The 57,671-nt window shown below is 41.3% G+C and carries 49 protein-coding genes (1 of these 49 running past the window's edge); 21 read left to right on the forward strand and 28 right to left on the reverse strand.

The window, feature by feature from the left end; genetic code table 11:
* Positions 1-813 precede the first annotated feature (813 nt).
* Together AC1D0K_RS29590 and AC1D0K_RS29595 are read left to right on the forward strand one after the other, a co-directional pair.
* Positions 814-3,162 (forward strand): glycoside hydrolase family 95 protein, encoded by a 2,349-nt coding sequence (locus tag AC1D0K_RS29590; RefSeq protein WP_477392550.1) that lies wholly within the window; start codon positions 814-816, stop codon positions 3,160-3,162.
* An 81-nt stretch (positions 3,163-3,243) separates the two neighbouring features.
* Positions 3,244-3,960, forward strand: coding sequence for a DUF72 domain-containing protein (locus tag AC1D0K_RS29595; RefSeq protein WP_477392552.1), 717 nt, complete (start codon positions 3,244-3,246; stop codon positions 3,958-3,960).
* A gap of 61 nt (positions 3,961-4,021) precedes the next feature.
* Here the strand turns inward: AC1D0K_RS29595 and AC1D0K_RS29600 are convergent, their stop codons facing one another.
* From AC1D0K_RS29600 to AC1D0K_RS29630, 7 genes are all read right to left on the reverse strand, one after another.
* On the reverse strand, positions 4,022-4,780 hold the full coding sequence (locus tag AC1D0K_RS29600) for a hypothetical protein (RefSeq protein WP_477392554.1): 759 nt from the start codon (positions 4,778-4,780) through the stop codon (positions 4,022-4,024).
* An 18-nt stretch (positions 4,781-4,798) separates the two neighbouring features.
* Positions 4,799-7,105, reverse strand: coding sequence for a family 20 glycosylhydrolase (locus AC1D0K_RS29605; RefSeq protein ID WP_477392556.1), 2,307 nt, complete (start codon positions 7,103-7,105; stop codon positions 4,799-4,801).
* A 231-nt stretch (positions 7,106-7,336) separates the two neighbouring features.
* On the reverse strand, positions 7,337-8,293 hold the full coding sequence (gene trxB, locus AC1D0K_RS29610) for a thioredoxin-disulfide reductase (RefSeq protein WP_477392558.1): 957 nt from the start codon (positions 8,291-8,293) through the stop codon (positions 7,337-7,339).
* A 95-nt stretch (positions 8,294-8,388) separates the two neighbouring features.
* Complete coding sequence (locus AC1D0K_RS29615) at positions 8,389-9,285, reverse strand: energy transducer TonB (RefSeq protein WP_477392560.1); 897 nt, start codon at positions 9,283-9,285, stop codon at positions 8,389-8,391.
* Positions 9,286-9,312: 27 nt separating this feature from the next.
* Positions 9,313-10,485 (reverse strand): dipeptidase, encoded by a 1,173-nt coding sequence (locus AC1D0K_RS29620; RefSeq protein WP_477392562.1) that lies wholly within the window; start codon positions 10,483-10,485, stop codon positions 9,313-9,315.
* 71 nt (positions 10,486-10,556) lie between these two features.
* The gene (locus AC1D0K_RS29625) at positions 10,557-10,982 is read right to left on the reverse strand and encodes a DUF3592 domain-containing protein (protein ID WP_477392564.1); all 426 of its coding nucleotides are present in this window, start codon (positions 10,980-10,982) and stop codon (positions 10,557-10,559) included.
* Positions 10,983-11,182: 200 nt separating this feature from the next.
* Positions 11,183-12,811 (reverse strand): acyl-CoA carboxylase subunit beta, encoded by a 1,629-nt coding sequence (locus tag AC1D0K_RS29630; protein WP_477392566.1) that lies wholly within the window; start codon positions 12,809-12,811, stop codon positions 11,183-11,185.
* A 303-nt stretch (positions 12,812-13,114) separates the two neighbouring features.
* Here AC1D0K_RS29630 and AC1D0K_RS29635 point away from each other — a divergent pair, with 303 nt between their 5' ends.
* The gene (locus AC1D0K_RS29635) at positions 13,115-13,885 is read left to right on the forward strand and encodes a C1 family peptidase (RefSeq protein ID WP_477392568.1); all 771 of its coding nucleotides are present in this window, start codon (positions 13,115-13,117) and stop codon (positions 13,883-13,885) included.
* A gap of 346 nt (positions 13,886-14,231) precedes the next feature.
* Here the strand turns inward: AC1D0K_RS29635 and AC1D0K_RS29640 are convergent, their stop codons facing one another.
* A complete protein-coding gene (locus tag AC1D0K_RS29640; RefSeq protein ID WP_477392570.1) occupies positions 14,232-14,816 on the reverse strand; it encodes an LOG family protein in 585 nt (194 codons plus the stop codon).
* Between the two features lie 132 nt (positions 14,817-14,948).
* Here AC1D0K_RS29640 and AC1D0K_RS29645 point away from each other — a divergent pair, with 132 nt between their 5' ends.
* The gene (locus tag AC1D0K_RS29645; RefSeq protein ID WP_477392572.1) at positions 14,949-15,713 is read left to right on the forward strand and encodes a hypothetical protein; all 765 of its coding nucleotides are present in this window, start codon (positions 14,949-14,951) and stop codon (positions 15,711-15,713) included.
* 95 nt (positions 15,714-15,808) lie between these two features.
* Here AC1D0K_RS29645 and guaB read toward each other — a convergent pair whose 3' ends face one another.
* The 3 genes from guaB to AC1D0K_RS29660 all read right to left on the reverse strand — a co-directional run bounded on the left by guaB (position 15,809) and on the right by AC1D0K_RS29660 (position 20,197).
* Positions 15,809-17,278, reverse strand: coding sequence for an IMP dehydrogenase (guaB, locus tag AC1D0K_RS29650; protein WP_295719363.1), 1,470 nt, complete (start codon positions 17,276-17,278; stop codon positions 15,809-15,811).
* A gap of 308 nt (positions 17,279-17,586) precedes the next feature.
* Positions 17,587-18,870 (reverse strand): M16 family metallopeptidase, encoded by a 1,284-nt coding sequence (locus AC1D0K_RS29655; protein WP_477392575.1) that lies wholly within the window; start codon positions 18,868-18,870, stop codon positions 17,587-17,589.
* Positions 18,871-18,937: 67 nt separating this feature from the next.
* On the reverse strand, positions 18,938-20,197 hold the full coding sequence (locus tag AC1D0K_RS29660; protein ID WP_477392577.1) for a M16 family metallopeptidase: 1,260 nt from the start codon (positions 20,195-20,197) through the stop codon (positions 18,938-18,940).
* 132 nt (positions 20,198-20,329) lie between these two features.
* Between AC1D0K_RS29660 and AC1D0K_RS29665 the strand changes: the two genes are divergently transcribed.
* The gene (locus AC1D0K_RS29665) at positions 20,330-20,878 is read left to right on the forward strand and encodes a hypothetical protein (protein ID WP_477442114.1); all 549 of its coding nucleotides are present in this window, start codon (positions 20,330-20,332) and stop codon (positions 20,876-20,878) included.
* A gap of 194 nt (positions 20,879-21,072) precedes the next feature.
* Here AC1D0K_RS29665 and AC1D0K_RS29670 read toward each other — a convergent pair whose 3' ends face one another.
* Positions 21,073-21,417 (reverse strand): phosphoribosylpyrophosphate synthetase, encoded by a 345-nt coding sequence (locus AC1D0K_RS29670; RefSeq protein ID WP_295719374.1) that lies wholly within the window; start codon positions 21,415-21,417, stop codon positions 21,073-21,075.
* A 214-nt stretch (positions 21,418-21,631) separates the two neighbouring features.
* Complete coding sequence (locus AC1D0K_RS29675; protein WP_477392582.1) at positions 21,632-23,245, reverse strand: hypothetical protein; 1,614 nt, start codon at positions 23,243-23,245, stop codon at positions 21,632-21,634.
* A gap of 243 nt (positions 23,246-23,488) precedes the next feature.
* Here AC1D0K_RS29675 and AC1D0K_RS29680 point away from each other — a divergent pair, with 243 nt between their 5' ends.
* Positions 23,489-23,872, forward strand: coding sequence for a hypothetical protein (locus tag AC1D0K_RS29680; RefSeq protein ID WP_477392584.1), 384 nt, complete (start codon positions 23,489-23,491; stop codon positions 23,870-23,872).
* A 93-nt stretch (positions 23,873-23,965) separates the two neighbouring features.
* Positions 23,966-24,157, forward strand: coding sequence for a hypothetical protein (locus AC1D0K_RS29685; RefSeq protein ID WP_477392586.1), 192 nt, complete (start codon positions 23,966-23,968; stop codon positions 24,155-24,157).
* A gap of 61 nt (positions 24,158-24,218) precedes the next feature.
* On the opposite strand, the gene clpB is transcribed toward AC1D0K_RS29685, so the two are convergent.
* Positions 24,219-26,837, reverse strand: a complete 2,619-nt coding sequence (gene clpB / locus AC1D0K_RS29690; protein ID WP_477392588.1) for an ATP-dependent chaperone ClpB — start codon at positions 26,835-26,837, stop codon at positions 24,219-24,221.
* 155 nt (positions 26,838-26,992) lie between these two features.
* Here clpB and AC1D0K_RS29695 point away from each other — a divergent pair, with 155 nt between their 5' ends.
* Positions 26,993-28,318, forward strand: coding sequence for a sensor histidine kinase (locus AC1D0K_RS29695; RefSeq protein WP_477392590.1), 1,326 nt, complete (start codon positions 26,993-26,995; stop codon positions 28,316-28,318).
* A 148-nt stretch (positions 28,319-28,466) separates the two neighbouring features.
* On the opposite strand, the gene ligD is transcribed toward AC1D0K_RS29695, so the two are convergent.
* Positions 28,467-31,181, reverse strand: a complete 2,715-nt coding sequence (ligD, locus tag AC1D0K_RS29700) for a DNA ligase D (protein WP_477392627.1) — start codon at positions 31,179-31,181, stop codon at positions 28,467-28,469.
* Between the two features lie 208 nt (positions 31,182-31,389).
* Between ligD and AC1D0K_RS29705 the strand changes: the two genes are divergently transcribed.
* The 3 genes from AC1D0K_RS29705 to AC1D0K_RS29715 all read left to right on the forward strand — a co-directional run bounded on the left by AC1D0K_RS29705 (position 31,390) and on the right by AC1D0K_RS29715 (position 33,219).
* A complete protein-coding gene (locus AC1D0K_RS29705; RefSeq protein WP_477392592.1) occupies positions 31,390-31,941 on the forward strand; it encodes a dihydrofolate reductase family protein in 552 nt (183 codons plus the stop codon).
* A gap of 58 nt (positions 31,942-31,999) precedes the next feature.
* The gene (locus AC1D0K_RS29710; protein WP_295719392.1) at positions 32,000-32,383 is read left to right on the forward strand and encodes a hypothetical protein; all 384 of its coding nucleotides are present in this window, start codon (positions 32,000-32,002) and stop codon (positions 32,381-32,383) included.
* A 512-nt stretch (positions 32,384-32,895) separates the two neighbouring features.
* Positions 32,896-33,219, forward strand: a complete 324-nt coding sequence (locus AC1D0K_RS29715; RefSeq protein ID WP_477392595.1) for a hypothetical protein — start codon at positions 32,896-32,898, stop codon at positions 33,217-33,219.
* Here the strand turns inward: AC1D0K_RS29715 and AC1D0K_RS29720 are convergent.
* A complete protein-coding gene (locus tag AC1D0K_RS29720; RefSeq protein WP_477392597.1) occupies positions 33,216-34,109 on the reverse strand; it encodes an SMP-30/gluconolactonase/LRE family protein in 894 nt (297 codons plus the stop codon). The genes AC1D0K_RS29715 and AC1D0K_RS29720 overlap by 4 nt on opposite strands.
* Before the next feature lie 228 nt (positions 34,110-34,337).
* Here AC1D0K_RS29720 and lysS point away from each other — a divergent pair, with 228 nt between their 5' ends.
* Together lysS and AC1D0K_RS29730 are read left to right on the forward strand one after the other, a co-directional pair.
* Positions 34,338-36,059: a lysine--tRNA ligase gene (lysS, locus tag AC1D0K_RS29725; RefSeq protein WP_477392599.1), complete on the forward strand. Its 1,722-nt coding sequence runs from the start codon at positions 34,338-34,340 to the stop codon at positions 36,057-36,059.
* Between the two features lie 232 nt (positions 36,060-36,291).
* A complete protein-coding gene (locus AC1D0K_RS29730) occupies positions 36,292-36,513 on the forward strand; it encodes a hypothetical protein (RefSeq protein ID WP_295719400.1) in 222 nt (73 codons plus the stop codon).
* 87 nt (positions 36,514-36,600) lie between these two features.
* Here the strand turns inward: AC1D0K_RS29730 and AC1D0K_RS29735 are convergent, their stop codons facing one another.
* On the reverse strand, positions 36,601-37,149 hold the full coding sequence (locus tag AC1D0K_RS29735) for a DUF2892 domain-containing protein (protein ID WP_295719402.1): 549 nt from the start codon (positions 37,147-37,149) through the stop codon (positions 36,601-36,603).
* Between the two features lie 72 nt (positions 37,150-37,221).
* On the opposite strand from AC1D0K_RS29735, the gene ung reads away from it, so the two are divergent.
* On the forward strand, positions 37,222-37,899 hold the full coding sequence (ung, locus tag AC1D0K_RS29740; RefSeq protein WP_477392602.1) for a uracil-DNA glycosylase: 678 nt from the start codon (positions 37,222-37,224) through the stop codon (positions 37,897-37,899).
* Between the two features lie 147 nt (positions 37,900-38,046).
* On the opposite strand, the gene AC1D0K_RS29745 is transcribed toward ung, so the two are convergent.
* Entirely contained in the window at positions 38,047-38,517 is a 471-nt protein-coding gene (locus AC1D0K_RS29745) for an Lrp/AsnC family transcriptional regulator (protein ID WP_295719405.1), read from the reverse strand.
* Between the two features lie 129 nt (positions 38,518-38,646).
* Here AC1D0K_RS29745 and AC1D0K_RS29750 point away from each other — a divergent pair, with 129 nt between their 5' ends.
* From AC1D0K_RS29750 to smpB, 3 genes are all read left to right on the forward strand, one after another.
* Positions 38,647-39,300, forward strand: coding sequence for a metal-dependent transcriptional regulator (locus tag AC1D0K_RS29750; protein ID WP_477392604.1), 654 nt, complete (start codon positions 38,647-38,649; stop codon positions 39,298-39,300).
* Positions 39,297-41,201, forward strand: coding sequence for an Nramp family divalent metal transporter (locus AC1D0K_RS29755; protein ID WP_477442116.1), 1,905 nt, complete (start codon positions 39,297-39,299; stop codon positions 41,199-41,201). The genes AC1D0K_RS29750 and AC1D0K_RS29755 overlap by 4 nt, the downstream gene beginning before the upstream one ends.
* Positions 41,202-41,298: 97 nt before the next feature.
* Positions 41,299-41,751 (forward strand): SsrA-binding protein SmpB, encoded by a 453-nt coding sequence (gene smpB / locus AC1D0K_RS29760; RefSeq protein ID WP_295719411.1) that lies wholly within the window; start codon positions 41,299-41,301, stop codon positions 41,749-41,751.
* A 142-nt stretch (positions 41,752-41,893) separates the two neighbouring features.
* Here smpB and AC1D0K_RS29765 read toward each other — a convergent pair whose 3' ends face one another.
* The 3 genes from AC1D0K_RS29765 to AC1D0K_RS29775 form a co-directional block, all read right to left on the reverse strand.
* Positions 41,894-42,553 carry a protein-L-isoaspartate(D-aspartate) O-methyltransferase gene (locus tag AC1D0K_RS29765; protein ID WP_295719415.1) on the reverse strand — a complete coding sequence of 220 codons (660 nt, stop codon included), beginning with the start codon at positions 42,551-42,553 and terminating at the stop codon, positions 41,894-41,896.
* A gap of 309 nt (positions 42,554-42,862) precedes the next feature.
* Positions 42,863-45,352 carry a replication restart helicase PriA gene (gene priA, locus AC1D0K_RS29770; protein WP_477392609.1) on the reverse strand — a complete coding sequence of 830 codons (2,490 nt, stop codon included), beginning with the start codon at positions 45,350-45,352 and terminating at the stop codon, positions 42,863-42,865.
* A 123-nt stretch (positions 45,353-45,475) separates the two neighbouring features.
* Positions 45,476-45,865 (reverse strand): DUF423 domain-containing protein, encoded by a 390-nt coding sequence (locus AC1D0K_RS29775; protein WP_295719419.1) that lies wholly within the window; start codon positions 45,863-45,865, stop codon positions 45,476-45,478.
* A gap of 85 nt (positions 45,866-45,950) precedes the next feature.
* On the opposite strand from AC1D0K_RS29775, the gene AC1D0K_RS29780 reads away from it, so the two are divergent.
* Both AC1D0K_RS29780 and AC1D0K_RS29785 read left to right on the forward strand, forming a co-directional pair.
* Positions 45,951-47,540, forward strand: a complete 1,590-nt coding sequence (locus AC1D0K_RS29780; protein WP_477392612.1) for a hypothetical protein — start codon at positions 45,951-45,953, stop codon at positions 47,538-47,540.
* Positions 47,541-47,678: 138 nt separating this feature from the next.
* The gene (locus tag AC1D0K_RS29785; RefSeq protein WP_477392614.1) at positions 47,679-49,118 is read left to right on the forward strand and encodes a DUF5723 family protein; all 1,440 of its coding nucleotides are present in this window, start codon (positions 47,679-47,681) and stop codon (positions 49,116-49,118) included.
* Positions 49,119-49,303: 185 nt separating this feature from the next.
* Here AC1D0K_RS29785 and tsaB read toward each other — a convergent pair whose 3' ends face one another.
* From tsaB to rpmH, 4 genes are all read right to left on the reverse strand, one after another.
* Entirely contained in the window at positions 49,304-49,996 is a 693-nt protein-coding gene (gene tsaB, locus AC1D0K_RS29790; protein ID WP_477392616.1) for a tRNA (adenosine(37)-N6)-threonylcarbamoyltransferase complex dimerization subunit type 1 TsaB, read from the reverse strand.
* Between the two features lie 7 nt (positions 49,997-50,003).
* Complete coding sequence (gene yidD, locus AC1D0K_RS29795) at positions 50,004-50,246, reverse strand: membrane protein insertion efficiency factor YidD (protein WP_477392618.1); 243 nt, start codon at positions 50,244-50,246, stop codon at positions 50,004-50,006.
* Positions 50,243-50,644, reverse strand: a complete 402-nt coding sequence (gene rnpA / locus AC1D0K_RS29800) for a ribonuclease P protein component (protein WP_477392620.1) — start codon at positions 50,642-50,644, stop codon at positions 50,243-50,245. The genes yidD and rnpA overlap by 4 nt, the downstream gene beginning before the upstream one ends.
* A 79-nt stretch (positions 50,645-50,723) precedes the next feature.
* Positions 50,724-50,882, reverse strand: coding sequence for a 50S ribosomal protein L34 (gene rpmH / locus AC1D0K_RS29805; RefSeq protein WP_184542896.1), 159 nt, complete (start codon positions 50,880-50,882; stop codon positions 50,724-50,726).
* A gap of 134 nt (positions 50,883-51,016) precedes the next feature.
* Between rpmH and AC1D0K_RS29810 the strand changes: the two genes are divergently transcribed.
* A complete protein-coding gene (locus AC1D0K_RS29810; protein WP_477392623.1) occupies positions 51,017-51,895 on the forward strand; it encodes a ChaN family lipoprotein in 879 nt (292 codons plus the stop codon).
* Positions 51,896-51,983: 88 nt separating this feature from the next.
* Here the strand turns inward: AC1D0K_RS29810 and mscL are convergent, their stop codons facing one another.
* Positions 51,984-52,388 carry a large-conductance mechanosensitive channel protein MscL gene (gene mscL / locus AC1D0K_RS29815; protein ID WP_295719432.1) on the reverse strand — a complete coding sequence of 135 codons (405 nt, stop codon included), beginning with the start codon at positions 52,386-52,388 and terminating at the stop codon, positions 51,984-51,986.
* Between the two features lie 152 nt (positions 52,389-52,540).
* On the opposite strand from mscL, the gene rpoN reads away from it, so the two are divergent.
* Positions 52,541-54,016, forward strand: coding sequence for an RNA polymerase factor sigma-54 (gene rpoN / locus AC1D0K_RS29820; RefSeq protein WP_295719434.1), 1,476 nt, complete (start codon positions 52,541-52,543; stop codon positions 54,014-54,016).
* Positions 54,017-54,203: 187 nt separating this feature from the next.
* Here the strand turns inward: rpoN and AC1D0K_RS29825 are convergent, their stop codons facing one another.
* On the reverse strand, positions 54,204-55,220 hold the full coding sequence (locus tag AC1D0K_RS29825) for a PorP/SprF family type IX secretion system membrane protein (protein ID WP_295719435.1): 1,017 nt from the start codon (positions 55,218-55,220) through the stop codon (positions 54,204-54,206).
* Between the two features lie 294 nt (positions 55,221-55,514).
* Positions 55,515-57,671, reverse strand: partial view of a PKD domain-containing protein gene (locus tag AC1D0K_RS29830; RefSeq protein WP_477399486.1) — the 3' portion only. Its footprint extends 1,365 nt past the window's final position; the window shows 2,157 of its 3,522 coding nt (coding positions 1,366-3,522); the start codon falls outside the window, past its right edge; the stop codon is at positions 55,515-55,517.

The following is a 57,671-nucleotide window of genomic DNA, read 5'->3' on the forward strand; positions in this document are numbered from 1 at the left end:
TTTCTTTATCCACACCAATAACGCGGTAAAACCTGATGGTTTGTTGGCAAATGTTTTATAAGCATAAACTTCTTTACAAAGGGATTGATCTACCCGCCCTAAAGAGACTACCAGTTCATCTTGTGCCACGTCAATACCGGCTACCTGTTTTAAAATCTTTGTCATCACTTAATTTGATTAATAATATATCAAAAGTGAATAACCCTTCTTCGTTTGCTCTCCTGGTTGGATATCCTGGATATATCGCTACGCAATATTCCTTACATTCTGTTCAAACTCTAAAGGGTAAAAGGAAATGAGGTAGTCTCTCTCTCTGAACATACCTTATGGTTGTTGGGGTCGCCGTCTGCTCTCATTTCCTTTCACTTTTTATTCTGCTAATCTAATTTATCATTTGATAACAAACATAGGAGGGTCGCCATCCGCGAAGGGCGGACCGGCGGGGTGAGTCGTTGCCAGCATACAGAGCCGATTGCCTGGTATGAAACAAACACGTCATGGGTAATTATTTCGGCACCCCACGTGCAAGTAAGTACGGGGAAAGTTTGCAACAGACAAGTCGGCGACCTGGCAGGTGTGAATATCCTGTGGGATGCCGAAATAAATCGGCATGACGTCCGCGTTTTAAATTTGGAAATTTCAAACGCGATTTCCATAGTACAATTGTTATTTCCCTGAAATTATCCATCTTAATACAAGTTTCGTCTATTTCTATCCCCTGCTCACAGTTATAATTTTATCCATTATAAAAACCGATGCTTTGCCCGGATGAAGATGCAAACCCGAAGATCAATTATAACCTGAGATAATTTTATGAATAAAAAACTATTGTTTAAACCACTGCTGTTTTTAACCTGCGGCTTGCCTTTATGGTCATCGGCGCAAATAAAACCTTTAAAATTATGGTATGATAAACCTGCCGCCCAATGGGAAGAAACCCTTGCACTGGGTAATGGCCGACTGGGGATGATGCCGGATGGTGGTGTAAAAAAAGAGACTATTGTATTAAATGACATCACCTTATGGAGTGGCGCGCCGCAGGATGCCAATAATTACGAAGCTTATAAAAATCTTCCCCAGATTCGTAAACTGCTTTTAGAAGGCAAAAACGACCAGGCCCAGGCCATTATTGATAAATCATTTATATGTAAAGGTCTGGGTTCAGCCGGGGTTAATTATGGCTGCTACCAAATACTGGGCAATTTGTTGTTGAACTTTAACTACAAAGGCGCAACCGATAGTGTTGTAAAGTATGATAACTACCACCGCGAACTTTCTATAAACAATGCCATTGCCACAACTACCTATAAAGTTAATGGAGTAACCTATAAAAAAGAATATTTTACCAGTTTTGATGATGATGTGGATATCATTAAAATAACTGCCGATAAACCCGGTATGCTGAATTTCAGCATCGGCATCAACAGACCTGAAAGGGCCGTTACCACCACTAAAGGCAATACCCTGCAAATGAATGGCCAGCTAGATAATGGTATTGATGGTAAAGGAATGCAATATTTAACACAGGTTAAAACGCAACTGAAAGGCGGCAGTATCAGATCAACTGCTAACACGTTGGAGGTGAAGGATGCTACCGAGGTAATAATTTATATATCTACAGCAACCGATCTTAAAAACCCTGCTTATAAAGAAACCGTGCAGCGCCTTATGGCTGCCGCTATGAAAAAGCCTTATACCTTACAAAAACAACGGCATATTGCCAATTTCCAAAAACTTTTTAACCGGGTTAATATCAACCTGGGCGGTACGGATAACGATCTTTCAACAGATAAAAGGCTCAGCAATTTTCATAAAAATCCATCATCAGATAATAGCTTCCCCGTATTATTTTACCAGTTTGGCCGTTACCTGAGCATTTGCAGCACACGTGTAGGTTTGTTGCCACCAAACCTCCAGGGCCTTTGGGCCAACCAGTTAGTTACCCCATGGACGGGAGACTATCACCTGGATATTAATGTACAAATGAACCATTGGCCGGTAGAGGTATCAAACCTATCTGAACTTAATTTACCACTTGCCGAACTGGTAAAGGGCATGGTAAAGCCTGGCGAACGTACCGCCAAGGCCTACTATAATGCCGATGGCTGGGTGGCGCATGTGATCACCAATATATGGGGCTTTACCGAGCCCGGCGAATCGGCATCCTGGGGCATTACCAAGTGTGGTTCGGGGTGGTTGTGCGATAATTTATGGCAGCATTATGATTTCACCAACGACAAAGCCTATTTAAAGGACATCTACCCCATTTTAACAGGTGCTGCCAAGTTTTATAACAGCATGTTGATTAATGACCCTAAAACCGGCTGGATGGTTACCGCGCCATCATCATCGCCCGAAAACGGCTTTTACCTTCCGGATGGAAGCGGCAACCATGCCAGTATATGTATGGGCCCAACTATTGATAACCAGATCATCAGGGAGCTTTTTAATAATGTAATAACTGCATCTATAGTATTGGGTAAGGATCCCGAATTAAGGAAAACCCTGCAGGCACAATTAAAAAGGCTGCCTCCTCCGGGTGTGATATCTAAAACAGACGGGCGTATCCAGGAATGGCTGGAAGATTATAAAGAGATTGAACCTCACCATCGTTGCATATCGCATCTTTATGGCTTGTACCCTGCTGCCTTGATCACCCCTGAAAGCACACCTGACCTTGCCGAGGCCAGCAAAAAAACATTGGAAGCACGCGGTGATGACGGTCCAAGCTTCTCAATCGCCCATAAAATGCTATGGTGGGCACGCCTGCATGATGGTACAAGAGCATACAAGCTATTTAACCAGCTTATTAGTCCAACATTGGCCACTAATATGAATTATGGCGACGGCGGCGGCATATATCCTAACATGTTATCAGCCGGTCCGCCATTCCAGATCGATGGAAATTTTGGCGGCACCGCGGCCATTGCCGAAATGCTGATCCAGAGCCATGCGGGTTTTATTGACCTGCTACCCGCCATCCCCGATAACTGGAAAGCATCCGGCGAAATTAAGGGACTAAAAGCCCGGGGCAATTTCACAGTCAACTTTAAATGGAAAGATGGGAAGGTGATCAGCTATAAAATTACTTCGGTACAACCACGGTATGTTAACGTGAAGATCAATGGGGTAGTAAGGAAGGTTTTTGCAGCGAAAGCATAAGGAACCGCGGTTTTAAACCAGCAAGGAATTTATTTGCCCAAACAAAACCGGTTACCGCAGCATTTTATAATAAATACAATTATGATTTGGCACATCGGCTGTTCGGGATTTCATTATAAGGATTGGAAAGGCAGATTTTACCCTGAAGACCTGCCCCAGCGTAAGTGGTTTGATTATTATTGTGAGCATTTTAAAACACTGGAACTTAATGTTACTTTTTACCGCTTCCCGCAGCTTTCCTTTTTGCAGAACTGGTACGCCAAAAGCCCGGCTGATTTCAGGTTTGCGGTAAAGGCGCCAAGGGCCATAACTCACTATAAAAAATTCGTAGAAGCTGCAGATCTGATCAGCAGCTTCTACGATACCATCAATAATGGTCTGCAGGAAAAGCTTGGCCCTGTATTATTTCAGTTGCCACCCAGCTATAACTATACCGAGGAAAGGCTTGACAGGATAATCAACAGCCTTAATCCAACATTTAAAAATATAGTAGAGATGCGCCACGCAAGCTGGTGGAATGCCGATGTTTACCAAAGCCTTCGTAAACATAATATCAGCTTTTCCGGTATGAGTCACCCTAACTTACCAGATGATGTGATAAAAAATACGCCGGTTATATATTATCGTTTTCATGGAGTTCCCAACTTATATCGGTCGCCATATTCTATGGAATTCCTGCAAAAAGTGATCGACGCAGTGCAGCACGATATAGATATAAAAGAAGCCTGGTTTTACTTTAATAACGATTATGATGCCGTTGGCGTGAAAAACGCAAAAGAAATGATCAGTTTAATTTAACAGGTTAGAAACAAAAAAAGACGCAAATGATACGTCTCCTTTAATTTCAATTTAAATCAGGTTAATCCCTATGCCGCCTATGCTTTTTCTTTTTACTTGATTTAGATGAAGAGCTTTTCTTTTCAGATTTAGAAGCACTTTGCTTGGTTTCAGCAGGCTTGGCAGCTACACTCTCCGTAGCTTTTGAAGCCACATTTGTTGAATCTTTGCTCAATTGCTTAACAGTGAACTCATTTCTGCTTAAGCCGTATTCCAACTGGCGTTTGGCACCGGTTAATTTGGCTTGTTTGCCGGTACCATCATATATCGGAAACTCGCGGATCAGTTTACCATCGCGGATATAAAAATTATCATCGCCACGATAGCCCTTACGCTGAGATGAATTCAGCCTGGGGAAATCCAGTTTATTAGCTTTGTTATCATTAAACTCAAACGCGTAGATACTGGTATGATTGATGGTATCTTTTGATTTTGCCTGTATCAATATCTCGGGATTACCATCCACGTCCATATCAGCATTATAAACATCAATAATATTACCATCCAAATCGCCGGTAGTAGTGGTGTACTTTATAGCCGATGAATCTGAATGCAGAATCAAAAATGCCCCCGCCTCCTGCGAACCACGCCCCCAGCTAAATACATCATAGCTCTGTCCCGGCGATACCTCTATCATTTTATGGTAGCGAAACGGGCCCATCAATTGTGTCGCTTTAGAAGCCGGCTGTACACTTGTTGTTTTGGTTTGATTACCGCCACAACTTGTTATGGCCGCGGCCGCAGCTATTAAAAAAGTTATATAATAAAGTCTCCTGATCATTACTTGTATATAGTTCTGTTAATTTCTCAGTACTTCGGGTGTTAATTCGGCAGCTGTTTTACCGGGTGCAGATATAAATACTTTTAAAGTATTGTTTCCGCCGGCATCTACATATTTTAAAGTGAAACGGTGATATCCTTTCAATAAAGGCGCAGCACCAAATTGTTCGTTTATCGCATGTTTGCCATCATTATCAACAACTACCTGGTCATCAATTAATAAAACAGATCCATTGGCTGATAATGTAGAGAAGCCATAATTCCCATCAACCTCAATATTAATAAATCCATTGTAAATTACACCAAACTTTCCTTTACTTTTCCTAAAATCTGCTGTATTAAAGGTTTTAATTACACCGCTATCGGCAACCGGTAAATTAACCAGTTGACTGGTACCAGAAAATGTACCGGCAAATAATTGGAACTTTAGGCCGGGGATATCGCTTGTATTACTAACGGGCGCAAAAGGCGCTTTATTGTAAACCAGCGTACGGGTAACATTACTCCGTTTACCAGATGGAGTAATTACCAGGGTCTGCAGTTCGCGATATTGATCAATAGGTACATTGTAGGTCATAGGCACATGATACTCCAGGTCGGTTTCGCGGGGGGTATACCCGTCAATAGTATAGTATACTTTAGCACCATCAACCGGCGATTTTAGATTTACAGTTAACTGACTGCCTATCATCACGGTATCTTTAGCTCCTATAGCCACCGGAACATGGTAATTTAAATTATTCCTATCCAACCAGGCCAGGTGCGATGGCAGACGTGTTTCTGAAAAATCTTTAAAGTTTTTATTTGCCAGTGGCGACCATGCTATTTCCGATAGCGCCATCAATCGCGGCAACAGCATAAACTCCACTTTGGCGTCGGTTGCTACATACTCCGTCCATAGGTTAGCCTGCACGCCCATGATGTATGTCTTTTGTTCGGGAGTTAGAGCTTCCGGCGTTGGGTCATAGCTGTAGATTTTGGATAAAGGCTCATTACCGCCGATACTCAATGGTTCCTGGCTGGGTTTACCCTGCCCGTGGTCAATATACAAGCCGTGGCTGCCAGGTGTCATCACCACATTATGTTTTTGCTGTGCAGCAGCTATGCCTCCTTCTTCCCCGCGCCAGCTCATTACGGCAGCGTTTGGTGCAAGGCCGCCTTCTAATATTTCGTCCCAGCCAATAATGTTGCGGCCTTTGGAATTTACAAATTTCTCAACTCTTTGAATAAAATAGCTTTGCAGCTCGTTCTCATCTTTTAGCTTTAATTTTTTAATAAGCTGTTGACAAAATTTTGAATTTTTCCATGCATCCTTAGGTGCCTCATCCCCTCCTATGTGAATATATTTACTTGGAAACAATGCCATTACCTCCGTAAGCACATCCTCTATAAATGCAAAGGTTTTATCAGACGGGCAGTAGATATCTTTAAATACGCCCCACGTTTCCGCCGGTTTATAGGTTTTGCCCGGATCACAGCTCAATTCCGGATAGGCGGCCAAAGCTGCCTGTGAGTGGCCTGGCATTTCAATCTCGGGCACAATGTTAATATATCTTTCTGATGCATATTTCACCACATCACGAATTTGATCCTGGGTATAAAAACCACCATACGGCGTACCATCAAACTGTTGCGGTGTTTTATCGCGGTAACCTCCTATTAAGGTTTGAGCACGCATACTGCTAATCTGTGTTAACTTAGGGTATTTCTTGATCTCGATACGCCAGCCCTGATCTTCGGTTAAATGCCAGTGAAAATTATTAAGCTTATAGGCTGCTAACAGGTCGATATATTTTTTAACCATCTCCACCGAGAAAAAATGGCGACCAACATCAAGCATAGCTCCGCGGTAGCCAAAACGAGGATAATCCTCCACCTGCACACATGGCAATTTAGCGGTGGCAGCCCTTGCGGCAGGGAACAACTGTATCAGGGTTTGTACACCATAAAACAAGCCTGCTCCTTTACCTGCAACTGTAATTTGCTGCGGGGTAATGGTTAAGCGGTATCCTTCAGCGGGTAAATTATCGGTACCGGCAGATGTTAATGTAATTACGTTTGAAGCGGTACCAGCTCCCTTTAATACTATTGACTTATTGTAGGCCTGGCTATTGGCCAGGTAATCTTTAAAAAACAGCACCGCTTTGTTAGATGGTGAATCGGCCTGAATACTGGTTTCCTGGCTCAGTACAAAGCTACCGGGTGCCTTTTTAAGTGATACGGGTGCCGGGATGATACCTGCATATGGGTCACTATCCTGCGCGTTAACAACAATAGTAAATGATGTAAGCAATGCAAACAACATTAAGGAAGCTTTTTTTAACATATTTATTATGAGGTTGGTACTAAGTGGTGAATATAGAAGTTTTTAAAAAAATACAAGAAGTTTTTGATTGTAACAAAAGTATAGCGATTGCCTAATAATCCCGATCTTCCGCCTTTGCGTTGCTGTGTCGACAAAGGAAAAGACTTAAAACAAAAAAGGCCATTTGTTACCAAATGACCTTTTTTAATATTTGTAGAAGCCTCCTTATTGGAAGCAATTTTTAACGAAGTTTTATGCTGTTACCACATGCTCTTTAGCTGCCAGGTAACGCTCAGCATCAATGGCGGCCATACAGCCTGTACCTGCTGCTGTAACTGCCTGGCGATAGATATGGTCCTGTGCATCGCCGCAGCAAAACACACCTTCTACATTGGTTTCTGTTGAACCGGGATGGGTAATAATGTAACCGGTTTCGTCCATATGTAACCAGCCTTTAAAAATATCGGTGTTAGGGTGGTGACCTATCGCCACAAAAAAGCCACTAACATCTAAATCCTTTTCTACGTTGGTTGCGTTATTAATTACTTTAACTCCGGTAACACTTTGTCCATCGCCAAGAATCTCTTTGGTTTCGGTATTGTATAATATCTCGATGTTAGGGGTGTTCTTTACGCGGTGAACCATTGCTTTTGAAGCACGGAACTCGTCACGGCGAACAATCATAAATACTTTACGGCAAAGTTTAGCGAGGTAAGTAGCTTCTTCTGCCGCAGTATCACCCGCGCCAACTATGGCTACATCCTGTCCTTTAAAAAAGAAGCCGTCGCAAACGGCACAGGCCGAAACACCAAAGCCACTGTATTTTTGCTCAGATGGTAAACCCAGCCATTTTGCTGATGCACCGGTTGAAATAATAACGGTATCAGCCAATATTGTTTTCACTTCATCAACCACAACTTTATGCGGCAGACTGGTAAAATCAACAGAGCTTACATAACCAAAACGAATTTCGGTACCCAGGCGCTCGGCTTGTTTACGGAAATCTTCCATCATTTCGGGGCCCATGATACCTTCAGGGTAACCCGGGAAATTTTCCACATCGGTAGTTTGGGTAAGTTGTCCTCCGGCTAATAAACCAGTATACATTACTGGCTTAAGATCGGCCCTTGAGGCATATATTGCGGCGGTATATCCTGCCGGGCCCGAACCAATGATCAGGCATTTTACGTGTTCTAATTCTTGAGTCATTCTTTAAAAATGTATGCGAATTTACAAAAAAAGTCAATTGAATGGGTCAGTGATAGGTAAACAATTTAACTCACAGTCCCAATCGTGAGGGCCTATCAATTCATTATATCCACAATCCTCACCATATCTACTATATTAATGGTAAACCTGTAGGTTGACTCTATCTTTTCACCTTTGTATTCCGCGGGTTTCCATTTTGGCGATTCCATAAATGCTTTTACTAAAAGTTCATCAAAATCAATATCAACCGTCTGATCTACTTTTACATCGGTAACAATACCTTTTTCGCTAATTTTTAAATTAAGAACAAGTGTACCGGCGTGGTCAGGAGTCTTAAAAAGGGGGGCTTTGCGCTTTAAATAGGTGTACAAATCAAATGGCATTACGGCGCTTTTAAAATCACTAACCGCGTTAACATGACTGATCATTTTTCCCTTTTTATAAGTATCCGTATAAAGTTCGGCACCTTCGGACGTTTTCATACGCCATTCGCCGCTTTTTTTTCCGTTTACGTAATTCCCCTCCAACAAAACAGCGCCGGTGGTTGGTTCAAAAGTTTGGCTTAAGCCATTTGCTATATCGTCTTTATAAGTTTTAAGGTATTGTTTTTTTCCATTCAAAAACTCATACCACTCGCCGGTTTTCTTTCCGTTTAAAAAGTAACCACTGGTTTTAACATGATTCAATGTATCTCTCTGTATATCAAACCCATTTAGCGGCGTCCGCTTTTCATAGGATATATATTTGCCGGTAGGTATGCTTAACTTTTCGTCTTTATAAAATGCCGAGCTGATGATGGTATCGCGCATATCAAACTCCTTCACCATCCAGGCCGAATCGTCAAACTTTTTTATAACCATGTATGAATTGGCTAATATCTTGTTATCAACCCTGTTGCCGGCTTTATCTATAAACATTAAATAAGGTTGCTGGGCACTTGCATTGAGCGAGATAAACAGGCCAAGAATGGCCATTTTAAAAAATTTCAACATGATAAAGTAAGTTTGGGTCAAATATAATTATTTACCCGTATTAGCCTTCAGCACCCGCAGCACATTGCCGCCTAAAATTTTATTAATATCCTTTTTATTATAATTAAGTTTCAACAGTTCTTCGGTAATTTTCGGATAATCACTAACACTGTCGAGCCCTAACGGATAGGATTCAGCGCCATCAAAATCTGATCCTATACCTACATAATCTATACCTATCAGTTTTACAATGTAATCTATATGATGGATCAGCAAACTCAAAGGCGGACGAATTTTATCCGATTCGGTTTTATACATGACATTCAGCCTGATATTGGCCAGATCGCCGTCGTTATAAATTTTGGTAAGCGAATCCAACTCGGCTTTATGTTGCTGTAAAAACACCGCAACCTTTGGCGAATAGGTACTATCCACAAAACCACTATAAAAATTCAGGCAAACTACGCCCCCATTTATTGCCAACGCCTTTAACTGATCATCTTTTAAATTGCGGCGGCTTGGATCAATACTGTAGGCACAGCTATGTGATGCAATTACCGGCTTTGTGGTGGTAGCCAGCACATCGTAAAAAGTACGCTCGCCAACATGCGAAACATCAACCATAACACCCAACTCATTCAGGTGCTTTACTATCTGCTTGCCGTAATCTGTAAGCCCCAAATGTTTCAGACTGTCTTTTTTGGTAACCTCGTCGCGTGCAGATGTAGCCCATGAAGTACTGTTATTCCAGGTAAGGGTTAAATAGATCATACCACGTTTGGCCAGACTATCAATATAATCCATCCTATCTTCAATCATATGCCCCCCCTCAACGCCTATCATAGCTGCCAGTTTTTTCTTCTTTACCGCTTTTTTTAGTTCGGCGCTGTTATGTACCAGGGTTATCCTATCCGGATTACGCTTTATAAGGGCATACAATGAATCTATCTCGCGGTTAGCAAAAGCGAAAGCTGTACCCTTGCCATAATTTTCGCCACACCAGATGGAAAAGATCTGTGCATCCAAACCACCCTCTTTAGCACGAACAAGGTCAAAATCTCCCTCACTTTGCCTTTTACCGAGATCGAATTTAGTGATCAGTTCATTGGATAATACATCGTTATGTGTATCTATCAGGATTGCTTTTTGATGAATTTTAGAAGCATCTTGTGCCGAAAGCTTTAAGGAAAACAACAATAAAAGGACCAGCAGTTTTTTCATGCCTCAAGATATGGAAAGCAGGGTAGATACACAAATTAAGAAAAAACCCGGCACACCGGGAGTTTTTTGATTTACAATGCCTGGTACTGATTTAAAATATAGTAAATGAATACTCCTATAATTAATAAGGCCCCTACAGCTATTAATATAATGCCAAGGGCTTTACTCATAAAATCATCTATTATGAAATGCTTGTAATCGGCTGGATCGTAAATAACTTTAACAATTTCCCCTTCCTTATAAGCTGAAGGATTGGTACCAACACCATATTTTTCTGTAATCCACTCTTTATCCAACGTTACATACCTTATTACAGGATAATATAATGTCGAAGGTTTTTTACCAAAGCTGGTTAGTTTCTCCAACTGAAAAACCACCCCTTCCACCTTCACTCCCGTTTTTAACAGTTTACGGCGTTCACTTATCTTTCCTATCCCCCAAACTGAAAGAAAAGCGCCACCAGCAAGTATTATTAGTTCATCAATTGTGACATTCATGGTTTTGGTTATTCGTAACGATTTTTTGTCTGAACCGGGATCAAAACAGATTAAAGGATTACAGGATTTTTGTCTGAACCGGGATTAAACAGATTAAAGGATTAAGGGATTTTTGATTAAATTGTATGACAATTTCTTTCAACACGCAACACGCAACACGCAACACGCAACACGCAACACGCAACACGCAACACGCAACACTACGTCTGTATCACCCCAACATTAAATGCTCTTTCAATTGGAGCATGATTGGCAGCCTCTATCCCCATCGAGATTACTTTTCGGGTCTCCAGCGGATCAATGATACCATCAACCCAAAGCCTTGCTGCTGCATAGTATGGCGTGGTTTGTGAATTGTACCTATCAGTGGTTTGTTTAAGCAGTTCCTGTTCTTTTACGTCGTCCACCTCTTCGCCTTTTGCTTTTAGACCTGCAGCCTGCATTTGTACCAATACCTTGGCGGCCTGACTGCCACCCATTACAGCTATTTTTGCTGAAGGCCAGGCGTAGATCAGTCTTGGATCATAAGCCTTGCCACACATAGCGTAATTACCTGCACCGTAGGAGTTGCCTATTACTATTGTAAATTTGGGCACAACCGAATTGGCAACAGCGTTCACCATTTTGGCGCCATCTTTTATGATACCCCCCTGCTCGCTCCTGCTGCCTACCATAAAGCCGGTAACATCCTGCAAAAACACCAATGGGATCTTTTTTTGGTTACAATTCATGATAAAGCGGGTAGCCTTATCGGCAGAGTCGGAGTAAATAACGCCGCCAAATTGCATCTCTCCCTTTTTTGATTTGATCACCTTGCGTTGATTAGCTACGATACCTACCGCCCAGCCGTCGATACGGCCCAAACCGCAGATGATGGATTGGCCATAGCCCGCTTTATATTCTTCAAACTCCGAATCGTCAACGAGGCGCAAAATGATCTCTCTCATATCATAGGCTTTCTCCCGGTTATCGGGCAGTATACCGTAAATATCTTTTGGATTTAATTTGGGGATAGATGGCTTGATCCTGTCGAACCCCGCCTTGTTATAATCGCCGGTCATGCTCATGATGTTCCGGATAGAATCGAGGCAGGCCTTGTCATTGGGTTGCTTATAATCGGTAACACCCGATATTTCGCAATGAGTGGTAGCGCCACCCAGGGTTTCGTTATCCACATCTTCACCAATGGCTGATTTTACCAGGTATGATCCCGCCAGGAAAACCGAGCCCGTACCCTCTACTATCATCGCCTCATCGCTCATGATGGGTAAATAAGCGCCACCGGCCACGCAGGAACCCATAATAGCCGAAATTTGGATAATACCCATGCTGCTCATCATGGCATTATTACGAAATATGCGCCCGAAATGCTCTTTATCGGGAAATATCTCATCCTGCAAAGGTAAATACACTCCTGCCGAATCAACCAAATAAATAATGGGCAGGCGATTCTCCATAGCTATTTCCTGCGCACGCAGATTTTTTTTAGCTGTAATTGGAAACCAGGCCCCGGCCTTTACGGTAGCATCGTTGGCTACCACTACACATTGCCTGCCTGATACATAACCAATACCACATACCACGCCACCGGATGGGCAGCCACCATGTTCGGCATACATGCCATCAGCTGTAAAAGCGCCTATTTCAAGCCATGGTTTATCTTGATCTATAAGATAGGCTACACGTTCGCGGGCCAGCATTTTACCCTTTTCTTTTTGCTTGGCTGCGGCCTTCTCGCCACCACCCAGGTGTACTTTTTTTAGCTTCGTGTTCAGCTCATAAACAAGCTGTTTGTTTATATCCTCATTAATGTTAAAACTGATATCCATAATTGGTTTTTATAGAAAATGTAATTTAGAGAAAATTACCGGCGCAAAGCTAATGATATTTTTTTTGGCGATTTTAAGTCAGCAGTTCCAGTTAATAGCAGGCAGTCATCTCCTAAATTGAAACTATTACTACAGTAGAGATTTGCGGTTCCCTATCAATCGGCCACAACCATTTCTATAGAAAAAAAATACGTAATATGCACGTATACAGTAGCTTTACGTTTAATATTACGTAAAAACACGTATGCTTTTTTAAAAGAAACAATATAGCTTTACTATATCATTTATTAGCAAACCTTTATTATGATACAGCAAACCAAACATTATGGCTGGACACCCGACCTGCCAGATCACCGTGATTTAAGATATGCCCTTGTTCGCCCGGAAGCTTTAGCAAGACCTTTACCCGCGTTAGTTGACCTGCGCCTACAGTGCCCACCTGTTTATGACCAGGGTAACCTGGGTTCATGTACCGCTAATGCCATTGCCGGGGCTTTTGAATTTGAACTAATGCGGCAAAAACTGTCGGTATTTAACCCCTCGCGTTTATTTATTTATTATAATGAGCGCGTGCTGGAAAATCACGTTAAAGACGATAGCGGCGCCCAGCTGCGTGATGGCGTAAAATCTGTTGCCACACAAGGTGTTTGTGACGAAACTAAATGGCCCTATATTGAAAGCAAGTTTGCCAAAAAACCTTCAAAAACATTATATACAGCCGCCAAAAAAAATCTTGCTATTCAATACACCCGCTTAAATAACACAAATATCAGCGAGTTAAAATCATGCCTTGCAACCGGCAATCCTTTTGTTTTTGGATTTACAGTATACCAAAGTTTTGAAGGCACTACAGTAGCCCAAACAGGAGTACTCAATATGCCCGGCAAAAACGAAAGCGTTGTGGGTGGCCATGCTGTAATGGCGGCAGGCTATGATGATAAAAAGAAAGCTTTTATAGTACGAAATAGCTGGGGCAGCACCTGGGGACAAAAGGGCTATTTTTATATGCCCTACGATTACCTAACCAGTACAGATCTGGCTGATGACTTTTGGACCATAAGTCAGGTAGAATAAGCTTCTTGCGAGCAAGAATTTTTTAGGAGCAAGGATTTTTAGATCAAGGATAAAAGACTGGGTATATTCGCTCACATCTTTAATCCTTGAACTTTGCTTTGTTCCATAGGTGTCAGACGAGTTGCTAACGGTTTTTTAATTCCCTCCCAACGGGAGGGGTGCGGTTGTAATGCGCGCGATAGCAGGGAGGGGTTTCGCCGACATGCCATCTACAACAATACTTGAACGCCTGATTTAACCCCTACCTCCTCCTTCCCCGAGGAAGGAATCGCACATTGCCCCTATCTTTTATACCTTTCGAACACCTATAATCCTTCGCTCCATCAATCTTTACTCTCCTTTCGACTTACGTAAGGTTTCTGTCTTTAAACCAAACTTCATCAGGGTTTGCATTAAAGCTCTCCATTAGGTTTACCAGTTCAATGGCATCGCCGGATGTTATAACCAGTTCGCGGTTGGCGGGCTTAAGAAATTTTTGCTCAACCATTACGTCCAGTTGCTTCAGTAATGAATCATAGTACCCCCCAACATTCAGCAACCCTGTGGGATGATTGTGCAGCCCTAATTGTAGCCATGTTAGCACCTCAAAAAACTCTTCGAGCGTACCTAAACCACCAGGCAGCGTGATGATACCATCGCACAGATCGTTCATCATTTGCTTGCGCTGATGCATGTTCTCTACAATGTGAAGTTGCGTTAAACCGGTATGACCAACCTCTTTATCCATTAAAAACTGGGGGATCACTCCAATCGCTTTACCGCCACGACTCAAAACAGCATCAGCCATTAAACCCATAACCCCAACCTTGCCCCCGCCAAATACCAGGGTTATATTGCGACTAACCATCACTTCGGCTAATTGCTCAATAGCTTGTTTTAATAAAGGGTCGCCGTTAAAATTGGCACCGCAGAATACGCAGATAGCTCTCATATCGCAAATATAAAATTTACAGCATCCAATTGCAGGATAAGGCAGTATTATTATCCATTAGTTTGAATGGTTTATCTATTTAAAATGTATTATTACACATCTATATTTACCTAACCTTAAAAAATATATTTCATGAAAAAAATCCTAACCTTGTCTGCCATGTTGATGATGGCCTGTCTCACTTCCTTTGCACAAGTTATTGTTAACCCCAGAGTGGAAAGCAGCGACGACTATAACACTATTATCACCAAAGTGGAAAGTGATGCAAAATTCACCGTTATAAACTTTGAGTACACCGCCAATTCTGATAATTCCTGGGTACAGCTCAATAAAGAGATCTACATTCAAACCGACCAGGGTAATACACATTACAATTATGTAAAATCCGAAAATATAGCCATGGTGCCGGCCAAACACACTTTAGCAAAAGCCGGCGAAAAGCTTTTATTTAAAGTATTTTTTCAAAAAATACCGCAAGCTGCAAAATCAATTGATATTATTGAACGCGCAGGCCGACGAAGCGATGGTATAAACTTTTTCAATTTTTATAACGTAGATATTACACACTCCTACCCAGGCGAGCAACACGTAAAAATAACTGATGTTGTTTTACTTCCTCCTCCGCCACCTGTTAACATGATGGGGCAACCTTCAACTGGCGCAAATGAAATGGCAAATGCCATGAACGCGATGGGCCCCATGTACTCCACATTGGCAAAAAGCATGCTTGATGCACAATTGGATTACTACAAACAGCCGGGTAAGTTAACAGAGCTTGCTAAGTTGACCAAAGAATATTTTGATGCACTTACCAAAGAAGGTTTCACATACGATCAGGCATTAAAAATAATAACTTCCAATAGCTTAATTCCAAAATCGGGATTAAACGCCCAGTAAAATACCGGTCAAAGCAAAAGCCTGCAAGGTTACAAGTAAAAACTTATTAACCTTACAGGCTTTGCTATAATTTGTAATGCAGTATTTTACAGGAATTACCTGGTATAATTAGGAGCTTCCTTAGTAATGGTAATATCGTGTGGATGGCTTTCGCGCATTCCGGCTGCTGTGATACGTACAAATTTGGCACGTTGCAGATCTTCAATATTGGCAGCACCACAGTAGTGCATACCTGCACGTAAACCACCTATGTATTGAAAAATCACTTCGGCCATATTGCCTTTAAATGGTACGCGACCAACAATACCTTCTGGTACAAGCTTTGTAACTACATCAGTTTCATCCTGGAAGTAACGATCCTTAGAGCCTTTCGCCATCGCTTCAACCGAACCCATACCGCGGTATGATTTAAACTTACGGCCTTCATATATAATTGTTTCGCCCGGTGATTCTTCCACACCTGCAAATAACGACCCAGCCATGATAGAGCTTGCACCGGCCGCTATAGCCTTCACAATATCGCCTGTTTGTTTGATACCACCATCGGCAATTACCGGGATACCGCGGCCTTCTAAAGCTTTAGCACACTCGTAAACGGCATACAGCTGCGGAACACCAACCCCGGCAATAATACGCGTGGTACAAATAGAACCCGGACCAATACCTACTTTAACAGCATCAGCACCGGCATCAGCTAAGGCAATTGCGGCATCGGCAGTGGCAATGTTACCTGCAATGACCTGCAGGTTGGGGTATAATTTTTTTACGGCCTTAACCATATCAATAACCCCTTTTGAGTGCCCGTGAGCTGTATCAACAGTGATAACATCAACTCCGGCATTCACAAGGGCTGTAACCCTGTCTATATTATCGGCAGCAACACCAACCGCTGCTCCTACGCGTAACCTCCCAAATTCGTCTTTACAGGCGTTAGGGAAGTTTTTAACTTTTTGGATATCTTTATAAGTAATTAAACCTACCAATATTCCATCTTTATTAATTACGGGTAGTTTTTCAATCTTATTTGCCTGTAGTATGGCAGCAGCTTCGGTAAGGTTTGTGCCTTCGGGTGCAATAACCAGGTTTGTTTTGGTCATCACTTCGCTAACAGGCACTGTCATATCTTTCTGAAAACGCAAATCGCGGTTGGTGATGATTCCCTTTAGTTTATGATCTGCATCAATTACCGGGATACCACCAATCCTGTATTCTTTCATGATCTGGAAAGCATCGGCAAGCAGGGCATCTTCCAGTAAAGTTACCGGATCCTGGATCATGCCACTTTCTGATCGTTTAACCTTGCGCACTTCATCGGCCTGCGCCTGTATGGTCATATTTTTGTGCAGCATACCAATACCACCAGCCTGGGCAATGGCAATTGCCAGGCCTGCTTCTGTAACGGTATCCATAGCGGCCGAAATAATGGGAATGTTTAAACGGATGCTTTTTGTTAAAAAAGTACCAGTATTAACATCGCGCGGTAGTACTTCAGAATAAGCGGGGAGTAGTAAAACGTCGTCGTAGGTTAATCCTTCGGCAACAAATTTGGATGGGTCTAACTGCATAGCAAATAATTATTTTGGAGTTATTATTTGCCGGGCAAAGGTAATAAAAATTTAGGTAATCAGAAATGCTTTGTAAAATAGAGGCAAGAATTAGAGTCAAGAATCACGAATTTTACATTTCGCAGAAAAATGAACTTTGTGAAGCCCATTTGAAACGGTCTTAACTCTTGATTCTTAACTCTTGATTCTTTTTCAATTGCAGCCCATTTGAAGCTGCCTTAACTCTTGACTCTTTTTCAATTGTAGCCTATTTGAAGCAATCTTAACTCTCGATTCTTAACTCTTCATTCTCAACTCCTGGCTCTTTTTCAATATTTGCCTACAATCACTTTATAGAAACTCTCAAAATGAAAATATTTATTAGCCAGCTCCTGTAGCTGTGGGCTTGTGATGCTTTTTATTGTGGCCGCATACCTATCGTAATAATCATAATCAAGATCGGCAAAATAGATACTTTTAAACTTATCGGCATGTGAAAAAACGTTCTCCAGGCTACCCAGCAACGAACCTAACATGTAATTGCGTACCAAATCAAGCTCCTCATCGGGCACCAGTTCGGTTTTCAACAGGTTAATCTCTTTTTCAATTTCGGTAATAGCAGCTTTGCAAACATCGGCCCCTACTTCGGTAGCTATAAAAAATGACGCGCTTTGCTTAAACGGCCCCAGGCCCGATCCTATACCGTAGGTATAACCTTTATCCTCGCGAATATTGGCCATCAGTCGCGATCCGAAATATCCACCAAAAACAGTGTTTAAAACCTGTAAGGGCTGAAAATCCGGATGACTGCGCGTAACAATCGGCACGCCTATCCTGATAGCAGATTGCAGGGCATCAGGCTTTTCGGTAAGGTAAAACAAGTCTTTAGCGGATTCAATTTCCGGCTGGGTAGTATCCGCAGACGTGTCACCGTTAGTCCATCCTTTATCAAAAGTATTGGTGATGAGCGTTAAAGTTTCCGGCTCAATTTTCCCCGCAATAACAATAGTACAGTTTGATGGCTGGTACTGTTGTTTGTAGTGAGCTATCAGATCATCGCGATGCAATGCTTTATAGTTTTCAAAGCTGGCTCCTAAACCATAAATGGTATTGCCGTAAATAGCTTTGTTAAAATCTCTGCGCGCTACTATATCATTTTTTTGCAGACTAACCTGCAGCTTTTGCTGTTGGTTACGCTTAAACGTTTCCAGTTCTTTATCAGGGAAAATAGAATCGGTAAGCAGATCCATGATAACCGGTAAAGTGCTATGCAAATGTTTATTTAAGCTATATAACGTAACCTGCGAGTTTTCGTAACCATAATCAACCTGCAAAAATGCGCCATAAAAATCAATCTTATCGGCTATTTGTGCTGCATTTAAGGTACCGGTTCCCTCGGTAAGCATCGAGTTAACCGCCATATTCAATAGTGGTTTCAAGGCATCAAAGCGCAGGTTTCCAAAAATCCATTCAATACGCACCAGTTCCTGATCGCCGGAGTTAAAGCAATAAATATTGCAGCCATTATCAAGCTTTTTATGCTCGGGCCTTATCAGGGTTATATTATCGATAGCCTTAAAATCGGGGGCTAATGTTCTATCTAAGTTGGTCATTTGTGATATTTTTCCTGGAACTGAATTATCGAATTAAAGAATGCTGACAATTCCGGTTCAGGCAGATTTAATCCTGTAAATCGTGTATAACTTCTTCCGCCAAATAAATCAGCGTTGATGAATTATCTTTTCTAAAAATCTTATTAGCTGCTTCCTTGATCTGTGCCGCTGTTACAGCCAGGTATTTCCCAGTTTCCTGGTTAAGGAGGTCGGCATCACCAAGTAACTCAAACGAGGCAAGGTTCATGGCTTTATCCAGCAATGACATTTCAGAAAACACCATGGTTGATTCTGTTTTGTTTTGCACCTTGGTTAATTCATCTGCGGGAATTTCGGTGTTCTTAACTTTTTCCAGTTCTTCCCATAAGGCCGCTTCGGCTTGTTCAATGCTGATGTTCTCCAGCGGCTTACCTTCAAGCACAAACATTCCTTTATCCAAGCTGCTGGTAATATAAGCATGCACCTCGCTAAAGATCTGTTTATCCTGTACCAGGCTCCGGTACAGACGCGATGAATGGCCGCGCGAAAGTATATCGCTCAATAACTCCACAGCGTAATAATCCTCATCTAAACGGGCTCCCATCTGGAAAGCTATATAAACATCGTTTAATGGCACTTTTGCGGTAACCGTTTCACGGCGCTCTTCGCGCTGATCAGGTTCCTGCGGCAGGTTACGGTTGTATTTTTCACCTGCGGGTATTGGCCCAAACCATTTTTCTGAAAGCGCTTTTACCTCGCTGGTAGTTATGTTTCCGCCCACAACCATAATTGCATTTTGCGGATTATAGTGTTTCTTGAAAAACGCTTTTACATCCTCAATCCTTGCCTCCTCAATATGCTCGATGGTTTTGCCGATAGTAGCCCACTTGTATGAGTGCAATTTGTAAACCAGCGGACGAAGCTTTAACCAAACATCGCCATATGGCTGGTTAAGGTAACGCTGCTTAAACTCTTCAATCACCACATTGCGTTGCACCTCCAGGCTTTTCTCGCTAAAAGCAAGGTTAAGCATCCTATCACTTTCCAGCCAGAAAGCGGTTTCGATATTGGTTGATGGCAGGGTGATATAGTAGTTGGTAATATCGTTGCTGGTGAAGGCATTGTTTTCGCCGCCTACCCTTTGCAGGGGTTCGTCATAGCTGGGGATATTTACCGATCCGCCAAACATCAGGTGCTCAAACAAATGGGCAAAGCCGGTTTGTTCGGGATTTTCGTCGCGGGCGCCAACATCATACAGAATGTTGAGCACCGCCATAGGCGTAGTATTATCTTCGTGAACAATAACCCGCAGGCCATTATCCAGTGTAAATCGGTTGAACTTAACCATGGACAGTTATATTTAAACAAAAAGCAAATGTAAAAATTTTGTTGGTATTGGTTTGAAGAATCGGGAAGCCCTTTTGTTTGATTAAGTAGTAAATTTTAAATTTCCACTGCTATCATTTACTTTTATATCACCATGACCCAATCCGAGCTCATCAAAAAAATCACCAGTATTATTGGTAAACCCAAGGTGCTTGAGCTTAGCAGGATATTGAAGGAACAACAGTTTGCTTTACGCGATTTAATTGATATTACTTTTCAACAGGATAAGGCTGTTGCATTCAGGGCGGTGTGGATACTCGAAAATGTCTTTCTATCTGATCCCGAAATTTATCTTGACGATTTGCACTATATGATCTCGCGGTTTGGCGAAGTGAAGCACCCAGGATGCCAGCGTCATTATGCCAAAATAATAATGCACATCACTGATGCAAAAGCCTCAAAGTCGCTACAATTAAAGCTTAAGGAAATCAACTTTGAACCAGTGGTTGAGCAACTGTTTGATTGGATGATAAATCCCAGGGCAAAAGTTGCTGTAAAAATATTTGCAGCTTATGCCCTATTCAATTTAAAGGATTTATTCCCCTGGGTTAAAGAAGAGCTTACCGCTCAAATGGAGTTTTTAATGCGCAATGGCAGTGCAGCCATACAAGCAGGTGGAAAGAAAATTTTGAAGGAATTGTAGATTTTAGATGTGCAGATTTCAAATTACAGATGTGCAGATGATTGTCTGAACCAGAATTCATCGAATTTGTAGAATTCTTTGAATTTTAAAATTCTGTTAATTTATTAATTCGATAAATTCGGATTCAGACATTTACCTATCTAAAAATCATCTGCACATCTGAAATCTGCACACCTGCACATCTAAACATCTGATTACGCATGCGGCCTGTCCTGGCCGTGCAAATTATCGCTTACCTGGCCGTGGCGCAGCTTGGCATGTATGGCTGATGAACTATCATCTGCATAAGTGCCATAGGCATTTACCAGCACTCCTTTAAGGTTATATTTTTGCGATGATACAGCATAAACTATTGACATATCATCGGGGTTGCTGGCGCCTTCAAAACGGTAAAACTCATCAATTACAAAATCTTCTTCACCCATATGTATACCCTGGGCTTTATCATCTATTGTATCACCTTCCAGGCTAAGGTTAGCTGTGTATCCTCTTGTGAAAAGATCATTAGTGGCGTCTATTAAACTTTCGTAAGTTTTCATAATGGTGATGTTTTGTTTAAGTGTGCGCAGTTGATAATTCACTGCTTTGATATAACTGCTGAAGTATGAATCTTGTTTCGATTTAAAACTGATTATTAAAAAATACCGGTTTAACTGCGAACAGTTTGAATCAAATAAAAACGCCCCGATACTACAGTAACGGGACGTTTTATTTTAAGGCATTTTCTTAGTAAAATACCTGGAGTAAGGCTATTTATTGTGCCTTAGCCAGCCACAACGAAGCATTTAAATGCAAAGCCGGGTGCGAAGTATAGCCAGAAGGCGCATCACCAGACCATCCATTAAACAAACTATCGTTGGTATCGCCTGTACCATCATCGGCCGGTGAGCTATCACCAATAAATACAACGCGACCAGAGCCATATGTTGCTAAAAGCGCCATGGCATTAGCTGTACCACCATTGGTAGCGCTGTTACGCCAAAATAAGCCCTGTACACTTGAATTGTCCGCAGGGTATAAAGTGGCGGTTGATCCGTTATAAAAAGCCAGTTTTGAAGCTGTGCCAGCCGCGCCATTTAATACAATTTGCGCGTTGGTGTTAGTACCTGTATAAACATTAGTTGACGGCCCTTCGCTGATGTCAACATAGTTGATATTGAAACCAAAAGGATTGCTGTTGTTGATACCGTTATTGGTCATCAAATCGTTCCAAACACGTGGCGAATCGTAACCATCACCGTCCCTGTCAGATGGGTTATAGCCATTGGCATCAGTACCGGCAGTTGTAGCAGCAGTGTGGTCGGCTATCATAAATAAGCCTCCACCGTTGGCAACAAAGTTCATTAGGGCTGTTTTCTCGGCAGCTGTAAATAAACGGTTGGGCTCAACAACTACAAATACATCATAATTACTCAAATCCTGTGCACCTGCAGTGCCGTAGGTAATTGTTGATCCGCTTGGCAATGACTCAACCAGCTCACCCCGTTTTACCAATTCAACTGCCCATGAAGAAATAGCGCCTTTCCAATAGGTTTCGGCAGTAGTAGCCGTAATGCCTGTGTATGATGGTGTTGGTATACGCTGCGCTTTTGTTTCAACAGTTGTACCGCCGGTATACATAGGCACATTTTCGGTACCATCGGCATCAATCTGCCAATCGGCGCTGCCTGCATTTTCAAGGTGACTTGCATCAAACAGGAATTTTTTACCTGTAAGTACAGTACCGCCACCACCACCTGTGCCACCATCATTTATGGTGACATCATCTATATCAATACGGTTGGTACCGCCGGTTAATTTACGAATCTCTAACCGTGCTGTACCAGTTACACCACTAATAGTAAACGTTGAAGTAGTAAGTGTTGTGGTAGTAGTTATGGTTGAACCTGCCTGCGCCCAGCTGGTGCCTCCGTTAACAGAATAAAATAAACCCCATGTGCTTGCCGCATCCGAGCCATAAGTGCCACTTTTTATAGTAACGCTACTTATGCCAGTAGTAACATCAAATAACATGGTAATTTTCCCGGTGTTACGAATACGGCCTGCCCATGAACCAGCTTTAAGATCTCCGGACAGGTTGCCTATTAACGCATCATACATATTCCATGAGCTGCCGGATAAGGTTACATTATCGCCACTGGCCGAACCTGTGGGTGATACATCATAAGCCGTTTTAGGGCTGGTTGCGCCAACCTCAAACCCCTGGGTAAGTGATACCGCCTGGATTTTAAGTTTTGTTACCGATACCGTTTTGTTATCGGCAGCATTTTGAACAGGCTGACTTGAGTTTTTTTGACAGCCTGAGGTTAGGGCTCCGGCAAAAGCTAAGGCAGCAAAAAGCAGCCTCGAATTTGTAAATTTTAGCATAGTGATTTTTTAAGGTGTTTTATGTATAAGTTTATGTTTATTAACTGTATGTCAAACTTCAATAAAAATACATGGCTATATATTGCCAATATATTAACTTATTGTTAAATATAGGCGTTTTAGTTAATAGTATTAATTGGAATTAAATTTTATTAGTTGCCTGGTACCGCAACGGATAATCCATATAATCAATGAGATTTCAATAACAGTAATTGATTATATTTACACGTGATAAATGGCGACATGATGTTTACTAATTTGAAAAAACAGGCAAGGCAGGGCTTACTGGCATTTTCCTTATTGATCAGTTTTTTCGCCGTATCCGGTTATGTAGGCAGTAATCTGCCAAGCAGCACAACTACCAATACAGAAGTGCTGGCGGCTAATTCAGTCGCCTTAAAACATGGCATAAGTTATAAAAGAGCGTTCTGTTCTTTTTATAGGATCAAGCTACTCAATATTCAACACAGCGATAATTACTGTCAACGGGTATTATTGCATAATAAGCTTACTATAAGCAGATACCATCATTTGGCGCAACTTTTTTCAGTTTATAGATCCGCTCCTGATTACCAATTCATAAACATTCCCCGTGTTTCCTATCCAGATGCAGGCCTGATAGGTTAACAAACTCTCGTTTCCCAATTTATTGAATTAAGTAAAATTTATTTAACGGTTTAACTGTGCCTTAAAGCCAGCTAAATGTTTATTGCCTGCTACATGAAAAAGCTTAAAAAGCTATTGAGGCTTATTTGCCTTGCTATATTTTTATTATTGGCCGTAACCGGAATTTCTATAGCCGGAGCCGCCCCTATTCTTGCCAAAAACGAAGAGCGTTTTAATAACACTGAAAGCCCTGTAGAGATGGTGGATAAGAAGAAGGAGGAGGAGGAAAAAGATGATGTTTTTTAAGTTCAAAAAAAAAAGAGCGGCCCGGCGGGTCGCTCTTTTACTTATATGATGGAGTTAAATATTATTTAACAGGTTCAGAAACCACCTTAGGTATGTTCAAAAACACAAAATTATTATCAAACATATCAACTTTAATGGTGCTATCCTTATCTACCTTGCCAGCCAGGATCTGCTTCGATAACTCGTTGAGGATCTTTTTCTGGATGACACGTTTTAGCGGACGGGCACCAAACTGAGGGTCGTAACCTAACTGGCCGAGCCAGTCAAGCGCTTCGTCAGAAGCTTCCATGGTAACGCCCATTTCGGCCAGGGTTTCTTTTACGTGATTAAACTGCAATTTCACAATATCATGAATCTCATCGCGACTAAGCGGGGTAAACATGATGATCTCATCAATACGGTTCAAAAACTCCGGACGAATAGTTGCCCTTAAAAGGCTAAATAATTCGTTCTTTGTTTTGGCAATCAGCTCATCACGGTTTTCATCCTCCAAAGTCTGGAAGTTTTCCTGGATAATGTTTGATCCTATGTTTGATGTCATGATGATGATGGTGTTCTTAAAGTTTACCACACGACCTTTATTATCGGTCAGCCGGCCATCATCCAACACCTGCAACAGGATATTAAACACATCCGGGTGTGCCTTTTCAATTTCATCAAGCAGCACTACACTGTATGGCTTACGACGCACAGCCTCTGTTAACTGACCGCCTTCATCATAACCCACATAGCCCGGAGGCGCTCCTATTAGTCTTGACACAGCATGACGTTCCTGGTATTCGCTCATATCTATCCGCACCAATGCGCCTTCGTCATTAAACAGGAACTCGGCCAATGCCTTTGCCAGCTCGGTTTTACCCACCCCGGTTGTACCTAAAAATATGAACGATCCAATTGGCCTGCGTTTATCCTGCAAACCTGCGCGGCTGCGGCGTATAGCATCGCTTATAGCTTCAATCGCTTCCTGTTGGCCTGCTACTCGTTTATGCAATTCATCTTCCAGGCTCAGCAGTTTTTCACGTTCGCTCTGGATCATTTTACTAACCGGGATACCTGTCCAGCGGCTTACTACTCCGGCAATATCATCTGCAGTAACTTCTTCTTTCAGCATGCGGCTGTCACTCTGATTTTCCAGCAGAGCAGCCTTTAGCTTCTCAACTTCGGCCTGTGCCTCTACAATGGTACCATAGCGTAGTTCGGCTACTTTACCATAGTCGCCTGCACGCTCCGCCTGTTCAGCTTCCTGTTTGTAGTTTTCTATCAGTTCAACTTTTGTGTTGATACCGTCAACAAGATCTTTCTCACCTTTCCATTTGGCTCGTAATGAATCGCGCTGGGCCGATAGATTGGCAATCTCTTCGCTTAAATCGGCAACCTTCCGGTCGTCCTTTTCACGCTTAATGGCTTCGCGCTCAATTTCCAGCTGCATAATACGGCGTTCCAGCTCATCCACAACCTCCGGCACCGAATCCATTTCAAGGCGCAGTTTTGATGCGGCCTCATCCATCAGGTCGATAGCCTTATCGGGTAAAAACCTGTCAGCTATATAACGTTGCGACATTTCAACCGCTGCAATAATAGCCTCATCTTTTATCCGCACCTTGTGGTGTGTTTCGTAACGTTCCTTTAAACCCCTTAAAATTGATATCGCATCGGCAGTATCCGGCTCTTCAACCATCACTTTCTGAAAACGGCGTTCAAGGGCTTTATCTTTCTCTAAATATTTCTGGTATTCATTAAGCGTGGTAGCGCCTATTGACCTTAATTCGCCACGGGCCAAAGCAGGTTTTAATATATTAGCGGCATCCATAGCGCCTTCGCCACCACCGGCACCTACAAGGGTATGGATCTCGTCAATAAACAAAATGATCTCGCCATCGCTTTGAGTAACTTCTTTAATAACCGCTTTTAAGCGTTCTTCAAACTCACCTTTGTACTTGGCGCCTGCTATAAGAGCTCCCATATCAAGCGAATAAACTACCTTGGTTTTCAGGCTCTCGGGCACATCACCCTTGATGATCCTGAAAGCTATACCCTCGGCAATGGCGGTTTTACCAACGCCGGGTTCACCTACCAGTATCGGATTATTTTTGGTACGGCGCGAAAGGATCTGGATAACCCTGCGAATCTCCTCATCCCGGCCAATAACCGGATCAAGCTTGCCCGATTCTGCATACTCATTAAGGTTACGGGCATATTTATTAAGGGCATTGTAGGTAGCTTCGGCGTTTTGATCGGTTACCTTGCTATCACCGCGTAAGCTGATGATCGCTTTTTTAAGGTCACTTTCGTTCACCCCAAAATCTTTAAGGGCAGTACTTACCTTGCCGCCTGCTGCCAATAAGCCTAATAATATATGTTCAACAGATACAAACTCATCTTTAAACTCTTTTAAATATCCCTGTGCTTTTTGCAGGGCCGAATTGCTATCTGAAGATAAATAACCATTGCTGCCGCTTACTTTAGGGAACGACGCAATCTGCGTATCTAAAGTATCGTTTAGGCGTTTAAGGTTAACATTTAGTTTTTTTAATAAATACGATATAACATTTTCATCAACCAGCAACAAACCCTTTAACAGGTGCGCTGGTTCAATTGCCTGTTGCTGGTTACCAGTGGCAATTTCAGAAGCCTTTTGAACGGCTTCCTGGGCTTTTATTGTAAAGTTGTTAAAATTCATAGTGATTTATATTAGTTAGATCCAGTCAAATCCCTTGCCAGTTGTTAATGCCTGATAAAAAGTCATGCAAGAATAAATTAAAACGCCATTTTGACGCCACCAGCATGATTCTTAGTAATTTTTGATATTTTTGATGAGCCCCAATAAGTTCAATTTTGAATACTCATTTCTTTTTTAATAGCCTGCCTGTAAAGTACCGGGCATTATACAGGGATTTTTACACCTATCAAAATTTGGTTGCCATAAGGGCAGCCAGCATCATTTTTTTATTACTTAACGTAATCATAAGGGCAGTATATCTTGCATTCCCGGCAAGCCTCACAAAGGCTCAAAATTTTCCTGAATTTAACACAAGTAACTGGGTATTTATATGCATCACTCCTATTTTTCTGATAATTAGCAACTTGCTTATTGTCGATTATAAAAAGCGTAAAAAAGGCACCCAGTTAATGGCATTTGTTGTGTTTTTATTTTCGCTATACATTATTACATGTGGCATGTATTCCAGTTTTATTGCCACATCTGATCCTGGCGACGCCCTTATCCTTTACCTGATTGCTTTATGCTTTATTAGCGCCATTTGCGTATTTGAGTACTATGAAACCATTATATTAATTATCGTTATTGAATTGTTTTTTACGGCATTGCTGTTATATAGCCAAACATCGCCAACCCAAATGCTTTATAACCAGCTTACATCATTAATACTGTTATCGGCCTTTTATTTAACATCGCGGTACTTTTTCACTTTTAAAGGCAATAGTTTTAACCAGGTTATTCAAATTAAAGAAAAAAACGAGCAGATTGAAAAAGCAAATGGGTTTAAAAACCAGGTACTGGGCATGGTAGCTCATGACCTGCGCAACCCAATAGCAGCCGTTGAATCCATTGCCATGATAATGGAATTGGACGAGATAAATGAAGATACCCGCGACAACCTGGAAATGGTAAAGGCTTCATGTGCAAAAGCCCGGTCAATAATTGATGATTTACTGGAGGCCGCCCGCAATGATAACAACCATGTGATGGTTACTGAAAGAACCGAACTGAACCAGCTACTTAAAACAGCGGTACAAAGCTGGAAAACCCAGTTAAAGGCCGATGTATTATTCACGAGTAGCATAAACCCCGTTTACGCACTGATTAACAAAGAAAAATTCTACAGGGTTATTGATAACCTGGTAAGCAATGCTGTTAAATTTTCAAAGGATAATGAACGCATTGACATCAGGCTTAGCAAAATTGCTAACGAAATAGTGATTGAGGTGCAGGATTACGGCATGGGGATCCCCGAAGCTATTTTACCCGAAATATTTACCCGTTTTACAAAAGCCGGCCGTACCGGTACCAGGGGCGAAAAATCAACCGGTTTGGGCCTTAGCATCGTTCGGCAGATAGTTGAAAGCCATAATGGCACTATCAATGTTGAAAGCAATGAAGGCAAGGGCTCTATTTTTGTGGTAAAACTCCCTGTGGGATAATATTAATTGTAGGGCTCAGCAACTAACTTGCCATAGTAAATATCCAGATCACTCTGTAAAGTTCGCGATTGCCGCGCTGCGCTCGCAATGACATAAGGGATAATTGCTAATTGCAAACTACCAACTGTGAACTGCCCACTGCTAACTGCTAACTGAATAACCCCTGCGCCTTTTTAATAGCTTTCTCCAAATCAATGGCTTTACCTAAAACGCCTTTAAAAAGGTCACCTTCAATTTTTAGCCTGTCGATAGAGTTAAAAATAGTAAAATGCTTCATGGTAAGGCCGGGTTTAACTTCATCCCAATGCAGTGGCATTGATACTGTGGCGCCTACCTTTGGCCGCAGCGAGTAGGGACCAGCAATAGTAGCACCGGGGCGGTTTTGTAAAAAATCCAGGTACATTTTCCCTTTACGTTTGGCTACCATACGTTCCAGGCTGGTAAAATCTGGAATTTGTTTGTGAACAATATCTACAATGATCCGGGCAAACATTTGTGTTTGGTCATAACTGTATGCGGCATCCATTGGTATATAAATATGCATCCCGGTGGAGCCGGAAGTTTTGCAATAAGAAGGCACACCAATAGCATCCAAAACCTTTTTTACCTCAAGCGCTGCTTCTATTACCTGGTCAAAAGTATTTTTATCAGGATCCAAATCTATTACGCAGTAATCCGGGTTATCCGGCGATTGCACTCGACTAAACCAGGGATTCATTTCTATGCAACCCAGTGAAGCCATCCATAACAAACTGGCCTCATCGGTGCCAACTAAATATTCTTTATGCTCACCCTCGCCGTTGGTGTAGGGGAAAGTTTTAGCCCAATCTGGCGCTTTGTCTTTTACATCCTTTTGGTAAAAGCTTGGCCCGTGAATTCCGCCGGGAAAGCGGTTAAGTGACATAGGCCGATCTTTAAGGTAGGGTAAAATATATTCGGCAACCTGGTAATAATAATTAAACATGTCGCGCTTGGTTACTTTATCCTCGGGCCAGTAAACCTTACTTAGGTGTGTAAACTTCAAATCGTGACCGCAAATTTTGCGCACCTGCGTTTCGTCGGTTGGGTTTAGCAAGGTTTTTCTTTCCTTCCCCTTTGGCGGCTTAATTGCTGTTGCATGTACATCTTTCTGTGCATCTGCTACGTCCTCAACAGCTGCTTTGGTATGTTCGGCTATCTCACGTACCACGTCTTTTGCTTTTTTGTCGATCCGCATACCCTGGAAAGATGGATGCCTAAAAACGCCATCACTCGTAACTTCGGCAAATGCCACCTCACAAACCAGCTCGGGTTTAAGCCAGGTAGCTTTTGCTTTGGGTGGATTTGGCCTGAAACGTGAAGGTTTGTTTACATCGGGTATCAAATCAAAGGGACTTTTATCAGTAATAAGTGGTTTAAACTGTTCCATCATTTCCTTTTGTACTTTATCAGAAAACCCTGTGCCCACTTTACCCACATATTGAAGAGCTTTGTCTTCATAAACACCCAACAATAAAGAGCTGAACTGCTTTGAAGTATCTTCATTTTTGGTAAAACCCGCAATTACAACTTCCTGCCGTTTGTGCACCTTGATTTTAAGCCATTCTTTCGATCTGATGTTTGCAGAGTAAGTACCGCTGGCTTTTTTGGCTATAATACCCTCCAGGCCCATTCTCTCGGCGGCCTTAAAAAATTCAGTGCCGCTGGCATTAAATACTTTGCTTACGCGGATGCGATCATCATCAGCAGGTAAAACATCTTTTAAAATGGCCTGGCGCCCGGTAAGCGGTATATCCATGAGGTTTTTACCATCGTACCAAAGAATATCGAACACATAGTAAACCAGTTCGCCATCGGCCTCGCTGCGCCAGTTTTGCAGGTTGCCGAAATTGGAGATCCCTTTATCATTCAAAACTAATATCTCGCCGTCAAGCACGGCATTAATCTTCCAATCCTGCAGCAGTTTATAAATAGGGTAAAATTTTTCGTTAAACGTTTTGTTATTGCGGGACAATAGCTCCACCTCGCCCTTATTGATAAAAGCAAGCGCGCGGTAGCCATCCCATTTCACCTCGTAAACCCAATCAGCGTCATCAAAAGGCTCATCAACCAAGGTCGCCAACATCGGTTTTATCCCCGTTGGAATTTTGGCTTTAGGCGCTTTTTTCAACAGGGCGGCAGTATCTATATCCGCTGATTCAGCTATGCTTACTTCAGGTTCAACCGGTTCCGGTTTTTTTTCTTTTGATAAAGGATTTTTAGTTTTTCCAAGCTTCTCTTCGTGCCCATCTTGCCAAACCTTTTCACCCGTTTTTTCCATAGTTTCGATGGTTTTACCTGATATCACTGATTTATCTTCCCTGGTGATATCTTTTTTAGATGCAAAATCATCATCGTGTTTAATCAAGAGCCAGGCATTATCGCCCATGCCATGGGTTTTAACCAGGGCAAACTCCCCTTCCAGTTTTTCGCCGTGAAGCTTTATTTTGAGCGAACCAGATTTAAGCTGTTTTAACAATGCCTTTTCCTGTTCTTTTTTGCCTTTTATATCTTCAATAGGCTCATAGGTACCCTCATCCCAAACAATTACAGTACCGCCGCCATATTCGCCCTCAGGAATGATGCCTTCAAAGGTGCGGTAGTCATAAGGGTGATCTTCTACCATCATAGCCAGGCGCTTGGTTTTAGGATCTGTGGATGGGCCTTTGGGTACTGCCCAGCTTTTGAGCACGCCATCCATTTCCAGCCTGAAATCATAATGCAACCGGGATGCGTCATGTTTTTGAATAACGAAGGTCAAACTGTTTTTGTCCTTGCTTTTTCCCGCTTTTGGTTCGGCGGTTTTGTTAAAATCGCGCTTTTTTACATATTTTTCCAGGCTCATGGTAAATGATGTTTTGTAGGATAACATCGCCATTGGATGGAAAGTTTTAGAAAAACAAAGCTTCGGGAGTCTGTGAAAACGTTTTACAAATGATCAATAAATTACAATAATTTTCAAAAAACGATCAATTCTTTAAAACCCCTTGTCCAATATTTGTTATTTCATTTGATATAGGTGTAAAAGTCAAATTTTAAAACATCTAAATATCATGAGAAAATTAACCGCATTCAATTTTGTAACCTTGAATGGTTTTTATAAAGATGCCAACAACTCAACTGCCTGGCATGTACACTGCGAAGAAGGGGCAAAGTTTTCTGAAGATAATATGCAGGCCGGTAACATTTTACTTTTCGGGCGTATAACCTATGAAATGATGGCCGGTTTCTGGCCTTCGCCAATGGCTATGGAAAGCATGCCCGGAGTTGCCAAAGGAATGAACGAAGCCGAAAAAATTATTTTTTCGAAAGCTTTAAAAAAGGCAGACTGGCAAAACACCACGGTTATCAATAACATGGTTGCCGAGGTTAAAAAACTGAAACAAACACCCGGCCATGACATGACCATATTGGGCAGCGGCAGTATCATTACCCAACTGGCTGATGAAGGCTTATTGGATGGCATCCAGCTTATGGTTGACCCGGTAGCGCTGGGCGCCGGCATACCAATATTCGGCGGCATAAGTAAACAGCTCAACCTGAAACTAACCGATACCAAAACTTTTAAAAGTGGGGCTGTGTTGCTTTCCTATCAATTGTTGTAGATTAGTGCATTAAACCAATCTTTAAAGCCCAAGTCATACCAGCACAAAATCATAAAACATGAAAAAGTTACTATTTACAATTATGCTTTTAGCCGGTTTAGGCCTGTTTGCAAACGCGCAAAACAAAACTCCCATAACTCCTGCATTAAAAGCCGCTAAACAAACCAAGGAGTTAACCAAACAATTAAGCCTAACCAATAGCCAGATTACAAAGGCAAACGCGGTGTTGCTGGAACAGGATAAAAGCCTTGACAGCTTAAAAGCGCTTAAAACTACCAATGATAAAAAAGAACAAAAATATGCGCATAAGCTGATCCGTGATAAGGCTGATGCCAAATTAAAAGCGATACTTACTCCCGAGCAGAAAACTAAGTATGATGCTTTAATAACAGCTAAAAAAGAAAAAAAAGCTGCTAAGAAAAAAGCTGAACCTGCCAATTAGTACCAGGTTAATTAGTTTTCCTGTTAAATAGCCGCAAATAAGGCATATCAAATCCTGTAAACTTTGTAATATTTTTTATAAAGTTTACAGGATTTTCAATTTTACAAACTTTATTGGTATCATTTTTGCCTTGCATAAATATATTGATATACAGGCATATAACATGTTATAACAACATTTATTTATTTACCAATATCGCATATAAATACTTTTTAAATTATCAAATTGTTAATATTTGATAATTTAACTTAAAACATTTGCAAAATAAAAGATGTGTTGTATATTTGTAGTGTAATAAATGTAAGGCGCTGAACGGCAGCAACAGATGGTTCGAGACCTCCCTTACAGCTCTTCTCATAATTTAGGTTTATAATTGGTTAGAACGCGCCCCTGCCCATCAGAGGGCGCTTCTTGTTTCTATAGGTTTTTACAAAACACCGCGAGCCAGGCAGAATACCATTTTTCACAAACAAAGCCGCCAGCACATTGTATTATCATGAAAATAATACTTTATGAAAAATCCGGTTTATTTAGCTTTGAAACACGCTGATGGCAGCTTACGGAACATTATTGTTGAACCGGTTTTAAAACACGATTTAAGCGATAAAGGAATTTATAAAATATATAAAACAAGCATCGATAATGAATCGGCATTATTTACCGAAACTTTGGAAATAGACGAAGGGCAATCTAACCTGGCCGATAAAAACAATCCCGACTATTTAGGCACCCTCACTTTTGGGCAGGCCGACCATCAACAATGGCAATACGAGGGCGATCTGTTAACCCGCAATGAGCAACAACAAATAGCAAATTACCTGCAGCAAAAAACTTAGTCTACCCCTTTAACTTTCATTTGAAAAGTATAAACCGCCTTAGATGCGGTAATAAAAAGCATATCCTTGTTTTTACCACCAAAGCAGATATTGGCTGTCCAGGGTTCATCTATATCTATATGGGCAACTTTTTCGCCCTTGGCATTAAATATGGTTACACCTTTTCCTGTAAGGTAAACATCTCCTTTTTCGTCTATCGTCATCCCATCAGATCCCTGGGCTGTGAAAAGGGTCCTGTTGGTTAATGATCCATCTTTATTGATATCATAACGGTAAGTTTTGTTGTCACCAATATCGGCCACGTACAAATATTTGCCATCGGCAGTGCCTACAATACCGTTGGGTTGTTTCAATTTATCATCAACAATAACAGCTTCATGTTTTCCTTTGGGCAGATAATATAATTTTTGACCATCAAGATCAGATTTTTTACGGGTCCAATAATCGCGTTGGTAATATGGATCTGTAATGTATAAACCACCATCCGGGCGTACCCAAACATCATTGGGGCCATTAAATAGCAAGCCTTTATAGTCTTTCAACAAAATTTCAATTTTTCCTTTTGGGCTGATAGACCACAGCTGGTTCTTTGCATCGGCACAGCTAATGAGATTACCCTTCTTATCAAAATACATCCCGTTACTGCGGCCTGCACTATCTAAAAAAACAGTTAGCTTTCCATCGGTATCGTACTTCCAGATTTTATCATTAGGTTGATCGGTAAAAAAAACGTCACCTTTTTTATTAACTGCCGGCCCCTCTGTAAACAGGAATTGTTTGGATACCAATACTGGTTTAGTACCAGCATCATATAAGGTTGCTGCATCCTGGCTAAATACTTTAAAGGTTGCTGCTATCAGGCTTAATAATATCGAAAAAAGTTTTTTCATGATTAGGCATAAATTGGTGAGCTAATGTAAGTTGTTTTTTGGGGAATACAAACAGCCCAGCCAAATACTCCCCCTCTATATAAATACGCAATATTTTGTGTCTCAGCATACAAATACCATCACGCAAATTTCCGCTGAACAGACGAAGACGCAAAATATTGCATCTCTACAGCCTACAACTCATTAAAAACGCTATTTTTGCACCTTTATTAAAATACCGTTCAAAACATGAGTATTGCACTATCCGAACAGGAAATTATTCGTCGCGAATCTTTAAAACAATTAAGGGCACTGGGCATTAACCCATACCCTGCCGAAGCTTTTGATGTTAACGCCTGGGCACAGGATATTACCGATAATTTTGCAAATAAACCCGAGGCCTACCAAAATGTAGTTATCGCCGGCCGTATCATGACGCGCCGCATCATGGGTAGTGCATCATTTGCCGAGATCCAGGATTCAACCGGGCGGATCCAGATCTACCTGAAACGCGATGATATTTGCCCTGATGAAGATAAAACTTTATACAATACCGTATTTAAAAAATTGCTTGATCTGGGTGATTACGTAGGTGTAAAAGGCTACGTTTTTTTAACTCAAACCGGCGAAATTTCTGTTCACGTACGTGAGCTGATCGTACTTTCAAAATCCTTGAAACCTCTGCCTGTTGTAAGGCGGGATGATGAAGGGAATATATATGATGCATTTACAGATCCCGAAATGCGTTATCGCCAGCGTTATGTGGATTTGACGGTTAACCCGGCATACAAACAAATTTTCGTCAACCGCTCCAAAGTTATCAGCAGCATGCGTAACTATTTTAACGCGCAGGGCTGGATGGAAGTGGAAACCCCAATATTGCAGCCAGTGCATGGTGGCGCAGCGGCCCGTCCGTTTGCTACACACCATAACACGCTGGATATGCCGCTGTTTTTGCGCATAGCCAATGAGCTTTACCTTAAACGCTTAATTGTTGCGGGTTTTGATGGTGTATATGAGTTTGGTAAAATGTTCCGTAACGAGGGTATGGACCGCACCCACAACCCGGAATTTACCGCCATGGAAATTTATGTAGCCTATAAAGATTATATCTGGATGATGGCCATGGTGGAAGAATGCCTGGAAACTGTTGCCAAAGCCGTTCATGGTATCCCGGTTGTACAGGTAGGTAATAATGAGATCAACTTTGCAGGCCCGTACGAAAAACTATCTATGTATGATTCCATTCTGAAATACACAGGTATTGATGTATCTGCGATGGATGAGGCAGCATTGCGTGAAACCTGTGCCGACCTGAAAATAGAGGTTAACCCAACCATGGGTAAAGGAAAACTGATTGATGAGATCTTTAGCGCTAAGGTGGAGCACAACCTTATCCAGCCAACCTATATTACTGACTACCCTATAGAAATGACCCCGCTGGCCAAAAAACATCGTACAAAAGATGGCTTGGTTGAGCGTTTTGAGCTTTTTGTAAATGGCAAGGAGATAGCTAACGCGTACTCTGAATTGAATGATCCTATTGATCAGCGTGAGCGTTTAGAGGAGCAGCTGGTGCTGGCCGGCCGTGGCGATGATGAAGCTATGGCGATGGACGATGACTTTTTACGCGCACTGGAATATGGTATGCCGCCAACATCGGGCTTAGGTATCGGTATCGATCGCCTGGTGATGTTGATGACCAATCAAAGCACTATACAGGAAGTATTGTTTTTCCCGCAGATGCGCCCCGAGAAAAAAGCCAGGGTTGCTACCGCTGATGATTTTATTAATGCAGGTGTACCTGCAGAGTGGGTGCCTGTACTAAATAAAATGGGCTTTAACACTGTTGAAGAACTAAAAGCCGGCAATCCCAATAAAGTATTTAATGACCTGGGCGGAATGCGCAAAAAATTAAAACTTGATATTACCATGCCTGCTAAAGAAGTGGTGATGTCCTGGTTTGAGTAAGAAAAAACTATCTGAAACCGGAATTTATCGAATTAAGGAATTTATTGAATTGAAGTTATTCATTCTGTTAATTCTTTAATTCTATAAATTCGGGTTCAGACAATCAATCCATAGCGTAATCAACGCAAATACCCTGCATCATCGATAACAATTTGTTAATGAAAGCTTAAAGCAAATACTACTTTGGGTTTAATAATGATGGTTATACTTGTAATAAACAATAATTACAAAAATGATGACGAATTCAATTCTGGAGATTACCGAAAATGAATACCTGATAAAGCTGAACAGGAGCAATTTTAACCTGTCGTTTATCAGGAGTTTATTGAAAATGGTTGAAGTGTCAAACCCAACCGAAGAAAACGATTACACCTATAGCGACCATGTGGTAGTACACCCCTACCAAAATCACTCGGCCACTGCTGATTATTTTAGCGCTATTGACGAAAAATAAAAGGGACCCATTTTTGGGTCCCTTTTATTTTTTTGTTCTTTTGTCCTTATCCCGGTATCTTTCCTCAATAAGCCTGTAGTTCTTTTCTTAGAACTGGCGATATCCGCCTCTTACTACCTGCTTATCCATCTGTGCCAACTGGCCTTTCATCATCTTTATCTGATCGGTAAGTAATTTATTCTTATCATCTTTTGATGCTTCGGACAGGTACATTTGCGCTTCGCGTTTATTCCGTTTTGCCATTGAGATACCTGCCAGGCTCAATTTAGCCAAAGCTATATTGTGCGACATTTTCATGCCCAACTGTAATGATTTCTTAAAATATTTTTCAGATTTCATCGGCGCTTTGCGCGATTCGATTAAACCGATCAACAGATTATAATAACCATGCTGATTTTTGTGTAATTGCTTTTCGTAGTCGGTTATCTTCAATAACCACGCTTCGGCTTTAGCCGAGTTCTCTTTACGCAGAAAATACTGCGATATAATCATATTCTCATTAAAAAAGAAGCTTAGCAGTATGATACCGCCAAACAACAATACCAGGATGCCCCAGCCCCAAAAGCTAAAAGCACAAAGCGCAACCGCTGCTCCGAAGAATACACACGCTACAATTAAACGAACTATATTTGACATAATTTGTGATACATATATTAACTGCAAATATCTGTTTATTTGCACGCTAAACCAACATCTATATAAATATTTATGGCGAATGCATTACACCCATCATGGCTTGCAGTATTAGAGGAAGAATTTGGCAAACCGTACATGGTAAAACTGAAACATTTTTTACAGCAGGAGAAAGAAAGCGGGCAGGTAGTATACCCCAAAAGCGCTGATATCTTCAACGCTTTTAACACCACGCACTTTGAGGATGTGAAAGTGGTGATATTAGGGCAGGATCCCTATCCTGGCGCTCACCAGGCGCATGGCCTCTCGTTCTCAGTACAAAAGGGCATTGCGATACCGCGGTCGCTTAAAAACATCTATAAAGAGCTGGAGGCCGATATTCCCGGTTTTAAAACCCCAGCCCATGGCAACCTGGAAGAATGGGCCAAACAAGGCATACTATTATTAAATTCAACACTCACGGTAAGAGCCGGCGATTCGGCCTCACATCAAAAAAAGGGATGGGAAGAGTTTACAGATGAGGTGATTAAAACCATATCTGATAAAAAAGAAGGAATTATATTTATACTATGGGGTAACTTTGCCCAGTCAAAAGCGGTATTGATCGACGAGAAAAAACATTTCATCATCCGGTCGGCCCATCCATCCCCCTTCTCTGCCGAAAGAGGTTTTTTTGGCAGTAAACCATTTTCAAAAACCAATGAAATTTTAAGGAAAGAAGGTAAGGCGGAGATAGATTGGCAAATAAGTTAAAAAAAGAGTCAAGAGATTAGAGTCAAGAATCAAGACAGCTTCAAAAACAAAGGGCGAAAGATTCTGATCTTTCGCCCTTTGAGCTAAAGCCAAAATCAAGATAGATTTATCTTGATTCCTGACTCTAATTTCTTGACTCTATCCTACCTAATACTCCAACGGCACAATCGGCTCTTTTTTACTGGTTGACATGATCATCATCGTCTGGAATGTTTTTACTACGGTAATGCGGCTTATTTTTTCCATGATCAGTTGCTCGTATGATTTAATGTCTCGAACATAAACCTTGAGTAAAAAATCGCACTGGCCGGTTACGTGATGACACTCGGTAACTTCTTTGATAGTTTTTATTTCATCCAAAAAGGTTTGGATGGTATTTTTTTGATGAAAATCAAGCGAAATCTGGATAAAGGTTTTTATGCCCAGGCCCAGTTTCTCCTCATCCACCAACGCATGATAACTTTTTATATAGGCCGCGTTTTCCAATTTACGCACACGCTCAAGCGTTGGTGCCGGTGAAAGCCCTATTTCGTTTGATAGTTGAAGATTGGTTATTCTTCCGTTTTCCTGTAAAATCTTGAGTATCTGTAGGTCTATTTTATCTAATTCAGCAGCCATAGTACTTGCAAATATAATATTTTCCGCATTTCACGAAATTAAATTTCACTTAAAACGTGTAAAACAAAAATATATTTCCTAACACTTCATATTTTAGATAAGTCTAAATTTTTTATTAGATTTGTATAAATGAACACATTAGCCGAGGAGAACTATTTAAAGTGCATTTATCACCTGGCAATTGATGCCGGCATAGTGAGCACCAATCAAATTGCAGCTTCCTTAAATACCAGGGCGTCATCAGTTACTGATATGCTGAAAAAGCTGGCTGATAAGGCTTTGATCAACTACACGCGTTACCAGGGTGTAAGCCTTACAGATGCCGGCGAGAAAATTGCAATAGGCATTATCCGCAAGCATCGTCTTTGGGAATACTTTTTGGTTGAAAAACTTAATTTCAAATGGGACCAGGTGCATGAAATGGCCGAAGAAATGGAACACATTTCATCAGAGGAACTGATAGACAGGCTTGACGAATTTATGGGCCACCCCAAACATGACCCCCACGGCGACCCGATACCTGATTGTAACGGCAATTTTAAATCAGTGGAGTTAAAACCTGTCTCGGCTTTAGCAGTTAACCAATGCGGCGTTATCTCGGGCGTACGCGATCACTCATCTCCTTTTTTGCAGTATCTCGAAAAACAGCAACTAACCATTGGCAAAAAAGTGACAATAACCGATATAATTGAATACGACCACTCTGTGGCCTTAAAAACCGAAACCGAAAAAGAAATATATATCAGCCGCGAGGTTGCCAATAATTTACTGATATCCTTATGAATACAAACGAACATAACCCTTCATTAGGTAACGTACATAGCTCAGTTAACCCCGAAAGTAAAACCGGTTGGCGCAGAATCATGGCCTTTTTGGGCCCAGCGTACCTGGTTAGCGTAGGTTATATGGATCCGGGTAACTGGGCCACAGATATTGCCGGCGGCAGTGCCTTCGGCTACAAGCTTATTTGGGTATTGTTTGCATCAAACCTAATTGCCCTGTTGCTGCAATCATTGGCGGCAAGGCTGGGTATCGTGCGTGGGCTCGATCTGGCACAAGCCTCTAAGCGTGCGTACCCGCGCTTTGCAAACTTTTGCCTGTATATACTGGCCCAGATAGCCATTATCGCCTGTGACCTGGCCGAGATCATCGGTATGGCTATCGGTTTAAAATTATTATTTAACCTGCCGCTCATTTGGGGCGTATCCCTCACCATAACCGATACCGTGCTGATGCTTTACCTCATGAACAAGGGCATGCGGAAACTTGAAGGCTTTATTATATCGATGATTTTCATCATTGGCCTGTCGTTTTTGGTAGAGATGTTTATAGTATCGCCCGATGTAGTAGATATAGCGAAAGGCTTTATCCCATCCAACCTGTTTAAAAACGATGCTATCAGCCGGCAAATGCTGTATATAGCTATTGGTATAATTGGGGCTACCGTAATGCCGCATAACCTTTACCTGCATTCATCACTGGTACAAACCCGCAAGATCACCCGTACAGATGAAGGCATGAAATGGGCTATCCGGTTTAACCTGTTTGATACAGTGATTGCACTTAACCTTGCTTTTTTTGTAAACGCTGCCATACTTATCCTTGCTGCAACCGCGTTTTTCAAAAACGGTTATTTCCAGGTTGCCGAGATCCAGGATGCTTATAAACTACTGGAACACATTTTTGGACGAATAGCGCCTGTGCTTTTCGCCATCGCGCTGATAGCATCCGGCCAAAGCTCCACAATTACAGGTACGCTGGCTGGGCAGATCATTATGGAAGGTCACATTAACCTGCGTATTGAGCCATGGTTAAGGCGTTTACTTACCCGTGTGCTGGCCATTGTGCCCGCCGTGTTTACTATACTTTATTATGGCGAAGATGCATTAGGCAGCCTCATCATATTAAGCCAGGTGGTGCTAAGCCTTCAATTGGGCTTCGCGGTGATTCCGCTTATTCATTTTACATCTGATAAAAAAAGGATGGGAAATTTTGCCATCAGCCTTAAAGTAAAAATAGTGGCCTGGGCCAGCGCTATACTCATAGTAGGACTTAATGCTAAATTGGTATATGATCAAATTGGCGAATGGTTAAAGGAAAACAAGCAATCGGATATATACATTTATATTTTTGTTGTACCCATAGTAGTTGGCATTTTTGTATTGCTTATATATGTTTTCCTGAGGCCACTGCTTTATAAACATACTACCCAGGTGGCCTATGTTGTTCCACACGGTATTGCAACTGCTATTAATGAACTTGATGCCATTACCTATAAGCACTTAGCTATTACCATTGATTTTTCAAAGAATGATAGTGATTGCCTTCGCCATGCCATTATGCAGGGCGGCAAACACGCGCATTATACACTCATTCACGTTGTTGAAACCGCCGGCGCACGTTATTATGGCGGGCAAGTGATGGATAACGAAACCCAAAGCGACGTTGATAATTTAGATAAATACGTTGAAGTAATGAAAAGGCTTGGCTATAAAGCCAAAGCGGAAATTGGTTACGGTAACCCGGCCAGTGCCATTGCCGATATAGTTAATAAAGACGGGATAGATTTTATAGTGATGGGCTCGCACGGGCACAAAGCTATTAAGGACCTTATATTTGGCACAACCGTTAATTCGGTGCGGCACAAGGTGAATGTTCCTGTGCTCATAGTGAAACCACAATAGCCTAAAGTTAAAAAACAGACGTTATGCCGCCCCCTTCCTGGAGATTTAGCGGGGGCCAATTTTTTATGTAAGTTTGCAGCTTTAGCAGCAGAATATAATGGCCGAGGATAAAATATATATTAAGAACAAGAAAGCTTATTTTGAATATCACGTACTGGATAAATACGTGGCCGGTATTAAATTGCTGGGCACCGAAATTAAATCCATCCGTGAGGGTAAGGCAAATATCAATGATGCTTTTTGCACTTTCATTAATAACCAGCTTTTTGTGCGTAACCTGCACATAGCCGAATATTCTTACGGTTCATTCTATAATCATGAAGCCAAACGCGACCGCGTGTTACTGCTCAACAAAAAAGAGCTAAAAAAACTATTAACCCGTGGCGAAGAAAAAGGATTGACCATTATACCCCTTGCCCTATTCATCAGCGAACGCGGTTTTGCCAAGCTGGAAATAGGCCTTGCCCAGGGTAAAAAGACTTTTGACAAACGCGATACAATGAAAGAGCGTGATACCAAGATAGAGATGGATAGGGCGATGAAACGTTGATTTCGGATTTGGGATGTTCGATTTCGGAATTTTGATTTCCGAATTGATGAGTTATTTTTTCTGATGATAACTGAGATAAGATATTCCAAATTTCAATTCATTTAAATAAATCCGAAATCGAACATCCCAAATCTCAAATCCTTTACCACGCTTTATCCCCTACCAAAGGCACAAACCTAAAGGTATCCAGCACTATCTTTTCGTAATCGTGCTCGCCAACTTTAAGAATTGTAACCATTTTTTGGGTGTCTTCATCGCCTACCGGTATAACTAATATACCGCCAATGTTCAATTGTTTTAATAGCACATCCGGTACAGTGGGAGCGCCGGCAGTCACAATAATTTTATCATATGGTGCATGTTGCGCTATACCTATGGAGCCATCGCCACAAAAAAAGTGGGGCTTATAACCCATCTTTTCAGGTAGCACATATTTAGTTCTTTCGTACAGCTTCTCTTGTCGTTCGATGGTGTATACGGTAGCACCCATCTCTAATAAAACACAGGTTTGATAGCCCGATCCTGTACCAATTTCCAGCACTTTATCACCCTTGCGGATGTGCAGCAGCTCGGTTTGGTAAGCAACGGTGTATGGCTGTGAAATGGTTTGACCCTCGCCTATCGGGAAGGCAATATCCTGGTATGCCTTGTTCCAGAAAGTTTCAGCAAAAAAGTAATGGCGCGGTATTTTCCCTATTGCCCTCAGCACTTCTTCATCCCGGATACCTTTTTTTTCCAGGATATCCACCAATCGCTTACGGGCACCTTTTTCGCGATAATTATCAATATATTTCTGAGCCATTACACAGTAAAGTTAGCAGGATTTTGGGGATTTTGGGAGAGCTTTCTTAGCTTGAACGGATAATCCATTAACTGTAAGCAAGAAAAAAACTTTAAGCTGTTATAATCCACCGATTAACAAAAAAACACCATTTCGAGGCAGGAGATTACTTCGCGCTTCGCGATGACGTTTTTGAAAAAAACTTTTTGTCATCCTGAACGGAGTGAAGGATCTATTCTCAGACTTTACAGGGCGAAGAAACATGGCGAATAATAGATCCTTCACTCCGTTTCAGGATGACAAACCTTTCAAACGACTTAGAGAGCAAAATCAATAAGGATCCACATCCGGCTGTACAATACTGCCTTTGCTCAGTTTGGTAGTTTGAAACTGCACAATTACATCTTTTAAAATAGCTTTAGCTTTCACAATGGAGATGCCATCCTTTTCAAACTTAAGCATGATAGATTTGATGTAGAAGTTACGGATCCTGCTGATCAGGGGTGCTTCCGGACCAATCACCCGGTCGCCAAAATGTTTGCGCAGTTCATTGGCCAGGTATACAGCCTGGTTATACAGAACCTCGGGATTTTTATGCTTAATATCCAGGTTAATGATGCGGTAAAATGGTGGATATTTAAAGCTTTTACGCTCGGCCATTTCGGTAAAATACAAATCGCTGTAATCGTTTGCTATTACCTGTTTTATCACCCGATGAAAGGGATCATAGGTTTGGATAACCACTTTCCCCTGCTTACCCCTCCTGCCGGCCCTGCCGCTCACCTGCGCAAGCATCTGGAAGCTGCGTTCATTGGCCCTGTAATCAGGAAATTTAAGCAGGCTATCGGCATTAATGATGCCGATTAGGGTAACATCGCTAAAATCCAAGCCCTTGGCAACCATTTGTGTGCCTACTAATATATCTATCTTTTTCTCTTCCAGATTATTCAATATAGTTTGCAGCGAATTGCGTGACCGTGTAGTATCCAGGTCCATGCGGGCAATGCGGGCCTCTGGTAATAAAAGGCTTAGCTCATCTTCTATTTTTTCGGTACCAAAGCCTTTGTACTCCAAATGGGTTGAACCACAGGCCGGGCAAATGGAAGGCGAATCTTCTTTATAACCGCAATAATGGCAATGCAGTTTACCGCTGCTTTTATGATAGGTAAGGCTTACATCGCAATTGATGCATTTAGGCGTGAAAGCACAAATTTTACACATCAGTACCGGGGCATAACCACGGCGGTTCTGAAAAAGGATCACCTGCTCTTTGTTGGCCAGGGCCTCGTTTATACCAGCCATCAATACACTGGTGAAATGCGATTGTATAGTTTTTTGCTTGGTTTCTGCAGCTATGCTCACTACCTCAACATTGGGCAGCTCTACTCCGCCAAAACGTTCAGTTAGTTCGGCAAAACCATATTTATGAATCCTGGCATTATGATAACTCTCAAATGATGGTGTGGCCGAACCTAATAATACCTTACCCTGGTGTGTATTGGCCAAAAAGATGGCCGCATCGCGGGCATTGTAGCGTGGCGCCGGATCAAATTGTTTGTACGAAGTTTCATGCTCCTCATCTACGATAATTAACCCAAGATCATTAAACGGCAGGAACAACGATGAACGGGCGCCCAGTATCACTTTATAATCGTTATTTAAAACCTTTTGCCAAACCTCTACCCTTTCGTTATCATTAAAACGGGAATGATAAACACCAATATCGGCACCGAAATAAATCCGGAGCCTTTCTATAATATGGGTGGTTAACGCAATCTCTGGCAGCAGATAAAGCACCTGCCTGTCGTCGCGCATCATTTCTTCAATAAGCCTGATATAGATCTGCGTTTTCCCGGATGACGTTACACCATGCAGCAGCGTTACATCCTTCTCCTTAAATTGGGTGCGGATACTTTCCAGTACTTGGGTTTGTTGTTCGCTTAAATCAAAATTGGTAATGGCATCCGGGTCCTCCTCAAAATGCAGGCGACTAACATTTTTTTCTTCTGCCAACAGAATATCTTTTTCAAGCAGCGCTTTAATGCTTGACTCCCCTGCACCGCTTTCCTCAATCAGTTCGTTTTTGGTAATTGCCTTTTGATGCCGTGATAGCTTGATATAGGCCAGCAAAGCATCGGCCTGTTTGGGCGCACGTTTTTCCAGTATCGGGAAAAGCTCGCGCAGGTTTTCGGGATTATTATAAACCGGGTTAAGGGTAATAAATGTGCGCTTACGTGGTTTGTAACGCTCGCTCACTTCCTCGCTGATGTGAATGAGGTTTTTCTCAAACATCACCTTTAAAATAGGCATCACTATTTTTTGGCCAAGCAGCTTGGCTATATCACTTATAGTAAGTTCGGGCTGAATATCCAGCGCCTCTACAATCAAAAATTCCTTATCATGTAGGGCCGACCGATCTATATCAAATTCCTTATTAAGTTGTATGCGGGTTTCGCTGGCCAGTTTAAGGGCTGCGGGTAGCGCGGCATTCATCACCTCGCCAATGTTGCACATATAATAATCTGCAACCCATTGCCAAAAGTATAACTGATGGGGAGTAACCACCGGGCGATCATCCAGCACCTCAATGATATATTTGGCCTCATATTTTTCCGGGGCCAAGGATGTGATCTCTTTTATAATTGCCGTATACAATTTGCTTTTACCAAACTGTACCACTACCCTTTTACCTATAGCCACAACATCGTTTTGCTCAAAGGGTACGCGGTAAGTATAGTTTTTTGAGATAGCCAACGGTAAAATCACTTCAACAAAAAGCGTTTTACGATCGGTGTACTCAAATTCGGCAAACTCTAACATGGTGTATTTTTAAAAGAATTAAGAATTAAGAGTCAGGAATCAAGATTAAAAACTTATGATATTGTCAATTAAATTCAAACTCTCCGGTTTTGATTCTGGGCTCTTCACTCTAATTTAAAACTCCTATTTATATCTAAAAGCGGCAATGGCCAGCATCAGCCAGCCTAAAATGAATAGCAGGCCACCCAGCGGAGTTATCGGCCCCATGTAGATCAGCCAATCCCAACCAATAAGTTTTCGGCAGCTTAGGAGGTATAATGATCCCGAAAAAAATATGATACCAAAGGTGAACAGGTAATAAGAGGCTGAAATCAACTTACTTTTTGTAGTATCCTTAAAGGTTGAAAGGAACAGTAAAGCAAATACGTGATAAAAGTTATACTGTACTGCCGTATGCCATACTTCAAGCTGACTGGCTGATAAAACCGCTTTTAACCCATGCGCGCCAAATGCACCGGTTATAACAGCCAACATACCTAAAACCGAAGCGGTGATGATTATTTGTTTGTTCATGCAGATATAAAAAGCTAAGTTAACCAATTGAAAGTATTACTTTAATGGCGCAGGGTAAAATTCTATCTTTGTAAAGCAAACCGCAATGAAACGACTGATAGTTACCACCTTAATTTTACTTGTTGCCACTGTATTCATTACGGTTGTTTATTTCAAAAATTTAAGTCCGCCGGGCGTACGCAACAACCAGGTGATGCAAACCATCCCCGATAATGCTGTTGCTGTATTTGAGTTTAATAACGAGAAAGGTTTTTACGATATTTTTAACGGTAATCAGCTGTTAAGCGGAGTTATTGGTAAGGGTAAATTAAGTGATCTTGATACCCTGCGAAAGCTATTACTATCGTCTCCGTTCTCTGATGGATTCTTTTCCGGGCAAAACGTTTTTGTGTCCGTCCACCCCACTAATACAGACGACGTTGACCTATTGGTGACTACTACCGCAGCTACAGGTTTTGACCCCGATGCCTTTGCCAAAATAAGTAAGCGGCCTAAAAACGGTCTTACTTTAATTACCCGGCATAACGCCATCGGTTTGGAGTATGATATATTGATAAAAGCCATCAATAAGCACTTTTACATTATTAAAAAAGAGGATAATATTTTTGTAGGCAGCTTTTCAAGATCGCTGATCAATCAAAGTATATTGTACCGTAACGATAAAGGGAAAAACATTTTTGTTCCACTTCCAGATCAGCAAAACTCCAACTCCCTGGCAAATCTATATATCAATTACAGGCAATTGTCGCCCGTGTTCGATCAGTTTTTCACCAATAAGAATACAGATATTTTTAAAAGTTTCCGGCTGTTGCCTGCCGTTGCGGCGCTTAGCTTAAACTACAAAAACGATGCGCTGATGTTTAACGGCACTACCAGCTTTAATAGCCATACCTTTAGCTATTTAAACCTGTTTGCCAACCAACAGCCGGTTATTAATCAATTGAAAGATATATTTCCTGCAACCACAGCTTACAGTATCAATTTCGCGGTATCTGATCCACAAAAATTTGCCGCCGATCTTTCCCAATGGCATAACAAAGCTGGGGTGAGCAAAGAAAAGGACCTGCTATTTGGTAAAATAAGGCAAGAAACCGGCATGTTTTTAAAACCCGAATTTGAACATTTATTAAGCAACGAATTTGCTATAGTAACCACCCGTTACCAGGAAAAATATGCCATAGTATCTGTTAAAGATGGATCAAAACTATTGCCGTTAATGATGAACATAAGCACCATGATAAATGATAATATGGGGCAGTTTAATTATGAAAAATTGCCGTTTTTTTTATTGGGTGATGCTTTCAGCATTTTCAGGAAACCCTACTTTATGATCATTGATAACAACCTGGTACTGGCTGCCACTCCATCAGAACTGGTAAGTTATACTGATACTTACATCAATCGTAAATTCATCAGCAAAACAGCGCGGTATAATGAGTTTAACGATTTGCTGGCCGAAAGAAGCAATGTGGCATTCTTTATGAACTTTAAAAATGCCCAGCCTATACTGAAGCGTGATCTTAAAACCTCCGTTTATGATGCCTTTGAAAACAATCAGCCCGGCTGGAAGAACTTTTATGGAGCTGCCTATCAATTTACATCATCAGACAAAAACTTCTATACTAATTTTTGTATGCAGTTAAACAGTGTGGATACAATAAGGGTAAATAAGTAAATTATTTGTACCATTACACAACTACATTGCACTTAATACGTTAAAACTGCTGATTAATTTATTCTTTTTTATCGATAATCAATTTTACATTTTATCTTTAAAGAATCTTAGAAATTAAGGCCAGGCGAAATATTATATATGAATAAAATTTACATTTTTTTTTGCTTATTGCTCTTTTCCTTCTCGGTTTCTGCCCAGCAATTTTCACAATACAACACGGGTACGCTTTATGATTCGTTTGAAAACCCTTCGGTAAGGTCATTCATCCCCGATTCAAGCAAGCAATATGCATTCAATTTTTTTATACCAAACTTTAATGCCAACGCATATTTAACGGGTGATATCCAACAGAGCGTTAAAAGCAGGATATTTTCCAGTGCACCCTCATACAATTCTGGTAAGGTAACAATAGGCAAAGGAAAAATAAATCATTTTAATGCCAACGTAAATGCCTATGCTATTATGCTTAAGTCATTTACCAGTCTTAACGGCGATGTTGAGATGGGGTTTTCGTACCAGACAAAATTAGAATCGCGCGGAACACTCACGGATGAAACCGCAGCCCTGCTTGATGGTGGTTCAAAATTTGCAGATGGCGCCATCTATCAAAATATTTTTAATAATCATTTTTTGATGCAATCCTACAACCAGCTAGGGTTTTCATACCGGGAGCGTATCAATAAGCAGTTTGCATTTGGTTTCAAACTAAGTGCATTATTGGGCATAAAGTATTCAAAGTTTGATATCGAGGGCTCGCAGGCTCAATTTAATAAGCTTACCGACGAAGCACTTATTACCATGCGTGGCCGCTACTATTCAAGTTATATACCGGGGGCAGCATCTGCCCGCGATTATTTACCAACGTTTCGCAGCCCCGGAGCATCAATTACATTAGGCACATCATACATTACCGATGATAAAATAACGATACAGGCTAATATTAAAGACCTTGGTTTTATTCACTGGAGCGGCCGATCAACAACATCTGATTTTAACAATACCGAACTTTATACAGGACTTGCATCAAATCATCGTGAGGATAGTATTTATAATAACACCCTCAATATATTCAGAAGCGCCCAGATTATAAAGTCATTTACCACAAAAACAAATGCTAAAGCTGAGTTAAGCGCGGCAAAAACATACTGGATAGATTATGATAACAACTTTAAATACACACCAACACTTGTGGGTTCAAAAGAAGTATGGTTTACCGGCTTTACAGCGGCCCTTGTTAATCATGTGCAATATCACAACTATACAGGCAGTATCATTGCCAGCTATGACGATTTGAAGCTATTCAATGTTGGCGCACAATTTATGTATAAAACCCCCAATATTGAATTTTACATAGGCTCGGAAAGATTATTGAATACCGGACAACTTACAATGGCCGCGTTAGGTAACCAAACACAAATAGACCATTACGGCTCCTATTCTGGAATGGATATATATTTAGGATTTTCGATGAAATTTGGGTCGGTAATTGAGCACCCGATGAACGCCAGCTATATCCCCATGGGCGAAAAAGGCTTTTTTGGAAGATTATGGGGGCGAATATTTAAAACTGATAAGTAATTTTAGGAGAGTCAAGAATCAAGAGTTAAGAATCAAGACAAAAAAAGCGTAATGGCTAACTCTTGTTGTATCCACCTCTGCGATGTTTACTTTAATTTAATTATTCACCAGACCTTTTCTTGATTCTTAACTCTTGATTCTTTGTCTTGATTCTTGACTCTTAACTCTTGATTCTTTTACCTCTATTACAAAGCTTTCTTGCCGGCAATAAAATCTTTCAGATAATAAGGTTCAAAGTAAGCCACATCTTCAAAATCATTATTCTTGAATTTTTCGGAGGCCCTTTGGGTAAGGTAAATAGCCGAATTTTCAAAACTATTTATGAACAGCGCATTGGGATTGGAGCCCAAAGCAACCTGGCATTTATCGGCGCCATCGCCAAAAAATAAAACCTGATGATCTTTCAGCAGTTCGCTAAAGCTATTTTCATCAATAATATCTGCAGCCGTTGCTCTTAGTTTTTCGCCATCGGTGTTAAACACAGCGCAATAAACTTCCATGCGGCGCGCATCTATCATGGGGCATAAAAGCGTGCCTTTGCTAATTACAATATTGGGATCATTGATAATGCCATAAGCCATAGCTTCAAGCGTTTCAATTGCTATAAGGGGCTTATCTAATGCAAAACACAACCCTTTAGCCGTTGATATACCTATGCGCAAGCCAGTATACGAGCCAGGGCCACAACTTACCGCAATGGCATCCAGGTCGTTATAGGTAAAACCGGCGTTGGTCACCAGTTCTTCAGTAAATAAAGTGATTACTTCGGCGTGTTTGTTGCGCTCATTTACCTGCTTAAAAGCCAAAACTTTGCCATCAGCCGCCAAAGCAACCGAGCAGGATGTAGTTGCAGTTTCAATTTGTAAAATGAGGCTCATATTAATTTTATGGTACAGGGTCATGGCCATGCCCACCCCAGGGGTTGCAGCTGGCAATCCTTTTTATGGTTAACCACCCGCCTTTAAAGGCACCGTATTTTTTTATGGCTTCCACACCATACTGGGAGCATGTGGGCGTATACCTGCATGATGCACCCGTTAAGGGCGAGATAAAATATTGATATATTTTTATAAGCAATATAAAAATACCACCAATAAGTGCTTTAATCAACCTTACCAGCCCCATCATACAACAGTATCATTGGTTGCCACTAATTGTTGCGCAAGCTGGGTTAGCAGCTTCAGCATCTTTTTCTCCATCAAACTATAAGGAGCAATCTCCTTACCAATATACCCTATCGATAGCACAATTGTTTTATCGGCAGCTTGCAGCAAATGGTAAAGACTTTGTTGCTTGTGCAGCCTGTACGCTTCACGCATACAGCGCTTTATTAAATTACGATCAACCGCGCGCTTATAGCGCCGTTTGGGTACCGCAAATAATACCTGTACAGGATACTGCTGTGGCTCGGCATTATACAACCAGGACACCTTAAAAGGATAACACAAAAAAGAAGAGCCGCTATGAAAAAGCTTATCAATAAGCCTTTTATTACATAACCGTTCTTCTTTTTTAAAAGTATACATAGTTGCCTTATTGGAACCGGGGTTTAAGCAGGTAATCGGTATCCATTGGTTTACCTACTGGCAAACCATCGCAACCGGTTTATGCTTTGTGACTACCCTCGTCAGAAACTGATAATCTTTTTCTGCCTTTAGCTCTTCTGGCTGCTAATATTCTCCTACCGTTAGCAGTTGACATGCGTTCACGGAATCCGTGTTTATTTCTTCTTTTTCTTTGAGAAGGCTGAAACGTTCTTTTCATGGCTATTTTATTCTATTCGTCGTTTTAAAAACAAGAGCGCAAATGTAGTAATATTTTGAAACTTTTCAAACACTATTTTTCTTATTTGTCATTCTGTTTTTGTTGGTGTAAATTAAACGTTTTAAAACCATAATATGAAATCAGCCGGCATCCTTTTACTTATCTGCCTACCTTTTATAACCATGGGGCAGGAAATAGCCGCTTCCCACTATAAAATATATAATACATCAACTCAAAAACAGGCAACAGTTAGTGATATTATTAACAGTATGAACAAGGCTGATGTATTATTTTTTGGCGAAGAACACAATGACTCCACAGGACATATATTGGAATTTGAGCTATTTAAAGAGCTGGAACAACAATATCCACATAAAACGGCCTTATCTATGGAAATGTTTAGCACCGATTGCCAACTGGTGTTAAATGAATACCTGGCAGGCCTTATCCGCGAGAAAAACTTAATCAGCGATGCCCGCACCTGGCCTAATTATAAAGATTACAGGCCGCTTGTTGAACTTGCCAAACAAAGCGAGGCTCCCGTTATAGCAGCTAACGCACCCTCCCGGTATACCAATATGGTTACACGCGGCGGTTTAACCAGCTTACAGGAACTGGATGCCCAGGCCAAAACCTACCTTGCCCCGCTACCTATTGATACAGCTACAGGTTTATATTATGATAAATTTGTAAAAGTAATGGGTGGGCACAGCGCCATGGCGGGTATGCAAATTTATCAATCGCAAAACCTTTGGGATGCTACCATGGGCTGGTCAATTGCCAAATTTTATAAAAATCATTCAGGTTTTAAAATACTGCAGCTTAATGGTGGTTTCCACAGCGAAGAAAAACTGGGCACTGTGGCCCAGCTAAAAAAATATGCACCCAATGCAAGGTCAATCACCGTAGCAGCCTATGCCGATGACAATTTTAACAACCCCGATTGGAGCAAATTTAAACAACTGGCAGATTACATTATTTTAACCGATCCGAAGCTGCCACGGAGCTTTTGATTAGGGTTCGGGGATTGATATTTAAATATTTTTATTTCATCTGCCGCCCCTCGCAACACGCAACACGAACCCCGCCACCCGCAACAGATTATTTTTTTACTGCTAACAGATCACGGATCTCGGTAAGTAAAACTTCTTCTTTTGTTGGTGCAGCTGGTTCTGCCGGGGCAGCTTCTTCTTGTTTTTTAAGGGAATTTATTCCTTTAACAATAAGAAATATACAAAAAGCCACAATCACAAAATCGATTACATTGTTGATAAACAAACCGTAGTTGATAGCGGTTTCCGGGACTTTATCCACTGCTGGTTTAAGTACATACTTAAGGTTTTTAAAATCAATGCCGCCGGTCATCATGCCAATGGGAGGCATAATAATATCAGTTACCAATGACGTCACAATTTTACCAAAGGCCGCACCGATAATAACACCCACTGCGAGGTCAACAACGTTGCCGCGCATAGCGAATTCCTTAAATTCTTTTACGATAGCCATAAGATTTATATTTAGTTTATCTAAGGTAATAAATAAATTTTTATCGTATTCAAACAAATTATTTCATTCGGTATTTAACTTCATTGTCCCAATTACTATAAGTTATTTTAAAGTTAATGGTAATTGATGTATTTTTGAACACTTAGTTAACTATGCTTAAACAGAATCTTCAACAAAAACTTTTACAAAAGCTTTCGCCGCAGCAAATACAATTTATAAAATTGCTGCAGGTGCCTACCGTTTCCCTTGATACCCGTATTAAAGAGGAGCTGGAAGAGAACCCGGCACTCGAAGATCTTAGTTTAACTAATTTGAATGATCCTGTTGAAGAATACCCCGACCGCGACCCCGACGAAGACACTTTTAACGGTGACGAAGAAAAGGGAGAGATGGATGAATTTAACATTGACGATTACCTGCAGGATGATAGCGTGAACGATTACGGCTCCCGTTATGATCAAAATGGTGATGATGAAGATGAGCGTAAAGAGATCCCTATCGCTGTTCAAAGCTCTTTTTTTGAAAGCCTGCAGCTACAGCTGGATTTGCTCCCTTTAAGTGATAAAGATTTCAGGATAGGTAAACAGATCATCGGCAGTTTAGATGATGACGGCTATCTGCGCAGACCCATTATGTCGCTTACTGATGACCTGGCCTTCTCACAAAATGTAATGGCCGAGGACGAAGAAGTTGAAGACATGCTGAGGGTGATACAGGGTTTTGACCCAGCCGGTGTAGGTGCACGCAGCCTGCAGGAGTGCCTGCTGATCCAGCTCCGTAAAAAGGACCCCAATGACCCTATCATAAAAAAAGCGATTATTGTTGTTGAACAATACCTTGATGAATTTACCCGCAAGCATTATGACAAGCTGGAGAAATCATTAAACATGGACTCTGACGAGTTACGCGGTGTTATCAACGAAATTTTAAAGCTGAATCCCAAACCAGGAGATTCGAATGAAGTTAACACCAAGCAAATGCAGGTTATACCTGATTTTCATATCATCAACAATGATAGTGTGTTAATACTTACACTAAACTCCAAAAACGCTCCTGAATTACGCGTAAGCAGATCATACCAGGAGATGTTTCAGCATTATGATAAGGCTGCTCAAAAGGATAAAAAATTAAAAGAGGCAGTACAGTTTGTAAAGCAAAAACTCGATTCGGCAAAGTGGTTTATTGATGCCATTAAACAACGCCAGCAAACGTTGCTTAAAACAATGAATGCCATTATGCAGTACCAGTACGAGTTTTTCCTTACCGGCGACGATAAAAATTTAAAGCCCATGATCCTGAAGGATATTGCCGACAGGATAAATATGGATATATCTACCGTATCTCGTGTGGCCAACTCAAAATATGTACAAACCGAATTTGGTACCTTCCTGCTAAAGTCCTTCTTTTCTGAAGCGATTCAAACAGAAAGCGGCGAAGAGGTTTCAAACAAAGAAGTTAAAAAGATACTGGAAGAACACATCGGCAATGAAGACAAACATCATCCGCTGGCCGATGAAAAGCTTACCGACATACTCAAGGATGCCGGCTATAACATAGCCCGCCGTACCGTAGCCAAATACCGCGAACAAATGAACATCCCGGTTGCCCGATTAAGAAGAGAGCTGTAGGCAGTTTGCAGTTGCCGGTGGGCAGTTATCGGTGGGCAGTTAGCAGATAGTAAAATACTTAAATAAAAATAGCGATGAGTTTGAGATTCATCGCTATTTTTATTTAAGATATTTCCAGAATTATTTGCGAGCCTGATTGTCCTTTTGAAAAACTGCAAACTGCAAACTGCAAACTGCAAACTGCTAACTAAAAGGTATGCTGCGGGCAGGTAACCTTGTAGCGGTTATTAAGCAGGATACCGATTACAATTTCGTGCGAGCCGTTGCTTACTGTATTTAGTGCCGAGGTGGTAAAATCATAAGAATATCCAACGTTTACAAATGAGCTAAGGTTAAAACCTACCAGGGCTGCAAATGAATCATTACGACGATAGGAACTTCCTATCCAGAATTTATCCTGGAATGACATCTTCAAATTCAAGTCAAACGTTGTAGGCACCGGCTGTATCACTTTTACCAGCACCGATGGCATAAGCGTTACATCATCTGATAAAAAGAGCTTGGTGCCCGCCGTAAAGAAGTAATGCGGTACGGTTTTATTTTGTGTTGCACTGGTTGAAGTGGATACATAAAGGTTTTGCGGTAATACCTGCTGTACCGATACGCCAAAAAAGTAATCAGATGCATAGGCCCATACCCCTATCCCCAAATCGGGTTTCCATTGATTATTATTGATATTGTTTAAAATAGGATCCGTTGGATCGGCAAAATGAACCTGGGAAAGATTTAACACATTGTGACTCACCCCTGCAGATACACCAACCGCCAGGTTAAGCCTGTTGGTAATACCAAGATGATAAGCATAGGTAGCATCAATATTGGTTTGTGTAATAGGGCCGGTTTTATCAGATACCAAAGTTAGCCCGATACCATGGTGTGGTTCGGCAGCCTGGTATTGCTGGGTGTATGATCTGCTTGATGGATTAAGCCCCCCGCCTGCCGGGAAAGCTGTGGCATCTCCTTGCAAAAACTTATCTCCAATAGGTGCATTTATAGTTAAATAACCGGTTACGGGGGCACCTTCAAGCCCTGTCCACTGGCTGCGATAACCCGCTTTTACATCTGTATAATTTTCAATACCTGTTAAAGCAGGGTTTAAAAGGTAGTTATTGAAAATATATTGGGTGTACTGCGGTTTTTGCTGCGCATATGATGACTGCGCAGCCGCTATAAAAAATACAATTGCGTATAAAATTCTCTTCATTAATTTATCTAATGATGGTAGCTACATATCCCGAAATAACCCTACGTTCGTTTTTAGGATTTATTACATAATATAATAGGTTGCAAACAGAAGTTTATCTTCTTTGTCCAGCCCCCCCTATGGATATAATAACCAACTGACGAATATAACCTTTCTCCGTATCTGTTTTATGCCTCAACTGTATTATTTGTAAAATTTCGATTTACCTTACCTGATAATAGCTACATGAGCAGGTAAATTCTTCGCCGGCTTATCAAATATAACGTCCGGTGAGGAATGATGACGCTAAAACAATTACCTGATTATAGTAATGCTCCCGGAAACAGCCTTACGCCCATTTTTAGGATTTATGATATAATAATAGGTGCCCGAAGAAAGATAGGTGCCCTTATACCTCCCATCCCATGGGATGGTGTACCCCATGGAAAAAAATATCTTTTCGCCGTACCTGTTAAATATTTCAACCGTATTGCTGGGGTAACTATCTAAGTATTTAATATCCCATATATCATTTTTACCATCACCATTTGGCGTAAACGCGTTGGGTATCACCAGGTATTTCAAAACCTTAACGGTAACATCGGCCGAGCTTGAGCACCCCTCAGCCGAAGCTACTGTAAGCCTGTATGATGTGGTTTCTGTAGGGCTTGCTACCGGATTTAAAATATCGTCATGATCCAAACCGGTTGAAGGGTACCATTTATAACTTAAAGCATGCCCGCTCGCCGATGCCTTTAATGTAAGCTTCTCCCCTTCCAGTACCGTTTGGGCGACATCCGTAGTTACAGTTGGTGAGGCGTAAACTGTAATTTGCTGTTTTACTGTATCCGGGCAACTGTTGGCTGTACTATAAATATAACTGATATTTGCTATGCCGGTACCCGCAACAGAAGGGCTGAACAATCCGCCGGAGCTTATACCATTACCAATATATACACCATTACCTGCAGGGCCGGTAATAGTTAAAGGATTAAGCTGAAAAGGGTTATCCTCCGGGCAAAAAGATGGCGACTGAGCAAAGGTTATTAGGTGTGTTGCTTTTACAACAACAGAAAAATCCTGCGTATTTGCACATGTACCACCAGAATATGCAGCTACATGTACATTAAAAGTATGGTTGCCATCAGTAAATTGTGGGTAAGTGTACCGCAGCTGTTGCCCAAAATCCGGGTGTTCATATACCTTTAATGATGCGGCATTGGCCATATCAAAAGTAACTTCGAGCCGGGTGATGCTGCCGAAATTAACCGTCGATCGATTTTCAAAAAATACTTCTTTGTTGCTGCACAGAGCGGCAGGATCAGGCACCACAACATTGGCTTTAAGCATATCGCCGTTAACAACCAAAGTTTGGGTTTTGGTGTACACACAGCCATATTTAGTTGTAACTTTTAAAGTAACCTGGTAGTCACTCCTCGCCTCGGTATAATGATGCCTTGGATTTTTTTCGGTAGATGAATTATTTGCGGCACTGGCATGCATATCACCAAAATTCCACTCATAAGTAAAACCGGCTTCACTATGGTCTGTAATGGAGCTATTATCTTTAAACTGAACAATATCATCAACACAGGCATCAGGCAAAATAAAATCAACTACAGCCAAATCACTTATGGTTATTGTTTTGGTTTGAGGCAAGCCCACACAGCCATTTGCATTAACCACGGATAATTTCACGGTATAAATACCTGGAGCCTCATAAAGATGTGTAAATTGATTATTATCAGACTTTTGAACAATGGCAGCACCATCGCCAAAATCCCAAAGCCATTTTGTAATGACACCATCAGCGCTTGTAGAGTGATCTGTGAAGGTAATGTCCTGCCCTGCGCAGGAGGGGGACAAAAAATCAAAATTAGCAACGGGTAAATTTGTGATGCTAACAACCACCGGATCTGACACATCCTCACAACCGTTTTCGTTGGTAATAGTAAGCCTCACATTATAATTACCGGCGTGCTCATAAACGTGCGATGGATTTTGTACAACATCAGAATGCCCATCGCCAAAATCCAAAAGCCAGGTTTTGGTTTCCCGGCCAAAGGTTTCTGATACATCTTTAAAAACGGTAGCATCACCTAAACATGAGCCCACGAAATTGAATTTTGTGACCGGTAGCGATGAAATGTTAAAATCAAGTTCAACATCCTCATTTGAACCGCACTCATCGGCAACCGGGTTAAATACAGTTGCTACCACGCTGTAATTTCCTGTCGCGTAAATTTTATCATCCCGATATTCATACGAGTAGAGTGTTTGATCTCCTTTAACTGTTGTTGATTTAACAATTGGATTATTATCGAGAAAAGTGGTGCCATTTTTAAAATCCCATTTAATACTGGTTGTTTTAAATGGCAGGGTTAACTGTAATTTATAAGTTGCATCTGTACACCCATTTAGCTGCGTTGTACTTTTTTGAGGATCTTTAAGAGCTATAAACTCGGTAAGGTT

Source organism: Mucilaginibacter sp. P1_A3, assembly GCF_056406855.1.

Bases quoted from the DNA above. Each gene is read 5' to 3' on its own strand.
- clpB (WP_477392588.1), bottom strand. From the start codon at position 26,837: ATGAATTTTAACAACTTTACAATAAAAGCCCAGGAAGCCGTTCAAAAG.
- AC1D0K_RS29605 (WP_477392556.1), bottom strand. From the start codon at position 7,105: ATGTTAAAAAAAGCTTCCTTAATGTTGTTTGCATTGCTTACATCATTT.
- AC1D0K_RS29780 (WP_477392612.1), top strand. From the start codon at position 45,951: ATGAAACGACTGATAGTTACCACCTTAATTTTACTTGTTGCCACTGTA.
- AC1D0K_RS29630 (WP_477392566.1), bottom strand. From the start codon at position 12,811: ATGGATATCAGTTTTAACATTAATGAGGATATAAACAAACAGCTTGTT.
- ligD (WP_477392627.1), bottom strand. From the start codon at position 31,181: ATGAGCCTGGAAAAATATGTAAAAAAGCGCGATTTTAACAAAACCGCC.
- smpB (WP_295719411.1), top strand. From the start codon at position 41,299: ATGGCCGAGGATAAAATATATATTAAGAACAAGAAAGCTTATTTTGAA.
- AC1D0K_RS29710 (WP_295719392.1), top strand. From the start codon at position 32,000: ATGAAAAAGTTACTATTTACAATTATGCTTTTAGCCGGTTTAGGCCTG.
- AC1D0K_RS29600 (WP_477392554.1), bottom strand. From the start codon at position 4,780: ATGATCAGGAGACTTTATTATATAACTTTTTTAATAGCTGCGGCCGCG.
- AC1D0K_RS29665 (WP_477442114.1), top strand. From the start codon at position 20,330: ATGACCCAATCCGAGCTCATCAAAAAAATCACCAGTATTATTGGTAAA.
- rpmH (WP_184542896.1), bottom strand. From the start codon at position 50,882: ATGAAAAGAACGTTTCAGCCTTCTCAAAGAAAAAGAAGAAATAAACAC.
- mscL (WP_295719432.1), bottom strand. From the start codon at position 52,388: ATGGCTATCGTAAAAGAATTTAAGGAATTCGCTATGCGCGGCAACGTT.
- AC1D0K_RS29825 (WP_295719435.1), bottom strand. From the start codon at position 55,220: ATGAAGAGAATTTTATACGCAATTGTATTTTTTATAGCGGCTGCGCAG.
- AC1D0K_RS29810 (WP_477392623.1), top strand. From the start codon at position 51,017: ATGAAATCAGCCGGCATCCTTTTACTTATCTGCCTACCTTTTATAACC.
- AC1D0K_RS29745 (WP_295719405.1), bottom strand. From the start codon at position 38,517: ATGGCTGCTGAATTAGATAAAATAGACCTACAGATACTCAAGATTTTA.
- guaB (WP_295719363.1), bottom strand. From the start codon at position 17,278: ATGCAGTTAGACCCATCCAAATTTGTTGCCGAAGGATTAACCTACGAC.
- AC1D0K_RS29705 (WP_477392592.1), top strand. From the start codon at position 31,390: ATGAGAAAATTAACCGCATTCAATTTTGTAACCTTGAATGGTTTTTAT.
- AC1D0K_RS29670 (WP_295719374.1), bottom strand. From the start codon at position 21,417: ATGAAAACTTACGAAAGTTTAATAGACGCCACTAATGATCTTTTCACA.
- AC1D0K_RS29645 (WP_477392572.1), top strand. From the start codon at position 14,949: ATGAAAAAAATCCTAACCTTGTCTGCCATGTTGATGATGGCCTGTCTC.
- AC1D0K_RS29590 (WP_477392550.1), top strand. From the start codon at position 814: ATGAATAAAAAACTATTGTTTAAACCACTGCTGTTTTTAACCTGCGGC.
- AC1D0K_RS29595 (WP_477392552.1), top strand. From the start codon at position 3,244: ATGATTTGGCACATCGGCTGTTCGGGATTTCATTATAAGGATTGGAAA.
- AC1D0K_RS29685 (WP_477392586.1), top strand. From the start codon at position 23,966: ATGAAAAAGCTTAAAAAGCTATTGAGGCTTATTTGCCTTGCTATATTT.
- lysS (WP_477392599.1), top strand. From the start codon at position 34,338: ATGAGTATTGCACTATCCGAACAGGAAATTATTCGTCGCGAATCTTTA.
- AC1D0K_RS29640 (WP_477392570.1), bottom strand. From the start codon at position 14,816: ATGAGAGCTATCTGCGTATTCTGCGGTGCCAATTTTAACGGCGACCCT.
- rnpA (WP_477392620.1), bottom strand. From the start codon at position 50,644: ATGTATACTTTTAAAAAAGAAGAACGGTTATGTAATAAAAGGCTTATT.
- AC1D0K_RS29750 (WP_477392604.1), top strand. From the start codon at position 38,647: ATGAACACATTAGCCGAGGAGAACTATTTAAAGTGCATTTATCACCTG.
- ung (WP_477392602.1), top strand. From the start codon at position 37,222: ATGGCGAATGCATTACACCCATCATGGCTTGCAGTATTAGAGGAAGAA.
- AC1D0K_RS29680 (WP_477392584.1), top strand. From the start codon at position 23,489: ATGATGTTTACTAATTTGAAAAAACAGGCAAGGCAGGGCTTACTGGCA.
- AC1D0K_RS29720 (WP_477392597.1), bottom strand. From the start codon at position 34,109: ATGAAAAAACTTTTTTCGATATTATTAAGCCTGATAGCAGCAACCTTT.
- AC1D0K_RS29755 (WP_477442116.1), top strand. From the start codon at position 39,297: ATGAATACAAACGAACATAACCCTTCATTAGGTAACGTACATAGCTCA.
- tsaB (WP_477392616.1), bottom strand. From the start codon at position 49,996: ATGAGCCTCATTTTACAAATTGAAACTGCAACTACATCCTGCTCGGTT.
- AC1D0K_RS29675 (WP_477392582.1), bottom strand. From the start codon at position 23,245: ATGCTAAAATTTACAAATTCGAGGCTGCTTTTTGCTGCCTTAGCTTTT.
- AC1D0K_RS29620 (WP_477392562.1), bottom strand. From the start codon at position 10,485: ATGAAAAAACTGCTGGTCCTTTTATTGTTGTTTTCCTTAAAGCTTTCG.
- yidD (WP_477392618.1), bottom strand. From the start codon at position 50,246: ATGATGGGGCTGGTAAGGTTGATTAAAGCACTTATTGGTGGTATTTTT.
- AC1D0K_RS29655 (WP_477392575.1), bottom strand. From the start codon at position 18,870: ATGACCAACTTAGATAGAACATTAGCCCCCGATTTTAAGGCTATCGAT.
- trxB (WP_477392558.1), bottom strand. From the start codon at position 8,293: ATGACTCAAGAATTAGAACACGTAAAATGCCTGATCATTGGTTCGGGC.
- rpoN (WP_295719434.1), top strand. From the start codon at position 52,541: ATGCTTAAACAGAATCTTCAACAAAAACTTTTACAAAAGCTTTCGCCG.
- AC1D0K_RS29785 (WP_477392614.1), top strand. From the start codon at position 47,679: ATGAATAAAATTTACATTTTTTTTTGCTTATTGCTCTTTTCCTTCTCG.
- AC1D0K_RS29660 (WP_477392577.1), bottom strand. From the start codon at position 20,197: ATGGTTAAGTTCAACCGATTTACACTGGATAATGGCCTGCGGGTTATT.
- AC1D0K_RS29615 (WP_477392560.1), bottom strand. From the start codon at position 9,285: ATGTTGAAATTTTTTAAAATGGCCATTCTTGGCCTGTTTATCTCGCTC.
- priA (WP_477392609.1), bottom strand. From the start codon at position 45,352: ATGTTAGAGTTTGCCGAATTTGAGTACACCGATCGTAAAACGCTTTTT.
- AC1D0K_RS29635 (WP_477392568.1), top strand. From the start codon at position 13,115: ATGATACAGCAAACCAAACATTATGGCTGGACACCCGACCTGCCAGAT.
- AC1D0K_RS29765 (WP_295719415.1), bottom strand. From the start codon at position 42,553: ATGGCTCAGAAATATATTGATAATTATCGCGAAAAAGGTGCCCGTAAG.
- AC1D0K_RS29625 (WP_477392564.1), bottom strand. From the start codon at position 10,982: ATGAATGTCACAATTGATGAACTAATAATACTTGCTGGTGGCGCTTTT.
- AC1D0K_RS29730 (WP_295719400.1), top strand. From the start codon at position 36,292: ATGATGACGAATTCAATTCTGGAGATTACCGAAAATGAATACCTGATA.
- AC1D0K_RS29775 (WP_295719419.1), bottom strand. From the start codon at position 45,865: ATGAACAAACAAATAATCATCACCGCTTCGGTTTTAGGTATGTTGGCT.
- AC1D0K_RS29715 (WP_477392595.1), top strand. From the start codon at position 32,896: ATGAAAAATCCGGTTTATTTAGCTTTGAAACACGCTGATGGCAGCTTA.
- AC1D0K_RS29735 (WP_295719402.1), bottom strand. From the start codon at position 37,149: ATGTCAAATATAGTTCGTTTAATTGTAGCGTGTGTATTCTTCGGAGCA.